45 protein-coding genes (1 of these 45 running past the window's edge) are annotated in these 57671 nt (G+C 65.2%); 22 read left to right on the forward strand and 23 right to left on the reverse strand.

Features of this window, described 5'->3' with window-relative positions; genetic code table 11:
• Window positions 1-201 precede the first annotated feature (201 nt).
• From RT551_RS09830 to RT551_RS09870, 9 genes are all read left to right on the forward strand, one after another.
• Complete coding sequence (locus tag RT551_RS09830; protein ID WP_313458034.1) at window positions 202-693, forward strand: chemotaxis protein CheW; 492 nt, start codon at window positions 202-204, stop codon at window positions 691-693.
• Window positions 694-837: 144 nt separating this feature from the next.
• The gene (locus tag RT551_RS09835) at window positions 838-1221 is read left to right on the forward strand and encodes a hypothetical protein (RefSeq protein ID WP_313458036.1); all 384 of its coding nucleotides are present in this window, start codon (window positions 838-840) and stop codon (window positions 1219-1221) included.
• 94 nt (window positions 1222-1315) lie between these two features.
• On the forward strand, window positions 1316-3679 hold the full coding sequence (locus RT551_RS09840; RefSeq protein ID WP_313458038.1) for a methyl-accepting chemotaxis protein: 2364 nt from the start codon (window positions 1316-1318) through the stop codon (window positions 3677-3679).
• Window positions 3680-3922: 243 nt separating this feature from the next.
• Entirely contained in the window at window positions 3923-6184 is a 2262-nt protein-coding gene (locus tag RT551_RS09845; RefSeq protein ID WP_313458040.1) for a methyl-accepting chemotaxis protein, read from the forward strand.
• Window positions 6185-6290: 106 nt separating this feature from the next.
• The gene (locus RT551_RS09850) at window positions 6291-7157 is read left to right on the forward strand and encodes a CheR family methyltransferase (protein WP_311191113.1); all 867 of its coding nucleotides are present in this window, start codon (window positions 6291-6293) and stop codon (window positions 7155-7157) included.
• Entirely contained in the window at window positions 7154-7750 is a 597-nt protein-coding gene (gene cheD, locus RT551_RS09855) for a chemoreceptor glutamine deamidase CheD (RefSeq protein ID WP_313458044.1), read from the forward strand. The genes RT551_RS09850 and cheD overlap by 4 nt, the downstream gene beginning before the upstream one ends.
• Window positions 7747-8814, forward strand: coding sequence for a chemotaxis response regulator protein-glutamate methylesterase (locus RT551_RS09860; protein WP_313458046.1), 1068 nt, complete (start codon window positions 7747-7749; stop codon window positions 8812-8814). The genes cheD and RT551_RS09860 overlap by 4 nt, the downstream gene beginning before the upstream one ends.
• A 734-nt stretch (window positions 8815-9548) precedes the next feature.
• Window positions 9549-9893, forward strand: coding sequence for a hypothetical protein (locus RT551_RS09865; protein ID WP_313458049.1), 345 nt, complete (start codon window positions 9549-9551; stop codon window positions 9891-9893).
• Window positions 9894-10005: 112 nt separating this feature from the next.
• Window positions 10006-10377 (forward strand): hypothetical protein, encoded by a 372-nt coding sequence (locus RT551_RS09870; protein ID WP_313458051.1) that lies wholly within the window; start codon window positions 10006-10008, stop codon window positions 10375-10377.
• Between the two features lie 225 nt (window positions 10378-10602).
• Here RT551_RS09870 and acnB read toward each other — a convergent pair whose 3' ends face one another.
• From acnB to RT551_RS09885, 3 genes are read right to left on the reverse strand one after another with little or no spacing between them, the layout of a single operon-like run.
• Window positions 10603-13194: a bifunctional aconitate hydratase 2/2-methylisocitrate dehydratase gene (acnB, locus tag RT551_RS09875; protein ID WP_313458054.1), complete on the reverse strand. Its 2592-nt coding sequence runs from the start codon at window positions 13192-13194 to the stop codon at window positions 10603-10605.
• 52 nt (window positions 13195-13246) lie between these two features.
• Window positions 13247-13645 carry a type II toxin-antitoxin system VapC family toxin gene (locus tag RT551_RS09880; RefSeq protein WP_125361015.1) on the reverse strand — a complete coding sequence of 133 codons (399 nt, stop codon included), beginning with the start codon at window positions 13643-13645 and terminating at the stop codon, window positions 13247-13249.
• Between the two features lie 6 nt (window positions 13646-13651).
• A complete protein-coding gene (locus RT551_RS09885; protein ID WP_282295902.1) occupies window positions 13652-13876 on the reverse strand; it encodes an AbrB/MazE/SpoVT family DNA-binding domain-containing protein in 225 nt (74 codons plus the stop codon).
• Between the two features lie 281 nt (window positions 13877-14157).
• Between RT551_RS09885 and bamE the strand changes: the two genes are divergently transcribed.
• The gene (gene bamE, locus RT551_RS09890) at window positions 14158-14520 is read left to right on the forward strand and encodes an outer membrane protein assembly factor BamE (RefSeq protein ID WP_311191107.1); all 363 of its coding nucleotides are present in this window, start codon (window positions 14158-14160) and stop codon (window positions 14518-14520) included.
• 505 nt (window positions 14521-15025) lie between these two features.
• The gene (locus RT551_RS09895) at window positions 15026-16258 is read left to right on the forward strand and encodes a hypothetical protein (RefSeq protein ID WP_313458058.1); all 1233 of its coding nucleotides are present in this window, start codon (window positions 15026-15028) and stop codon (window positions 16256-16258) included.
• 51 nt (window positions 16259-16309) lie between these two features.
• Here RT551_RS09895 and RT551_RS09900 read toward each other — a convergent pair whose 3' ends face one another.
• The 5 genes from RT551_RS09900 to RT551_RS09920 all read right to left on the reverse strand — a co-directional run bounded on the left by RT551_RS09900 (window position 16310) and on the right by RT551_RS09920 (window position 21764).
• Entirely contained in the window at window positions 16310-17737 is a 1428-nt protein-coding gene (locus RT551_RS09900) for a porin (RefSeq protein ID WP_313458061.1), read from the reverse strand.
• Between the two features lie 167 nt (window positions 17738-17904).
• Window positions 17905-18681: an ABC transporter permease gene (locus RT551_RS09905; RefSeq protein ID WP_313458064.1), complete on the reverse strand. Its 777-nt coding sequence runs from the start codon at window positions 18679-18681 to the stop codon at window positions 17905-17907.
• A complete protein-coding gene (locus RT551_RS09910; protein ID WP_313458066.1) occupies window positions 18665-19498 on the reverse strand; it encodes an ABC transporter ATP-binding protein in 834 nt (277 codons plus the stop codon). Before RT551_RS09910 ends, RT551_RS09905 begins: the two co-directional genes overlap by 17 nt.
• Window positions 19499-19511: 13 nt before the next feature.
• Window positions 19512-20564 (reverse strand): ABC transporter substrate-binding protein, encoded by a 1053-nt coding sequence (locus RT551_RS09915; protein WP_313458069.1) that lies wholly within the window; start codon window positions 20562-20564, stop codon window positions 19512-19514.
• Window positions 20565-20657: 93 nt separating this feature from the next.
• On the reverse strand, window positions 20658-21764 hold the full coding sequence (locus tag RT551_RS09920; protein ID WP_313458071.1) for a 4-oxalomesaconate tautomerase: 1107 nt from the start codon (window positions 21762-21764) through the stop codon (window positions 20658-20660).
• A 108-nt stretch (window positions 21765-21872) separates the two neighbouring features.
• Here RT551_RS09920 and RT551_RS09925 point away from each other — a divergent pair, with 108 nt between their 5' ends.
• From RT551_RS09925 to RT551_RS09955, 7 genes are all read left to right on the forward strand, one after another.
• On the forward strand, window positions 21873-22775 hold the full coding sequence (locus tag RT551_RS09925; protein ID WP_313458073.1) for a LysR family transcriptional regulator: 903 nt from the start codon (window positions 21873-21875) through the stop codon (window positions 22773-22775).
• 104 nt (window positions 22776-22879) lie between these two features.
• Window positions 22880-24106 (forward strand): hypothetical protein, encoded by a 1227-nt coding sequence (locus tag RT551_RS09930; protein WP_313458075.1) that lies wholly within the window; start codon window positions 22880-22882, stop codon window positions 24104-24106.
• Between the two features lie 71 nt (window positions 24107-24177).
• A complete protein-coding gene (locus RT551_RS09935) occupies window positions 24178-25395 on the forward strand; it encodes a hypothetical protein (RefSeq protein WP_313458077.1) in 1218 nt (405 codons plus the stop codon).
• Window positions 25396-25613: 218 nt separating this feature from the next.
• The gene (gene acnA, locus RT551_RS09940) at window positions 25614-28370 is read left to right on the forward strand and encodes an aconitate hydratase AcnA (protein ID WP_313458080.1); all 2757 of its coding nucleotides are present in this window, start codon (window positions 25614-25616) and stop codon (window positions 28368-28370) included.
• A gap of 166 nt (window positions 28371-28536) precedes the next feature.
• A complete protein-coding gene (locus RT551_RS09945; protein ID WP_313458083.1) occupies window positions 28537-28908 on the forward strand; it encodes a type II toxin-antitoxin system prevent-host-death family antitoxin in 372 nt (123 codons plus the stop codon).
• Complete coding sequence (locus RT551_RS09950; protein WP_313458086.1) at window positions 28908-29570, forward strand: AAA family ATPase; 663 nt, start codon at window positions 28908-28910, stop codon at window positions 29568-29570. Before RT551_RS09945 ends, RT551_RS09950 begins: the two co-directional genes overlap by 1 nt.
• A gap of 157 nt (window positions 29571-29727) precedes the next feature.
• Window positions 29728-31404 carry a long-chain fatty acid--CoA ligase gene (locus RT551_RS09955; RefSeq protein ID WP_313458089.1) on the forward strand — a complete coding sequence of 559 codons (1677 nt, stop codon included), beginning with the start codon at window positions 29728-29730 and terminating at the stop codon, window positions 31402-31404.
• Window positions 31405-31463: 59 nt separating this feature from the next.
• Here RT551_RS09955 and RT551_RS09960 read toward each other — a convergent pair whose 3' ends face one another.
• The 6 genes from RT551_RS09960 to RT551_RS09985 all read right to left on the reverse strand — a co-directional run bounded on the left by RT551_RS09960 (window position 31464) and on the right by RT551_RS09985 (window position 41794).
• Window positions 31464-32336, reverse strand: a complete 873-nt coding sequence (locus tag RT551_RS09960; RefSeq protein WP_313458092.1) for a crotonase/enoyl-CoA hydratase family protein — start codon at window positions 32334-32336, stop codon at window positions 31464-31466.
• A 236-nt stretch (window positions 32337-32572) separates the two neighbouring features.
• Entirely contained in the window at window positions 32573-34783 is a 2211-nt protein-coding gene (locus RT551_RS09965; RefSeq protein ID WP_313458094.1) for a response regulator, read from the reverse strand.
• Between the two features lies 1 nt (window position 34784).
• Window positions 34785-35870, reverse strand: a complete 1086-nt coding sequence (locus RT551_RS09970; protein ID WP_313458096.1) for a two-component system response regulator — start codon at window positions 35868-35870, stop codon at window positions 34785-34787.
• A gap of 253 nt (window positions 35871-36123) precedes the next feature.
• Window positions 36124-37641 carry a lysine--tRNA ligase gene (lysS, locus tag RT551_RS09975; RefSeq protein ID WP_311191092.1) on the reverse strand — a complete coding sequence of 506 codons (1518 nt, stop codon included), beginning with the start codon at window positions 37639-37641 and terminating at the stop codon, window positions 36124-36126.
• A 43-nt stretch (window positions 37642-37684) separates the two neighbouring features.
• A protein-coding gene (gene prfB / locus RT551_RS09980; protein ID WP_311193808.1) for a peptide chain release factor 2 occupies window positions 37685-38810 on the reverse strand; the annotation gives its coding sequence in 2 pieces (ribosomal slippage) (window positions 37685-38734 and window positions 38736-38810; 1125 coding nt in all).
• A 68-nt stretch (window positions 38811-38878) separates the two neighbouring features.
• Window positions 38879-41794 (reverse strand): VIT domain-containing protein, encoded by a 2916-nt coding sequence (locus RT551_RS09985; protein ID WP_313458100.1) that lies wholly within the window; start codon window positions 41792-41794, stop codon window positions 38879-38881.
• 138 nt (window positions 41795-41932) lie between these two features.
• On the opposite strand from RT551_RS09985, the gene RT551_RS09990 reads away from it, so the two are divergent.
• Window positions 41933-42967: a DUF1176 domain-containing protein gene (locus RT551_RS09990; RefSeq protein WP_313458102.1), complete on the forward strand. Its 1035-nt coding sequence runs from the start codon at window positions 41933-41935 to the stop codon at window positions 42965-42967.
• An 86-nt stretch (window positions 42968-43053) separates the two neighbouring features.
• Here the strand turns inward: RT551_RS09990 and recJ are convergent, their stop codons facing one another.
• The 9 genes from recJ to RT551_RS10035 form a co-directional block, all read right to left on the reverse strand.
• Window positions 43054-44787: a single-stranded-DNA-specific exonuclease RecJ gene (gene recJ / locus RT551_RS09995; RefSeq protein WP_313458105.1), complete on the reverse strand. Its 1734-nt coding sequence runs from the start codon at window positions 44785-44787 to the stop codon at window positions 43054-43056.
• Complete coding sequence (locus RT551_RS10000; RefSeq protein ID WP_313458107.1) at window positions 44784-45704, reverse strand: phosphoglycerate mutase; 921 nt, start codon at window positions 45702-45704, stop codon at window positions 44784-44786. Before RT551_RS10000 ends, recJ begins: the two co-directional genes overlap by 4 nt.
• 3 nt (window positions 45705-45707) lie before the next feature.
• Window positions 45708-46184 (reverse strand): transcription elongation factor GreA, encoded by a 477-nt coding sequence (greA, locus tag RT551_RS10005; protein ID WP_313458110.1) that lies wholly within the window; start codon window positions 46182-46184, stop codon window positions 45708-45710.
• Window positions 46181-49423 (reverse strand): carbamoyl-phosphate synthase large subunit, encoded by a 3243-nt coding sequence (gene carB / locus RT551_RS10010; RefSeq protein WP_313458113.1) that lies wholly within the window; start codon window positions 49421-49423, stop codon window positions 46181-46183. The genes greA and carB overlap by 4 nt, the downstream gene beginning before the upstream one ends.
• A 102-nt stretch (window positions 49424-49525) precedes the next feature.
• The gene (carA, locus tag RT551_RS10015) at window positions 49526-50656 is read right to left on the reverse strand and encodes a glutamine-hydrolyzing carbamoyl-phosphate synthase small subunit (protein WP_313458115.1); all 1131 of its coding nucleotides are present in this window, start codon (window positions 50654-50656) and stop codon (window positions 49526-49528) included.
• Between the two features lie 269 nt (window positions 50657-50925).
• Window positions 50926-51654 (reverse strand): 4-hydroxy-tetrahydrodipicolinate reductase, encoded by a 729-nt coding sequence (gene dapB, locus RT551_RS10020; protein ID WP_313458117.1) that lies wholly within the window; start codon window positions 51652-51654, stop codon window positions 50926-50928.
• A gap of 134 nt (window positions 51655-51788) precedes the next feature.
• Window positions 51789-52043 carry a DUF6587 family protein gene (locus tag RT551_RS10025; RefSeq protein WP_313458120.1) on the reverse strand — a complete coding sequence of 85 codons (255 nt, stop codon included), beginning with the start codon at window positions 52041-52043 and terminating at the stop codon, window positions 51789-51791.
• A complete protein-coding gene (feoB, locus tag RT551_RS10030; RefSeq protein ID WP_313458122.1) occupies window positions 52043-53899 on the reverse strand; it encodes a ferrous iron transport protein B in 1857 nt (618 codons plus the stop codon). The genes RT551_RS10025 and feoB overlap by 1 nt, the downstream gene beginning before the upstream one ends.
• A complete protein-coding gene (locus tag RT551_RS10035; RefSeq protein ID WP_313458124.1) occupies window positions 53896-54150 on the reverse strand; it encodes a FeoA family protein in 255 nt (84 codons plus the stop codon). The genes feoB and RT551_RS10035 overlap by 4 nt, the downstream gene beginning before the upstream one ends.
• Before the next feature lie 120 nt (window positions 54151-54270).
• Between RT551_RS10035 and RT551_RS10040 the strand changes: the two genes are divergently transcribed.
• From RT551_RS10040 to RT551_RS10050, 3 genes are all read left to right on the forward strand, one after another.
• Window positions 54271-55059 carry an enoyl-CoA hydratase/isomerase family protein gene (locus tag RT551_RS10040; protein ID WP_313458126.1) on the forward strand — a complete coding sequence of 263 codons (789 nt, stop codon included), beginning with the start codon at window positions 54271-54273 and terminating at the stop codon, window positions 55057-55059.
• A gap of 165 nt (window positions 55060-55224) precedes the next feature.
• On the forward strand, window positions 55225-56118 hold the full coding sequence (locus tag RT551_RS10045) for a hydroxymethylglutaryl-CoA lyase (protein ID WP_313458129.1): 894 nt from the start codon (window positions 55225-55227) through the stop codon (window positions 56116-56118).
• Window positions 56115-57671 carry the 5' portion of an EAL domain-containing protein gene (locus RT551_RS10050; RefSeq protein WP_313458131.1) on the forward strand. The gene runs 1002 nt beyond the window's last position, so only the first 1557 of its 2559 coding nucleotides appear in the window; its start codon is at window positions 56115-56117; the stop codon falls past the right edge of the window. Before RT551_RS10045 ends, RT551_RS10050 begins: the two co-directional genes overlap by 4 nt.

Genomic DNA, 57671 nt, shown 5'->3' on the forward strand with positions numbered 1-57671 from the left:
ATGGATGTTTTCGACGAGCCCCCATGGATGGGTTAACGGCGTGTCCCGTACCCCCGTGCCCGATGGCCCAAGCTCGTAGACCGTCCGCCGAGGTGGGCTGTTCGCGTCAAACTTTGACGCTAAAGACAACAAGATCCAGGCCGATATCCAGCGTGACACCCGGTTTCTTTCGACCGCCACGCCCGACCCAGGATCTTCCCGATGAACGACAGCAACAAGAATGCCGCCAGCAGCGGCGGCGAATTCCTCAGCTTCACCCTCGGTGCCGAGCACTACGGCGTGGACATCCTCAAGGTCCAGGAAATCCGTGGCTACGACTCCGTGACCCGCGTGCCCGACGCGCCGGATTACATCAAGGGCGTCATCAACCTGCGCGGCACCATCGTGCCGGTCATCGACCTGCGCCTCAAGCTGCGCCTTGAAGATGCCCGCTACGACGCCTTCACCGTGATGATCGTGCTCAACGTTGACGACCGCGTCGTCGGCATCGTCGTTGACAGCGTGTCCGACGTGATCCCGCTCAACGCCGACCAGATCCGCCCCACCCCCGAGTTCGGTGCCGCCGTCGATACCCGCTTCATCTCCGGCATCGGTACCCAGGACGATCGCATGCTCATCCTGCTTGATATCGAAACCCTGCTCGACAGCGCCGACATGGGCCAGGCCCAGCAGCTGGAAGATGCGGCCGCTTGACGCACCACCGTGAAGAATTGTGATGAACAGCACACATTCTCACTTCAGTTGTGTCGCGTTTGGCCGATAGCTCGTGTCAGGACCTCGCGCCGTGGGCATTCCACGGCCAGGCCAACAATCCCAAATCCCCCGGAGTATCTCCCGATGAAGTCTCTGCTTGCCGTGTTCTCGGTCGCCGTGCTGGCCACCACCGCTTCTGCTCCCGTCTCCGCCCAGTCCGCCATGATCCCGCCGGAGCTGGCTCCGCGTTCGGTCGGCAAGGACGGCATGGTCTGCGGCAAGGTCGAAAAGGCCCGTTACGCCGAAGGTTCTGAAGGCCAGCCCACCTTCCTGTACATGGGCGGCGCCTTCCCGCGCCACACCTTCTCGGCCCGCATCGCCGGCTCCAACCGCGGCAAGTTCAATTTCCCGCTGGAAACCCTGGAAGGCAAGACCGTCTGCGTCATCGGCACCATCCAGCGCGATGCCTCGCGCGCTGAAATCGAAGTCAGCGGTCCGTCCGGCCTGAAGCTGGCCGACATCAAGTAATTCCCGTACGCCCTGCCACGCCGGCACTGGCCGGCGTGGTCGCTGCAACCGGGACACGCCCGGACGCGTTTGCCACTGGAGAGAGTGCACCACCATGCAATGGATCAACAATCTCAAACTGATGCCGAAGCTGATGCTGACGTTCGGCGTCCTGCTGCTGGTGATGCTGCTTCAAGGCATCGTCGCGTACCGCGGCCTGCACTCCCTCAACAATGTCACCACCGAACTGGCCGGCAACCGGATGGAAAGCATCCGCATGGCCGGCGAAATGCGTGGCATGCTCGGTGAGTACCGCAACTCGGCTTACCAGGGCCTGATCCGCGCCAGCGACGACGTCAAGGCGGAAGCCAAGACCCGCGCCGCCGACCTGCGCACCAAGATCGATGCCTCGATCAAGAAATACCCCGAGCTGATCGACAGCCCGCAGCAGAAGAAGCTGTTCGATACGTTCGCCAAGGAGTGGAAGGACTCGCTGGCCTCCTACGATTCGGTCACCGAAATGCTGGAGCTGGACCTGCCGGACGATGCCATCGATACCTTCGTCGGCGAAACCCGCGCCAAGCACTTCAAGGCCTCGGCCGCGCTTGAAACGCTGATCGCCGAAGACAACCGCCTTGCCCGCGCCTCGCGCGAGGAAGCCGAATCCACCTACGCCGCCTCGGCCACCCTGACCGTCATCGCCCTGCTCGGCGGTGCCGCCCTTGGCCTGGTGCTGGTGTACCTGTTTGCCCGTTCGCTGGTCGGCAGCGTGCGCGGTGCCGTCTCGGTTGCCAATGAAGTCGCCGGCGGCAAGCTGGATGGCCACATCGACGTCACCCGCAAGGATGAAGTCGGCGACCTGCTGCAGGCCATGCAGCGCATGCAGCGCGACCTGCGCGAGCGCACCGAGACCGAACAGGCCGTCGCCCGCGAGAACCTGCGCATCCGCACCGCGCTGGACTACAGCTCCACTGGCGTCTACCTGACCGACGACACCCTCAATATCGTCTATGCCAACCGCGCCCTGGAACAGACCCTGTCCCAGTACCAGGACGAGCTGCGCAAGGATCTGCCGGCGTTCGACGCCAGCCAGAGCCTGGTCGGCCGTCCCCTGACCGTGCTGGAACACAATGGCGAAACCGACCCGACCCTGCTCGCCAACCTGAAGCAGAACGGCGTCGCCCGTCGCGCCATGCAGTTCGGCGATGCCCAGTTTGCCCAGGTGGTCTCGGTCATCCGCAACGACGACGGCCACACCGTCGGCCACGTGGTGGAATGGCGCGACCGCACCCCGGAAGCGCTGGTCGAAGCTGAAGTGGCCCGCGTCATCGCCCAGGCCGCCGCCGGCGACCTCAGCGGCCGCATCGCCGCTGAAGGCAAGGACGGCTTCTTCCTGCAGCTGGCCCAGCAGATCAACGGCCTGCTTGACGCCAACGCCAGCAGCATCGAACAGATCTCCAGCCTGCTCACCGCGCTGTCGCAGGGCGACCTGACCGCACGCATGCACGGCGACTTCCATGGTGTCTTCGCCACCATGCGCGACGACGCCAACGCCACCGCCGAGCAGCTCAGCGGCATCGTCACCCGCATCAAGCAGAGCAGCCAGGCCATCAGCCAGGCCGCCAGCGAGATCGCCACCGGCAACAGCGACCTGTCGCGCCGTACCGAACAGCAGGCCGCCAACCTGGAAGAAACCGCCGCCTCGATGGAGGAACTCACCTCCACCGTGCGCCAGAACGCCGAGCATGCCCGCCAGGCCAACCAGCTCGCCATCGGCGCGCACACAGTCGCCTCGCAGGGCGGTGAAGTGGTCGGCCAGGTGGTCACCACCATGAGCGCGATCCAGACCAGCTCGAAGAAGATTGCCGAGATCATCTCGGTGATCGACGGCATCGCCTTCCAGACCAACATCCTGGCTCTGAACGCCGCAGTGGAAGCCGCCCGTGCCGGCGAACAGGGCCGTGGCTTCGCCGTGGTGGCCTCCGAAGTGCGCACCCTGGCCCAGCGTTCGGCCGGTGCCGCCAAGGAAATCAAGGGCCTGATCGACGATTCGGTCGGCAAGGTCAATGACGGTTCGGCACTGGTACACAAGGCCGGCCAGACCATGGGCGAGATCGTCGCCTCGGTGCAGCGCGTGACCGACATCATGTCGGAAATCTCCGCCGCCTCGCAGGAACAGTCGGCCGGCATCGAGCAGGTCAACCAGACCGTGGTGCAGATGGACGAAACCACCCAGCAGAACGCCGCGCTGGTGGAAGAAGCCACCGCCGCCGCCCGCTCGATGGAAGAACAGGCCGGTCACCTCAGCGATGCGGTGTCGATCTTCAAGCTGGAAGACCAGGTCGTGGTCGCCGCCGCTCCGGTACGCGCATCGCGTCCGGTCGCCGTCGCCACTCCGGCCCCGGCTCCGGCCCGCAAGGCACCGGCGCGTGCAGTAGCCGCCGCTGAACTGGCGGAAGGCGACTGGCAGGAATTCTAACTGCCGTAGGTGCCACCCCCTGCGTGGCACGCACCTGACCGCAACAAACAAACGCCCCGATGCACACGCATCGGGGCGTTCGGCTTTTCAAACCTGAACACGCTCAGTTTCCACGTCTCAATTCAAAGGCGTGGTGGCCGATATCTCATTTGCCTCGGCACGTTCGTCGACGTAGGCCTTCCACCGGCCATCGCCACCACTCCAGGCATCGCAGCATGCCCCCGACTGTAAAGATCCTCTCCCATGACCTTGCTCAGCCGCTGGAACCAGTTCTTCTCCAACCTCTCCGTCCGTAACAAGCTCAATCTGCTGACCCTGCTGATCGCCATCGGCGTGATCGCGCTGGCTGTCGTCGCCGCGCGCAAGCAGTACGTGGACCTGTACGAGACCCGCAAGGAGAGCCTGAAAACGCAGGTGGAAATCACCTTCGGCATCATGGACCACTACAAGGCCCTGGCGGACAAGGGTGAGCTGACCGAAGCGGCGGCCAAGGAGAACGCCATGAAGGCGGTCGACGCGATGCGCGCCGACGGTGGCAGTGCGTACTACAACATCCTTACCACCGACTACGTGCTGCACGTGCATCCGTTCCAGCCCAAGCGCGTGGGCCAGATGGTGAAGGACTACAAGTCCGCCGATGGCGTGGCGCTGTACCAGCTGCAGGTGGACGATGCGGTCAAGAACGGCAGCGGCTACACCTACTACTCCACCACCAAGCCCGGCGCGGAAGGCCTGATCCCGAAGGCGACCTACGCCTCGATGTACAAGCCGTGGCAGTGGGTGGTCACCAGCGGCGTCTACATGGATGACGTGCAGAACGATGCGCTGGCCTTCACTGCGGTGATGACCGCTACGGGCGGCGCGCTGGTGATCATCGTGCTGGCCCTGAGCTGGATCATCGGCAACCGCATCACCGGTCCGCTGCGCCAGGCCACCGGCGTCGCTGAAAACATCGCCAGCGGCAAGCTCGACAGCCGCATCGGCGCGCAGGCACTGGACGAACCCGGCCGCCTGCTGGAAAGCATGGGCCGCATGCAGCAGCAGCTGCACGCGGTGATCACCGCACAGCGCGAAATGGCGGCGCAGCACGATGCCGGCCAGACCCGCTACCGCATGGACGAAACCGCCTTCCCGGGCGAGTACGGCCTGATGGTGCATGAAACCAATGCCTTGGTCGGTGCCCACGTGCAGACCATGCAGGACGTGCTGGCCGTGGTCCAGCGCTACGCCGTCGGCGATCTCAGCGTGGACGCCCCGCGTTACCCGGGCGACAAGGCCGCGATCAGCAGCACGGTCGACACGGTCAAGCAGAACCTGTCCAGCATCAACGCCGAGATCAAGCGCCTGGGCAGCGCGGCCGCTGCCGGCGACTTCACCCAGCGCGGTGACGAAGCCCGCTTCGATCACGATTTCCGCCAGATGATCGGCAGCTTGAACGCGATGATGCAGGTCAGCGACGACAACCTGGGCAAGCTCTCGCAGCTGCTCTCGGCCATCGCCGAAGGCGACCTCACCGCGCGCATGCACGGCGACTACCAGGGCGTGTTCGCCACCATGCGTGACGACGCCAACGCCACCGTTGCCCAGCTGACCCAGATCGTCGGCCAGATCCAGACCTCGGCCAGCAGCATCAACCTCGCCGCCAGCGAGATCTCCACCGGCAACAGCGATCTGTCGCGCCGTACCGAGCAGCAGGCCGCCAACCTGGAAGAAACCGCGGCCTCGATGGAGGAACTCACCTCCACCGTGCGCCAGAACGCCGAACATGCCCGCCAGGCCAACCAGCTCGCCATTGGCGCCCACACCGTCGCGTCGCAGGGCGGTGAGGTGGTTGGCCAGGTGGTCACCACCATGAGCGCGATTGAATCGAGCTCCAAGCGCATCGCCGAAATCATCTCGGTGATCGATGGCATTGCGTTCCAGACCAACATCCTGGCGCTGAACGCCGCAGTGGAAGCCGCACGTGCCGGCGAACAGGGTCGCGGCTTCGCCGTGGTCGCCTCGGAGGTGCGCACCCTCGCCCAGCGTTCGGCCGCAGCGGCCAAGGAAATCAAGGGGCTCATCGATGATTCGGTCGCCAGCGTCGCCGACGGTTCGGCCCTGGTGAACAAGGCCGGCAGCACCATGGGCGAGATCGTCGCCTCGGTGCAGCGCGTCACCGACATCATGGCCGAGATTTCCGCGGCGTCGCAGGAACAGTCGGCCGGCATCGAGCAGGTCAACCAGACCGTGGTGCAGATGGACGAAACCACCCAGCAGAATGCCGCGCTGGTTGAAGAAGCTACTGCCGCCGCGCGCGCCATGGAAGAACAGGCGACCCAGCTGGCCGATGCCGTGGCCATCTTCCGCCTCGACAACCAGGTCGCCGCCGCAGTGAGCGCCGTCACCGCCCGGGTCGCCCCGGTCAGCGCCGCCGCACCGCGCCTGAAGCCGGTTCCGAAGACCGTCGCCAAGCCGCAACCGCGCACCACCGGCGCAGACGAAAGCGACTGGCAGGAATTCTGACGTAGAGCCGGGCTTGCCCGGCTGCTGTGACGTAGAGCCGGGCTTGCCCGGCTGATCGGACGTACAGCCGGGCAAGCCCGGCTCTACCGTTGTCCCCCTTCAATGGATGTCGCCCGTGACCACGCCTTCCGCTCCTGCTTCCGCCAACAGCCGTGAATTCGACTTCGGCGACCGCGACTTCCGCCGCATCTGCGACCTGATCTACCAGCGCGTTGGCATCTCGCTGGCCCCGGCCAAGCGCGACATGGTCTACGGCCGGCTGTCGCGCCGCCTGCGTGCGCTCGGCATGCGCAGTTTCGAGGACTACCTCAACCAGCTCGAAGCCCACGGCGGCGACGAATGGCAGGCGTTCACCAATGCCCTCACCACCAACCTGACCGCGTTCTTCCGCGAGCCGCATCACTTCGAGAAGCTCAACGAGGAACTGCGCGCACGCGCCGGCCACGGCACCCTGCAGCTCTGGTCCTGCGCCGCCTCGACCGGTGAAGAGCCCTACTCCATGGCCATCACCGCCTGCGAAGCGTTTGGCACGCTGAAGCCGCCGGTACGCATCCTGGCCACCGACGTGGACACGCAGGTGCTGGCCACGGCCAGCCGTGGCGTGTATGCGCTGGACCGGGTCAATGGTCTGGACCTGGCGATCAAGAAGCGTTACTTCCAGCGCGGTAGTGGCCCCAACGAAGGCCAGTGCCGGGTGATTCCGGCCCTGCGCGAGCTGATCGAATTCCGCCCGCTCAACCTGCTGGCACCGCGCTACGACGTCGGCGGCCCCTACGACGCGCTGTTCTGCCGCAACGTGATGATCTACTTCGACAAGCCCACCCAGCGCGGCATCCTGTCGCGTCTGATCCAGCACATGGGTGATGACGGCCTGCTCTACACCGGCCACTCCGAGAACTATCTGCACGCCGCTGATCTGATCCAGCCGTGTGGCCGTACCCTGTACAAGCGCAACCCGGGAGCCCCGGCATGAACCAGGCTGTGCGCAATGACGAAGTGATGCGCTACTTCGACAGCCGCTTCAAGGTGACCGCCGCCAAGCTGCTGCCCACGCAGTACCTGGTGGTGGACGACGAAACCGCGCTGACCACCACCCTGGGTTCGTGCGTGGCCGCGTGCCTGCGCGACCCCGTGCTCAAGATCGGTGGCATGAACCATTTCCTGTTGCCGGAAGGCAATGTCGGCGACGGTGCACCCGCACGCTATGGCAGCTATGCCATGGAACTGCTGATCAACGACCTGCTCAAGCGCGGCGCGCACCGCAAGCGCCTGGAAGCCAAGGTGTTTGGCGGGGCCAACGTGCTCAAGGGCTTCACCAGCAACCCGGTTGGCACCCGCAACGCCGAGTTCGTGCGACAGTATCTGCAGGCCGAACACATTCCGGTGCTGGCCGAGGACTTGTGCGGCATCCATCCGCGCAAGGTATGGTTCTTCGCCGACAGCGGCCGCGTCGTCGTGCAGCGCCTGCCGCATGCGCACGAAGCCGAGGTGGCCGCGACCGAATCGGCCGTGCGTGCCCGCCTGTCCAAGGCCCCGGTCACCGGTGGCGTGGAGCTGTTCGAATGATCACCGGAGCCCCGTGCCGTGTGTTGATCGTGGACGACTCGGCCGTTGTCAGGCAGATGCTCAGCGAAATTCTGGCCAGCGACCCGGGCATCGAGGTCGTCGGCACCGCCGCCGATCCGCTGCTGGCGCGCGAGAAAATCAAGCGCCTGGCTCCGGACGTAATCACCCTGGACGTGGAAATGCCACGCATGGATGGGTTGGCGTTCCTGGAAAACCTGATGCGCCTGCACCCGCTGCCGGTGGTGATGATCTCCTCGCTGACCGAACGTGGCGCGGATACCACGCTGCAGGCCCTGTCGCTGGGTGCGGTGGATTTCGTGTCCAAACCGAAATTCGACGTCGCCCGCGGCTTGCAGGACTACGCCGAAGAGATCATCACAAAGGTCAAGACCGCCGCCCGCTCGCGCGTGCGCACGCTGTCGCGCCCGGTGGTGCCGCAGGTGCGGCTGGACCCCGCGACCGCCCCCAAGCCCCGTTCCATCCAGTTCCGCACCACCGACCGCCTGATCGCCATTGGTGCCTCCGCCGGCGGCACCGAAGCGCTGCGCATCGTGCTGGAAGGCATGCCCGCCGACGCACCTGCGGTGGTGCTGACCCAGCATCTGCCCGCCACCTTCAGCACCGCCTTCGCCGAGCGCCTGGACAAGCATTCGGCCATGTCCGTGCGCGAAGCGACCGATGGCGAAGCCGTGCTCGCCGGGCACGCCTACCTGCCACCCGGCGGCAAGCACCTGCGCATCATCCGTGACGGTGCGCGCTGGCGTTGCCGCATCGACGACGGCCCGGCCGTGAACCGGCACAAGCCGGCAGTGGACGTGCTGTTCCGTTCTGTGGCCGAAAGCGCCGGTGCCAATGCCATCGGCGCGATCCTGACCGGCATGGGCGACGACGGTGCACGCGGGCTGCTGGAGTTGAAGCACGCCGGTGCTCCCACCTTGGTGCAGGATGAAGCCACCAGCGTGGTCTGGGGCATGCCCGGTGCAGCGTTCAAGCTGGGCGCGGCCGATGAGCAGTTGCCGCTGGAGCGCATTGCCGAGCGGTTGATGGCGCTGGCGCGGCAATAACACGCGCTAGTCCACGACCGCCAACAACACCGCGATAAGCAATCGCCGTAGAGCCACGCCCTGCGTGGCTGCCTTCCGTTCAGGTGCCCTGCAATTCTCACGAATGACACGCATGGCCTGTCACCACGGAACGTCTGCCGTAGGGACGCGCCATGCGCGTCCGCTCTTCGTTCCGGCGTCATGAAGTCCTGAGGCCGGGCTTCGTTCGCCGCTAAACGTCGGCATTACCTGGAACACGGCACCGGTATCGGCTTCGTGAGCTTGCGCCGCGCGGCGCGCGGGCACCACGCAGGGCGTGGTGTCTACGGGAATTGTTACGTGCGCAGGACGATTGCGTCGTGCACCAGTCGCGCGACCGGCACTTTTTGTCTCCGTTTTAAGGTGCCACGCGCGCCGGATGCCCCCATCAATCTTCATTGATGTTTCGCGTTCTGGAACAAGCATCTCATTCTCTGGATGCTGAAAGCGTCACCTCGATTTTTTCAACGGTCAAATACGAAAATCCCGAAAAAATCGCGATTTCCATTTCTTCGGAACAAGGCGCAATGTCCGCTTCGGGTTTAGCGACCCATGTATGCACGACAATGATTGGCATCCCAGCGTCGGGAGGGTGGTTAATACAACACCCTCATTTTGGGAAATACACCACACCGTCTGTGCATACGCGGTCGCTAACCTCCCGACACTCCTCGCCTTCCCGGCGAGGAGGCTTTTCCTGAAGCTGGAGATTGAACATGTCAAACAACTGGGCCACAACGCCCATCAAGAACGCAGCCGCCAACGAAGACACCCGGCTGTATCAGCGCTGCCACTGCTGCAACAGCCTCCTTCGCCCCCCTGCCCTCAACCACGAACCCGTTCCTTTTATCATGCTGCACGGCACCTGGCTGCGCGACATGGGCATGGAACCGGGCTCACGGGTGATCGTCGAAGCCGGTCTCGGCCTGATCACGATGGCGCTGATCGGGCCGCGCGAACGCGTCGAGGCCGTTACACCGAATGGACCTGACGGCGTGATTCACCAGATCCATTTCACCGACGTCCACGCTGACCCGATCCGGCAGATGCCGGCCGCGTAACGCCCCCCGCATTGCGTCCGACCGGCCGGCGGACGCAGTGTTGTGACACCGTTCGCGGCGGCCCTGCGCGCCGTGTGCTTCACTGCTACCCATCTTCCCGGAGAAATGCGCCATGGAAAGGCCGGTTCGTAACCTCGTGCGTACACTGACACTGCTGGTTCTGATCTCCACCCTGCCCTCGCCTGCGGCGGCTACCGGGGACTTGTTCCGCTTCCATGCGTCTCAAGGTGATTTTCGCTTCTCACTCGAAATGGTCGGGCGGATGGACCCTGGCTCTGTCCAGATCAGCTCGAGCGATTTCAAGCCGTTCATGCCGCGGCGACCCTATTACGTTGAGTTCAATCGCGCGCAGCAGCGTGCCTACGTCCGTCCCAGGACGCGCGGTGACCTTCCGTGGTTTGAGATGGACGTGGTCGGTACTCGAGGCGTGCTCCACTACGACGGCCGACGCATGGAGGGCACCGCCGAATGGGGGCCTTGGTAGCGCCGGCCGTTGGCCGGCCCACGCGATGCCGACACGGGTCATGCGTTACCGGACGCGGAACATTCCACGGCGGTCGTCTGTCGACCGACCCTACCCGTCCCAAGCATCCGGATGACCCCGTAGTGACACGCCATGCGTGTCACCGATAACCCGACCGCAACCACCCACGACACAAACAAAAACCCCCGGTTCTCACCGGGGGTCTTCGTTTAAACCATCACGTGATCAGGCAGCGACCGTCTTGGCCACGTCCTGGTATTCCTCGATCTGGTCGAAGTTCATGTAGCGGTAGATCTCGCTGCCGCTGGCAGCAATCACGCCCACATCAGCCATGTACTCTTCCTTGGTCGGGATGCGGCCCAGACGCGAGCAGATCGCGGCCAGCTCGGCCGAACCCAGGTACACGTTGGTGTTGCGGCCCAGACGGTTCGGGAAGTTGCGGGTCGAGGTCGACATCGCGGTGGAACCCTCGCGGATCTGTGCCTGGTTGCCCATGCACAGCGAGCAGCCCGGCATTTCCATGCGCGCGCCGGTCGCACCGAAGGTGCCGTACACGCCTTCCTTGGTCAGTTCCGAAGCGTCCATCTTGGTCGGCGGGGCCACCCACAGGCGGGTCGGCAGGTCACGCTTGCCTTCCAGCAGCTTGGCGGCAGCACGGAAGTGACCGATGTTGGTCATGCACGAACCGATGAACACTTCGTCGATCTTGGCACCGGCCACTTCGGACAGGGTCTTCACGTCGTCCGGGTCGTTCGGGCAGGCCACGATCGGCTCGTGGATGTCGGCCAGGTCGATCTCGATGACGGCGGCGTATTCGGCGTCGGCATCCGGCTCCAGCAGGTTCGGGTTGGCCAGCCACGCTTCCATCTTCTCGATACGGCGCTGCAGCGAACGCGGATCCTGGTAGCCCTCGGCAATCATCCACTTCAGCAGGGTGATGTTGCTGGTCAGGTACTCGATGATCGGTTCCTTGTTCAGGCGCACCGAGCAACCGGCAGCCGAACGCTCGGCCGAGGCATCGGACAGTTCGAACGCCTGTTCGACCTTCAGCTCCGGCAGGCCTTCGATTTCCAGGATGCGACCGGAGAAGATGTTCTTCTTGCCGGCCTTGGCCACGGTCAGCAGACCGGCCTTGATTGCGTACAGCGGAATCGCGTTGACCAGGTCACGCAGGGTCACGCCCGGCTGCATCTGGCCCTTGAAGCGGACCAGCACCGATTCCGGCATGTCCAGCGGCATCACGCCGGTGGCGGCCGCGAAGGCCACCAGGCCGGAGCCGGCCGGGAACGAAATGCCCACCGGGAAACGGGTGTGCGAGTCGCCGCCGGTGCCGACGGTGTCGGGCAGCAGCATGCGGTTGAGCCAGCTGTGGATCACGCCATCGCCCGGACGCAGCGAGATGCCGCCACGGGTGGAGATGAACTCCGGCAGGGTGTGGTGGGTCTTCACGTCGACCGGCTTCGGGTAAGCGGCGGTGTGGCAGAACGACTGCATCACCAGGTCGGCCGAGAAACCCAGGCAGGCCAGGTCCTTCAGCTCGTCGCGGGTCATCGGACCGGTGGTGTCCTGCGAGCCCACCGAGGTCATCTTCGGTTCGCAGTAGGTGCCCGGGCGCATGCCCTGGCCTTCCGGCAGACCGCAGGCGCGGCCGACCATCTTCTGCGCCAGCGAGAAGCCCTTGCCAGTGTCGGCCGGCTGCACCGGCAGGCGGAACAGGTCGGTCGGAGCCAGGCCAAGCGCTTCACGCGCCTTGCCGGTCAGGCCGCGGCCCACGATCAGCGGAATGCGGCCGCCAGCGCGCACTTCGTCGAACAGCACTTCGGACTTCACTTCGAACTCGGCGATCACTTCGCCGTTCTTCAGTGCCTTGCCGTCGTACGGACGCAGTTCCACCACGTCGCCGTGGTTCATCTGCGAAACGTCCAGCTCGATCGGGAGTGCGCCGGCGTCTTCCATCGTGTTGTAGAAGATCGGAGCGATCTTGCCGCCCAGGCAGACGCCACCGGCGCGCTTGTTCGGGATGTACGGAATGTCATCGCCGGTCCACCACAGCACGCTGTTGGTGGCCGACTTGCGCGAGGAACCGGTGCCGACCACGTCGCCCACGTAGGCGACCAGATGGCCCTTGTCCTTCAGCGACAGGATCTGCTGGATCGGACCGCGCTTGCCGTCTTCTTCCGGGGTGAACGGCGCGTCGTCGCGCTTGTTCTTCAGCATCGCCAGGGCGTGCATCGGAATGTCAGGACGGGTGGTGGCGTCCGGGGCCGGCGACAGGTCGTCGGTGTTGGTTTCGCCCGGCACCTTGAACACGGTGATGGTCAGGCTCTGCGGCACTTCCGGCTTGCTGGTGAACCACTCGGCATCGGCCCAGCTCTGCAGCACGGACTGGGCGTTGGCGTTGCCGGCCTTGGCCTTGTCCTGCACGTCGTGGAAGGCATCGAACACCAGCAGGGTGTTCTTCAGGCCGTCAGCGGCGATGGTGCCCACCGCGGCATCGTCCAGCAGCTGGACCAGCGGGGCCACGTTGTAGCCGCCCAGCATGGTGCCCAGCAGTTCGGTGGCGCGCTCGCGGCTGATCAGCGGGTTCTGCTCGCTGCCCAGCGCAATGGCGGCCAGGTACGAGGCCTTGACCTTGGCAGCGTCGTCGACGCCGGCCGGCACGCGGTGGGTCAGCAGGTCGAGCAGGAACTCGGCCTCGCCCGCCGGCGGGTTCTTCAGCAGTTCAATGACGTCGGCCGTCTGCTGGGCGGTCAGCGGCAGCGGCGGGATGCCAAGCGCGGCGCGCTCGGCTACGTGGTGGCGATAGGCTTCCAACATGACAACTCCCGGGTAATACGTTGAATGAAACAGTGAAAGGAATGCAGCGGGCTCAGGCGTTCGGCACGATCAGCTTCAGGCCCTTGAAGTAGTCGCGGTAAAACGTGTCGTTCCAGGTGATCAAGCCGTCGCACTGCAGCAGTGCATGGGCCCCCACCATGAAGTCGTCCAGGCTGCGGCGGGTGCTGCCGCGCTGGCGATGGCGGCGGTGCATCTCGCCGGCGCGCAGGGCGGATTTGGCTTCCAGCGCATTGAAATGGACACCCATCTCTTCCAGCGCTTCCAGCACCTCGGCACCGCCGCGCAGGCTGGCGCAGACCTCGGCCAGGGTGGCTCCACACACCACCACCTTGCCGCTGACCAGGCTCTGCCGCAGGCAGGCTTCGACCGCGTCGGCCTGCGGGCCATTGCTCAGCAGTTCCACCAGCACCGGTGAATCGACGGCGATCATCACGGATCAGTCCTCGTCGCGCACCGCGCGCACGGCGGCCTGGGCCGAATCGAAGCCATCCAGGGCGAATTTTCCACGGGCGCGCGATATGGCGTCGTCAACGCTCTTACGCAGGATGATGCGGCTGCCGTCCAGCTCGACCTTCAGCTGGGTGCCCTTGGTCAGGCCCAGCGCGTCGCGCACGGCCTTGGGCAGCGTGATCTGACCGCGTTCAGCGACAGTGGCTTCCATTGGGTACGCCCTCTTCGGTATGCACGAATTATACATACTTTGGGGGCCATACCGCCACTGTGGAGAGCGCATGGCCATGGTAAGGATGGCCCTTGTTTCTTACCGTTCAGCGACCTGCGTCACCCCTTCAGCCGGGAATTTGACGCAATTGGCAGTATTTCACCCTCACATCAGTACTATGGGCGCGCAGCCTCGCGCTGCCGGAGCAGGACGCCCCGTTGGGACCCTGCCCGACCACCCGGCTCACGCCACCCATCGAATTTGAGAAGGACATCCCAACGATGCGTATTTCCGCGCTTGCCCTGGCCGCCGTTCTGGCCGCCCCGCTTGCCTTATCCGTCGCTCCCGCACACGCCAATCCGTTCGGCGGCGTGAAGTCCGGCGTCGAAATCACCGACAAGACGCTTGAAGCGATCGAAGTCGGCAAGGCCACCAAGGACCAGATCCAGGACGCCTTCGGTGCCCCGACCCGCCGAGAACAGCTGGGTGACGAGCAGGTCTGGTACTACGACTACGCCAAGATCGGCCACTTCAAGAACAAGCAGGAATCCACCGTGTTCGAGTTCGGCAAGGATGGCGTGCTGAAGAAGAAGTCGCGCGGCGCAGCCCCGGCCAAGACCGGCAACCCGTTCCTGGGCGGCTGAGTCACCCGAGCAAAGTTGACCTGACGGGGTGCCATTGGCACCCCGTTTTCGTTTCCGGGTGCCTTCTCTATCGGCTTGCGTGCGCGACGCCAAGCCTATCGCACGAAACGTGTGAGACGCATGGACTGCATGAACCGCGTGGACCGCTTGGACCGCTTGGACCGCTTGGACTGCATGGACCGCTTGGACTGCGTGGACTGCGTGGACCGCTTGGACTGCTTGGACTGCTTGGACTGCATGGACTGCATGAACTGCACCGGTAGAGTCGCACGACAGTCGACTGCCGATAGTGGTGCAACGACCGATAGGGCATGAACGTTGAACGCAGGCGTTGCCCCGATGGGGTCCATGCGTTATTGCACCGCTCACCGATATCGGCAGGCGTCTTGCGACCGCCTCTACCAGTGCCAGATGCCAACACATCCACTTAACCGGAGGTGGCACTACCATCCAGCCAGGTTCAGCGATGACGGGGGTCAACGCTTCAGTTCTGGAGGAACCAGACATGACCACCACTCGCCATGAGCACGTAGGCTTCAAGTTCTTTCCGCCCGGCATGTATTTGTCTTTGGAAGGATCTGAAGTCGCCATGGTGTACACCGACCTGCCTGAGGATGCACAGGGCGTGTCGTTCGATTTTACGGTGAACGGCGAACCCGGACCCCATCCCGGCATCATCTTCACCATGACCCAGGCGCGCTACGGAATCCTGGAGTTCCACAGATATTTCACCCAGAACTATCACGGCAGCTGGCCGATCAACCTGGAAGTGCGCTGCCTCAAGGACGGCCACCCTGTGGACCTCGGATTGATGCAACTTCGCGATCCGCGCTCGGCCGTTGCCCACTCAATGAAAGTGGAGCATCCGCCAGAGGTCACAATCCCCAAAGACACTGATCGCACATCTGCCCACTTTGCGGCCACCTTCTTCGACAAGGATCACTACCCGCTTCCGCGGTCAACAGATTGGGAACTTGAGTTGATTGAACCTGCGCCTGGCGTGATCGTCTCGCACAATCTGGTCTACGTTTATGGATATGCACAGCCCGGCGAGGTGGCTGTCAAGGTCAGTTCGGCGAAGTATGGAATCGACCAGACGGTCGCATTGAAGATCGTCGGCGCACCGAGCGATCACATCGGCATCAAGTTCTTCCCGCCCGCGATCTACCCATCACTGGTGGACAGCGAGACAGTGCTTATCTACACGCAGCTGCCATCTGAGATCCAGGAGCCGGAGTTCGAGTACAGCGTGAATAATGTGCTGGGGCCGCATCCGGACATCGGATTCGGGATGCCCACTTCATCCGGCTGGATGAGGTTTTACAGTACCTTCGCCGAAAACTACCAGGGGCCATGGCCAGCCATCGTGGAGGTCCGCTACTTGAAAGGCGGAAAACCTGTGGATCTGGGTATTCTGCAGTTGCGTGACCCAAACAACGCGATTGCCGCTTTCATGCGATTGACCTACACACACACCGTTGAGATTCCCAGCGATCCAGATCGAACCTCAAACCACGTGTTCGCCGAGTTTTTCGACAAGGACCACGTGATCCTTCCATTCCGACCGCGCGACTGGGAGGTCATCCTCATCGACCCGCCAGCCGGCGTCTCGGCGGATGGCAACTTCATCTACGTCTATCCCCTCGCGCAACCGGGCGAGGTGAGGTTCAAAGTCAGATCCGAAATGCATGATCTTGAGGAGCTTGGCAGCTTCCAGTTGGTCGCTGCCGGACGGTGAACCGTGACGAGCGCCGGGCACCGACGCGATGTGGGTGCCCGGCAACGCCCCTTAGAACGCCACCTGCAGCCGCGTATTGAACGTGGTGCCCTCGTCCTTGCCCTGCACAGCACCGCTGCGGTTGTCGGTTTCCCAGCGGATCACGTCGAACATCACCCGGCTGTAGTCGTTGAGGTACCAGTTCGCGCCTACGGTCCAGGCGTGGCCGGTGCCGCCGGTGGGCAGCTCGGCGTAGTCCACGTCTTCGTAGCGGCCGCGCAGTTCCCACGCGCCGCGGCCGCCGCTGGTGACCGGGTCGGCCACCTTGACCTTGCCCCAGGTACCGGCCTTGGCCGAGTACGACGGGCTGGCACCGCTCAGGAACCAGCCGGCCGACACGGCCCAGGCGTCATGATCGAGATCGTAACGACCGGTCGCGTCCGCTCCGCGCAGGTTGCGCGTACCCCACTCGCCCGTGGCCCAGCCCTGACCGAAGAAGCCGGCGGCTTCCACGCCATAGGCGGTGCTGCGGTCGGTGCCCGCCAACGTCCCCGGGGTGATCTTGACCAGATCGTTGAAGTGACCGGCGATGGCCGAGCTGCGCAGCACGCCGGTGGAGCCGGCGGCGATTTCCTCATGGAACGCCCAGGCCCCCAGATGCAGGGTGGCCGCTTTGCTGACCAGCGGGTTCCAATGCACGCGCGTGGCCCAGGCCTGGCTGTCGTTGTTGTCGCCGACGTTGTTCAAATCGTTGCCAGCCACAGAAAGGCTGGCGTGCCAGTTTTTCCCATACACGCGCTCGGTCAGGCCGACACCGAACAGGCCGCGTTGCGGCAGCATCAGCGTGCCGACCACGTTGCGGTCCGGGAACGGCGTGTTCGAAGTGCTGCTGGAACCGTCGATGCCGCGATCGTTCAAGCGGTTACCCACGGTCAGGTCAGCCGGAAGACCGAATACCCTGTGGTCCACGGTGGCGTACACGGACTTCCACGCCACCTCGTTGTCGGCAAAATCACCCTCCACCGCCCAACCCAGGATGCCGTAGCGGCCTTCCGCGCCCAGACGCACCGAACGGATTTCGGTTCCGGAGATGTTGCGGTCGCTGCTGGACGAACCGTCGGTGCTCGAGCCATCCACGAACAGGCGGCCACGGGGACGGAATGTCACATTGCCGTCGGCGCTGGTGAACTCCGGTGCGCCCTTGCTGAAGGACACCTTCGGTGCTTTCGATTGCTGCGTTTCCAGCTTCGCTACGCGGGTTTCCAGTTCAGGGGTCGGGGCAGCTGCAGGTGCCGCTGCGGAGGTGCCGGTGCCTTCCAGCGCGTCAAGGCGGGATTGCAGCTGTTGGATCTGCTGTGCCTGCTGCTGCACCAGCGCGGTAAGTTCGGCCTGGCTCAGCGGAGCCGGCGGCGTGGACTGGGCGGCGACGTGGCCGCTGGCCAGCAGCAGGCCAAGCGCCACCGATAGCGCTGCGCGAGGCAGCACGGGATGCGTCTTCATGGGTTCTCTCTCCAACCCGCCGACCTCAGGTCAAGGCGGGTGCATTGCAATGATGCGGGGGGAATGTAGCGCCACGCCCTGCGTGGCTGCGATCTGCCGGACAGCCACGCAGGGCGTGGCTCTACGGGATCCGTGACACCGGGCGGTCCCGGTGTCACGTCAAACCATCAACTGGTCGCGCCCTGCTGCGCGTTCGGGCGCCAGGTGATGACCTTGTTCTCTACGAGGTCCAGCAAGGCGTCGATCACCAGCACGAAGGCGGCCAGGATGATGATGCCGGCAAACACACCCACGGCATTGAAGTTGCCTTCGGCCTGCGCGATCAGATAGCCCAGACCCGCCGAAGCACCGAGGTACTCACCGATGATCGCACCCACCACCGCAAAGCCAACCGACGTACGCAGCGAGGACAGAATCCAGCTGGCCGCCGCCGGGAAGTACACGTGGCGCAGCAGGTCGCTGCGGCTGGCACCCAGAATGCGGGCATTGGCCAGCACCACCGGATTCACTTCACGCACGCCCTGCATGGCATTGAAGAAGGTGGTGAAGAACACCAGCGTCACTGCCAAGGCCACCTTCGACCACAGGCCCAGGCCCAGCCACAGCACGAAGATCGGAGCCAGCACCACGCGCGGAATCGCGTTGAAGCCCTTGATGAAAGGATCCAGGATGCGGGCCGAACGCCGGCTCAGGCCCAGCCACACACCACCGGCCACGCCCAGCGCGGTACCGATCAGATAGCCCAGCGCGGTTTCAGTAAGGGTGATGTACACATGCTGGTAGAACGAGGTATCCGACAGCCAGGTCCACGACTGCTTGGCAATGGCAGTGGGAGCCGGGAAGAAGAACGGATCCACCCACCCCATGGCGATGCCGCCTTCCCAACCACCGAAGACAAGGATGATCAGCGCGAGCTGGATGAATTTGTCAGTCCTGGCGTGCATAGCTCTTCTCCACTTCGCCGCGCAGGCAGGCCCAGATGTCGCGGTACAGGTCGGTAAAACGTTCGTCGAGTTTGATTTCCGCCACGTTGCGCGGACGCTCCAGATCCACGTCGAAGCTGCGCACCACACGGCTGGCGGGGCCGGACGACAGCGCCACCACGCGGTCGCCCAGGGCAATGGCTTCTTCCAGGTCGTGCGTGATCAGAATCACCGAGCGGCGATCCTCCTGCCACAGACGCAGCAGTTCGTTCTGCATCAGGTGGCGGGTGTGGATGTCCAGCGCCGAGAACGGCTCGTCCATCAGGATCACCTTGGGCTCCACGATCAGCGCCTGCGCCATCTGCACGCGCTTGCGCTGACCACCCGAAAGCTGGTGCGGGTAACGGTGTTCGAAACCGGTCAGACCCACTTTGGCCAGCCACGTGGTGACCTTCTGCTTGCGCTCGGCATCGCTGATGCCGCGGAACTTCAGACCCAGTTCGACGTTCTGGTACGCGGTCTTCCACGGCAGCAGCGCATCCTGCTGGAACAGGTAACCGACCGACTCCTGCACGCCGTTCACGGCGCGCCCGTCAATACTGACCTGACCGGCCGATGGCTTCAGCAGGCCGGCCACGGAATTGAGGATGGTGCTCTTGCCGCAGCCGGTGGGGCCGACAATGGCGAGAAACTCGCCATTGCCCACCTGGATGTCAACATCGCGTACGGCGGTGAAGTCGCCGAAGGACATGGTGACGTGGTTGATCGCAACCATGGTCTGTGCAGGCTCCAGCTGCGGTGCGCCGTTGAGCTTGCGCACGGTGGCATTGAGGGCCATGGGTTACCTCCGCTTAGTTCTGGGCAGCCGGGGTCGAGGCACTGGCGCGCTCGACGAAGGCATTGGTGTAGGTCTTGGACAGGTCGATGTCGTGGTTGGCGACGTCCTTGTTGAACTCGCGCAGCACCTTCAGCGGCGTTTCCAGATCGGCCGGGGTGAAGTGACCGTCCGTGGTGAAAATGGCGCGGGCGTTCTCGACCGCACGCGCATAGGTCGCGCGGTCGCCGGAGACGTAGCTGTCCGGCAGCGCGGCCACGATGTCTTCAGCGCTGTTGTCGGCGATGAACTTCAGTGCCTTCTGTTCGGCGCGGGCGATCTTCTCGGCTGCATCCGGGCGCTGCTCAAGGAAGCTCTGGTTCGCATACATCACCGAGGTCGGGTACAGACCACCATAGACCTGGCGGGCACCCTCGTCGCTGCGTGCGTCGATGATGATCTTGCCGACCTTGCGTTCGGTGATCAGCGTGGCGGCGGGGTCATAGTTCACCAGCAGATCGATCTTGCCCTGCTCCAGCGCCGCCACGGCAGCCGCGCCCGAACCGACGCCGATCAGCGAAATGCTGTCGACCGGGATGTCATGCTGGGCCAGGAAGTGGCGCACGAAGAAGTCCGACGATGACCCTGGTGCGGTGATGCCCACTTTCTGGCCCTTGATCGTTTCCGGACGCGCCGGGTCGAAGGTCGCGTTGTCACGCCCGGCCATCACCAGGCCGGAGTTGCGCGACAGCAGCACAAAGGCCACCACGTCCTTCTGCTTGGCCTGCATCTGGATGGTGTGGTCGTAGAAGCCCACGGCCACGTCCGTGGAATTGGCGACCAGCGCCTGCAGCACCTTGGAACCGCCCTGGGCGAAGTTCTCGGTCTTCACGTCCAGGCCCACTTCCTTGAAGTAGCCCTTGGAATCGGCGATGAAGAACGGCAGGTTGTTGAGGTTGTACGACCCCACGCTGATGCGGACCGGTGCATTGTCACCGCCGCTGGCGGCCCCTTCGGAGCCACTCTTGCCACAGCCGGCAACAGCCAGGCTTGCCGCGACCAGCGCGGTCATCAGAATTCGCTTGTACATCTATCCCTCCCAGGATGTGCTGCTACGTGTAACGGTGTTTCGGTGGAGGGCGGCAGGTCGCGCCAGAGGCGCGGCCTGCCACCCGAGGTCAGGTCATGCCGCTGAAGTCCATTGCGCGGTTTCGGTGGCAATCGGCGTGGTGGCAAACACCCGGCCTTCAAACAGGCGGCGGGCCGTGCGTACCACGCTGGCCACAACCGGCGCGTGTTCCGAGCTGCGACTCAAGCCCACGTCCAGGGCACCGCTCGGATGTTCGAGAGTAATCAAAGTGGGCACTGCGTCACACCCGACAAACGTGTTAGCCAACGTACCCGGCGTCGCAACTGCAGTGGCAATGCCTACGCCACCGGTGATCGCCAGCGCCGTATGGCATTGATGTGGCATGAAATACCGCACCTGCAGGGTGCCGCCATGTTGCGGTGCAGAAAGCAAAACGGGTTTAGGAATCACTTTGTTGCCGGCATCGGCGATGCCCATGCGTTCGCCCGCCTCGATGCGAATGGCTTCCATCCGCGTCATCAATTCACGATTGGCATTGAGCTGCGCCGGCGATTCACCGCCCTGCACGCCCAGATCGCTGGCGCGGATGAGCACCATCGGCATCGCACAATCAATCAGGCTTACATCGGCACCATCGATCTGTTCCATCGCATGTCCGCTGGGCAGCAGCTTGCCGGTGCGTGCGCCCGCCGCATCGAGGAACGCAAGCTGCACCGGCGCGGCACCACCGGGTGCGCCGGCGATATGGGTGTCGCCGCGATACACCACCTGTCCGCCCGGCGTTTCCACCGTGGCCACGATCACCTTGCCGGTGTTGACGTTGTGGATGCGCACTTCGGTGCGGGGATGATGCGCCTGCACCAGGCCCCGTTCGATGGCGTACGGTCCGACGGCGGCCAACATGTTGCCGCAGTTCGGTGAGGTATCCACCAGACGCTGCTCCACTTTGACCTGCGCGAACAGGTAGTCCACGTCGGCATCTTCGCGGCTGGCCTTGTCGATGATCGCGACCTTGCTGGTCAGTGCATTGCCGCCACCAATCCCGTCGATCTGCAGCGGATGCCCCGAGCCCATCACCTCCACCAGCAGCCGGTCACGCGCGGCGGTGTCGGCCGGCAGGTCGGATGCCAGGAAGAACGGCCCTTTGGAGGTGCCGCCGCGCATCAGGACGCAGGGAATGGAGGTGAGATCGTTGGACATACGTGTGGTAGATTGATGCTTGTAGCGGATGAATATCACCCTGTGATTCGATACTGGCATGACCCCGATTGATCTGTGAATTGCTGATTTTTGGATGATTAATGCCCCATGAGCATCAATTGCGAAATTCTCGACCTGCGCGCCTTCCTGCTGGTAGCCGAAACCCGCAGCTTCCACCGTGCCGCTGAAACGCTGCACGTCTCGCAACCGGCACTCAGCCGGCGCATCCAGAAGCTGGAACAGGCGGTGGGTTCACCGCTGCTCGAACGCACCACGCGCAGCGTCAGCACCACTGCGGTAGGCGAGAACCTGCTGCCGCTGGTGCGGCGCATGATCGAAGAGTTCGACGGCTCGCTGTTCTCGCTGCGCGGTCATGACGACACGCGCGGTGCGACGGTCACGATTGCCTGCTTGCCCACGGCGGCCTTCTACTTCCTGCCCAGCGTGATGGCGCGCTTCCACGACGCGCACCCGAATGTGCGCTTCCGCATTCTTGATATTCCCGCCACCGAGGGCCTGCAGGCTGTCGAGCGCGGCGAAGTGGAATTCGGCATCAATTTCATGGGCGCTAACGACCCCAACCTGGACTTCGACGTGCTGGCTGAAGACCCGTTCGTGCTGGCCTGCAGACGCGACCATCCGCTGGCGCGCAAGCGCAAAGTGGAGTGGTCTGATCTGGCGAAGCACCAGTTGATCACCGTGCACCGCACCAGCGGCAACCGCACGCTGCTCGATGGTGCATTGGCGCGTGAAAACCTCAAGCTCAGCTGGCACTACGAAGTGACCCATCTGTCCACCTCGCTGGGCATGGTCGAGGCCGGCATCGGCGTCTCCGTGCTGCCGAAGATGGCCACGCCAGACGGCGACCACCCCATCCTGGTCACCCGCCCGATCGGCAATCCGGTGGTGTCGCGCACCATCGGCATCGTGCGCCGCCGCGGGGCCCTGCTCTCGCCCAGCGCCGAACGCTTCCTGCAGATGCTGATGAGCCAGTGGCGGGGCAAGCCGTAGCCGGCTGCACGGCGTTTGAACGATTGCCCGGCTACGCTCCACCTGAGCCTGTGCGCTTGAATTCCAAAGTCGATGACGGGGGTCATTAGCCGAGGATCATCAACATGAACGCAGAAGTTGCGCGCTCTCGCAGCATCAACCTGGCCTTCTATCCGCCTCACCTCTACCCGCCACTCTTGAGTACTGCCCCGGCGGAGTCCGGCTTCCTCACCTCCGTGCTTCCCGGGGACAATGTTGTCTACAGCCTTTCGGTAAACGGCGTCCCTGGCACTCCTCAACACGTCCAGCTCCGCGCCGGCGAAGCCTCGGGAGTGGTGTCCGTGTACCCCGGCTTTATCTCGAGCCATACCGGCTCGTGGTCCGTTGAGTTGCTTCTGAGAGCGTCTCGCGGTGGCGTCGTCATTGACGAAGCCACGCTTACATTGCTCGACACCCGACAATTGGATGTCCACCGCGTGGATGCCTGGCTCTCCCCGAACCCAGCCTACCTGTTGGAGGACGAGGATCAGGCAGTCCGGACATCGGCGGCCTTCTATGATCGCGAAGGCGTAAAGGTTCCAGCAGACGAGGTGAACTGGAGCGTGACCTTGCCTGACAATCCCGCGGGCGTGGAAGTGAACGGTACATCGGTCATTCTCAAGCCGCACGCATCGCCGGGCGACATTCAGGTGCGGATCGGTGAGCAGCGGGGCGTGTCGAGAATGATGATCTTGAACGTTCTACCGCTGCTGGACATGGACCTTCACCTGGGCCAGTACGATCTCTATCCGCCCATCAGGGAGACGGCGGGCGTATCGGTGCCGATCCGCTCATCGATATCGTCAGATCCCAGACTCACTTATGACTACCTGCTCAATGGTGAGAGTGGGCCGCATCCTGGCATCGAAATCCGGCGCATATCAACCGATTGGGAGCTTTTCTTCAGCACCACTTTCATCACCAGCTACAAGGGCCAATGGCCTGCAGAAGTTGCCGTGCAGGCGTTCCTGGACGACCAACCGGTGGGCAAGCGCACACTCAAGCTGCACGACACACGCACCCTGGTCTGCACACGCATCGAGGTGGACCTTCTGCCCTCTGCAACAGTCGAACGTCCTGAGTTCGGAACTGCCGAGGTTGTAGCGCATCCACGACTCTACGACGCGCAGGACATTCCGATTCCGCCCGCCGAGGTAACGTGGGACGTCGCCGTCGAGAATGAGCCGATTAAAGGCATCCACCGGGAGGGCAACGTGCTTTCCGTCGCTCCTGTTGCCGACGCCGACACACACCGCGTTTCGATTCTGGGGCCAGGAGGCGTCAGTGGCTCGACAGAGCTGATAGTGAAATAGCCATCGAGTACAGCATGCTGTGGCCGCTTTCCCAAAGCCGATGACGGGGGTCATTCACGGAGGGCCTGCACATGAAATCGTCCAACCGCAGTATCGGTCTGGCTCTGAACCAGGCCAACCTGTATCCGCCTTTGCTCAGTCCTGCGCCGTCGTTGGTGGCGTTCACGACGGAACTCCCGGCAGGTGAAGAGATCGAGTTCAGTCTGGTCGCCAACGGCGCACCCGGCGTACCAGCGGGCATCGACCTGCGCCCTGGAAGCCATGCAGGCGGAATGATCTGGGTGCATCCCGGTTTCATTGCCAACCATCCTGGCAGTTGGCCGGTCCAGCTCATGCTGCAGGCATCGCGGAACGGTGAGATTGTCGACACCGCTACGTTGTGGCTGCATGACACGCGTCAGATGAAGGTGCACCGTATTGAGGGAGAACTTCTTCCCAATCCTGCGCACGTCTCAGATACCGAAACCGTGCTCGTTCTGGTACGGGCAACATTCTACGATCACGCTGGACTGGAGGTGCCGCGGGCCGAAGTCTCTTGGGCCGTCGTACTACCGGATAGCCCGCCAGATCTTGTGGTGGACGGCGATATCATTCGCATCGCACCGCGCACGGCGGAGGGCGGCGCACAGGTGAGGATCAGTGAAGCTTCCGGAGCTTCGGTGACGCTTCCGCTCACATTGAAGCCCCCACTGGACATCGGGTTTGAGGCATCTCCCCGAGACGTCTACCCCCCTGTTCGGGGCGTGTCCGAGCACGTGCTGCTGACCACCTCGCTGCCACCAGAATCGGACGTACAGTTTGACTATCTGCTCAACGGCGAAGATGGTCAGCATATGGGACTCTTCCTTGAAAGCATGCATGCCCAGTGGGTCCTGTCGATTTACGCGCCGTTTATGCAGACCTATCAGGGCCCTTGGCCCGCGGAAATAGCGATCCATGCAGTCGTGGATGGCCAGCAGGCAGGGACGCGTACCGTGTACCTCCATGACACCCGAAACGTCGTCTGTACCAAGCTCGAGGTGGCATTTCGCCCATCAGACACCGTGCATGTTCCAGCCACCGGAAGTACGTTGGTTCGTGGAGTTCCGATCTTCTACGATGCGCAGGGCATACAGGTACCACTCGTCGAGCTGGACTATGAGGCGGCACTCGACAATGAGCCATTGCCAGGGATCGAACGGCACAAGCACATATTGACTGTTCTCCCGACAGCGCGCCCAGGCATCTATCGCCTGACGATCCAGGGACCGGATGATCTTTCCGCTTCAGAACATCTGACCCTGACCTGACCGCACAGCCCCCGCACGGCGCGCCCGGCCCACACCAGGCGCGCCGTGACACGAAGGCTACATACGAATGTATAACCTTGCGTTCTGAGCCCGTGGTGCTGCGGGCCTGCCGGCATCGGCCATACTGGGGCCCTGCCCGGCCGGCCCGACCCGCCGGCCACCGCAAGCAGGCCCGCGCGCGGGCCATTGCAAGCCATCCGCAAGAGGAGTTTCCCCGCATGAGCGATTCGTTCTCCACCCGCAGCCAGCTGGATGTCGGCGGCGCGGCCTACGACTACTTCAGCCTGCCCAAGCTCGGCCAGAAGTTCGACATCTCCCACCTGCCCTATTCGATGAAGATCCTGCTGGAGAACCTGCTCCGGCACGAGGACGGCGGGGCCACCGTCGGCCGCGAGCACATCGAGGCGGTGGCCAAATGGGACCCCAAGGCCGAACCGGATGTGGAGATCGCCTTCATGCCGGCCCGCGTGGTGCTGCAGGACTTCACCGGCGTGCCCTGCGTGGTCGACCTGGCGGCGATGCGTGATGCGGTGGTCAAGCTGGGCGGCCGCCCGGAGCAGATCAACCCGCAGATTCCGTCCGAACTTGTCATCGACCACTCGGTGCAGGTGGACGTGTTCGGCAAGCCCGAGGCATTGGATCTCAACGGCAAGATCGAATTCCAGCGCAACCAGGAACGCTACGGCTTCCTGCGCTGGGGCCAGAAGGCGTTCGACAACTTCAAGGTGGTGCCGCCCAATACCGGCATCGTCCACCAGGTGAACCTGGAAAACCTGGCCCGCGTGGTGATGACCGCGGACAAGGACGGCAAGGCCGTGGCCTACCCGGATACCGTGTTCGGTACCGACAGCCATACCACCATGATCAACGGCATCGGCGTGCTGGGTTGGGGCGTGGGCGGCATCGAAGCCGAAGCCGCAATGCTCGGCCAGCCCTCTTCGATGCTGATTCCGCAGGTGGTGGGCTTCAAGCTGACCGGCAAGCTGCCCGAAGGGGCCACCGCCACTGATCTGGTGCTGACCGTCACCCAGATGCTGCGCAAGCACGGCGTGGTCGGCAAGTTCGTCGAATTCTTCGGTGAAGGCCTGCAGCACCTGCCGCTGGCCGACCGCGCCACCATCGGCAACATGGCCCCGGAGTACGGTGCCACCTGCGGCATCTTCCCGATCGACCAGGAATCGCTGAACTACCTGCGCCTGTCCGGCCGCAGCGAAGACCAGATCGCCCTGGTCGAGGCCTATGCCAAGGCCCAGGGCCTGTGGCACGACGCCAACAGCCCGCACGCCAGCTACAGCGCCACGCTGGAACTGGACATGGGCGAGGTGAAGCCGTCGCTGGCCGGGCCGAAGCGCCCGCAGGACCGCGTGCTGCTGCAGGACGTGAAGCAGAACTACCGCGACAACCTCGGTGGGCTCACCACCAACCGCGACAAGCGCAATGAAGACGTGTCGAAATTCGTCAACGAGGGCGGCGGCGCCGCGGTCGGCAACGAGCAGCTGGCCAAGGGCTATTCGGATGTGGAACTGGACGGCCAGCGCTTCCGCCTGAAGGACGGCGCGGTGGTGATCGCGGCGATCACCTCGTGCACCAACACGTCCAACCCGGCGGTGATGATCGGAGCCGGCCTGCTGGCCCGCAATGCGGCCGCCAAGGGGCTGGATCGCAAGCCGTGGGTGAAGACCTCGCTGGGCCCAGGCTCGCGCGTGGTCACCGACTATCTTGAAAAAGCCGGCGTGCTCACCGAACTGGAAAAGGTGGGCTTCTACGTGGTCGGCTACGGCTGTACCACCTGCATCGGCAACTCCGGTCCGCTGCCCACCGAAGTCAGCGCCGGCATTGCCGCCGGTGACCTGGTGGTGACCTCGGTGCTGTCGGGCAACCGCAACTTCGAAGGGCGCGTGCACCCCGAAGTGAAAATGAACTACCTGGCCAGCCCGCCGCTGGTGGTGGCCTATGCGATTGCCGGCACCACCGACATCGACCTCACCACCGAACCGCTGGGCACCGGCAGCGACGGCCAGCCGGTGTACCTGCGCGACATCTGGCCAAGCAACAAGGAAATCGGCGATGTCATCGCCGCCACCATCGGTCCGGAGATGTTCAAGCAGAACTACGCGGATGTGTTCAAGGGCGACTCGCGCTGGAACACCATCCAGTCGCCCGAGGGCAATCTGTACGAGTGGGACGGTGCATCGACCTACATCAAGAACCCGCCCTACTTCGATGGCATGACCATGCAGGTCGGGCACGTGGACGATGTGCACGGCGCCCGGGTGATGGGCCTTTTTGGTGACTCAATTACCACCGACCACATCTCGCCGGCGGGCAACATCAAGAAGGATTCGCCGGCAGGACGCTTCCTGCAGGAACGCGGTGTGCAGCCGGCCGACTTCAACAGCTACGGCAGCCGTCGCGGGAACGACGATGTGATGGTGCGCGGCACCTTCGCCAACATCCGCATCAAGAACCTGATGTTCGGCGGCGAGGAAGGTGGCAACACGCTGTACTTCCCGAAGGCGGGTGGCGAGCCGGAAAAGCTGGCGATCTACGACGCGGCGATGAAGTACAAGGCCGACGGCGTGCCGCTGGTGGTGTTTGCAGGCAAGGAGTACGGCACGGGTTCGTCGCGTGACTGGGCGGCCAAGGGCACCAACCTGCTCGGCGTGAAGGCGGTGATGGCCGAGAGCTTCGAGCGCATCCACCGTTCCAACCTGGTCGGCATGGGCGTGCTGCCGCTGCAGTTCCAGGCCGGCGAGAACGCACAGAGCCTGGGCCTGGATGGCTCCGAGGTGGTCGATATCACGGGCCTCCAGGACGGGGCCAGCAGGACCGCCACCGTCACCGCGACCAAGGCCGATGGCACCGTGGTGACCTTCAAGGCCCATGTGATGCTGCTGACGCCGAAGGAAGTGGAGTACTTCAAGCACGGCGGCCTGCTGCAGTACGTGCTGCGGCAGCTGGCTGCGAAGGGATAACCCCGTAGGGACGCGCCATGCGCGTCCTTCGTTGTCCCGGGACATTCCGTACGGACGCGCATGGCGCGTCCCTACCTGAACCCTTGCTTTTCCTATTTTTCATTAAATTCCCATTTCATCCCATCCGCGCTATGCTCGGCTCATCGCTGCTGCCGGAATCTCCGCCATGTTGCACGCCCTCAAGTTCGACCCGATCACCGAGCTGACCCGCACCACCGCCTCGTCGGTGAAGGAGCACTGGCGCAAGGTCATGCAGGACGTGCGTGACCAGCAGGCCGTGCTGGTCACCAACCACAACGAACCGCAGGCGGTGATCATCTCGGCCGAGCAGTACCAGGCCCTGCAGGCGCAGATCGTGGGGCTGCAGCGCGACCTGGCCTCGCTGCGTGAGCAGAGTCCGGTGCTGCAGCAGCTGCGCGACAGCTTTGACGCGCGCCTGTCATCGCTGGATGCGGCCGGAGCCGGCAGCAAGGCCCGCGCCCTGCTGCGCAAGCCGGCACGCCTGAAGGGCAAGGTCGCGGCCGGTACCGGCTACTGATGCCGCGTCCGTTCCTGTTCGTGCTGGCCGGGGTCAACGGGGCCGGCAAAAGCTCCATCGGTGGGCACCTGCTGCGCCAGGCCGGGCTGGACTGGTTCAACCCGGACAGCTGGGCCCGCCAGCTGCGTACCGAAATGGGCATGGACCAGGCCCAGGCCAATGCGCAGGCCTGGACCGAAGGCCTGGACCGGATCAAGCGCGCGCTGACCGAACGCCGCAACCACGCGTTTGAGACCACCCTGGGCGGCCGCTCCATCGCCGCCCTGCTGGCCGAGGCCACCGCCACCCACGACGTGCTGATGTGGTACTGCGGGCTTCCCTCGCCCGAGCATCATCTGGCCCGTGTGCAGGCGCGTGTGCGTGCCGGCGGCCACCCGATCAACGAAGCCGACATCCGCCGCCGCTACCCGCTGGCGCTGGCCAACCTGACCACGCTGATGCCGCGTCTGGCCCAGCTGCAGGTCTATGACAACAGCCGCGACGCCGCACCCGGCGAGGCGGTACCGGACCCGCAACTGGTGCTGCAGATGGAAGCCGGCCAGCTGGTCTGGCCCGAGCCGGACGATGCCGAACAGCTGCGCCAGACACCGGACTGGGCCGTGCCGCTGATGGAAGCTGCGCTGCAGTGCAGCGAAAACAGCGCCGGCGGCAGTGCCGCATGATCGGCCCACGCCTCGCCACTGCTGGGCTGAACGGGTCCTCTGCACACCTGCTTCACAAAACCTTCGCGTTTTCCATTCGGCCCGGTATGCTGCCCACTGCCGAAACGACGGATACTCACCGTCACCGCACACCATCAACGTTTCCTGGAGGGGGAATATGAGTCTGGAACGTCCCTGGCTGAACAGCTATCCCGCCGGCGTGCCCGCCGAGATCGACGTCAACGAATTCGCTTCGGTCTCGGCCGTATTCGATACCTCGGTTGCCAAATTCCGCGACCGCCCCGCCTACTCCAGCTTCGGCAAGGTGCTCACCTACGGTGAAACCGACGCCCTGGTCGAACAGTTCGCCGCGTATCTGCTGGGCGAACTGAAGCTCAAGAAGGGTGACCGCGTCGCCCTGATGATGCCCAACTGCCTGCAGTACCCGGTGGCCACCTTCGGCGTGCTGCGCGCCGGCCTGACCGTGGTCAACGTCAACCCGCTGTACACCGCCCGTGAGCTGAAGCACCAGCTGGTCGACTCCGGCGCAGCCGTGCTGGTGGTGGTCGACAACTTCGGCGACACCGTGCAGCAGGTCATCGCTGATACGCAGGTGAAGCAGGTCATCACCACCGGCCTGGGCGACATGCTCGGGGCCAAGGGTGTGCTGGTGAACTTCGTGCTGAAGTACATCAAGAAGATGGTGCCGAACTACACCATCCGCGGTGCGATCCGCTTCAACCAGGCACTGAAGCTGGGCAGCCAGCACACGCTGCCGAAGGTGGAAATGGACCACGACGACGTGGCTTTCCTGCAGTACACCGGCGGCACCACCGGCGTGGCCAAGGGTGCCATGCTGACCAACCGCAACCTGGTTGCCAACATGCAGCAGGCCTCGGCGTGGATTTCCGCGTCCGGCATCGAGATGGGCAAGGAGTGGATCATCACCGCCCTGCCGCTGTATCACATCTTCGCGTTGACGGCGAACGGCCTGGTCTTCATGAAGTTTGGTGGCTGCAACCACCTGATCACCAATCCGCGCGACATGAAGGGCTTCGTCAAGGAGCTCAAGTCCACCCGCTTCACCGCCATCACCGGCGTCAACACGCTGTTCAACGGGCTGCTCAACACCCCCGGTTTCGACCAGATCGACTTCTCGTCGCTCAAGGTCACCCTGGGTGGCGGCATGGCCGTGCAGCGCGCTGTCGCCGAGCGCTGGAAGAAGGTCACCGGGGTTACCCTGGTGGAGGCCTACGGCCTGACCGAAACCTCGCCGGCCGCGTGCATCAACCCGCTCAACCTGGCCGAATACAACGGGGCCATCGGCCTGCCGATTCCGTCCACCGATGCCTGCGTGAAGAACGACGACGGCCAGACCATGACCCCGGGTGACGTCGGCGAGCTGTGCATCCGCGGCCCGCAGGTGATGAAGGGTTACTGGCAGCGTCCGGAAGAAACCGCCAAGGCGATCGACGCCGACGGCTGGCTGCACACCGGCGACATGGCGCGCATGGACGAGCACGGCTTCTTCTACATCGTCGACCGCAAGAAGGACATGATTCTGGTGTCCGGCTTCAATGTCTACCCGAACGAAGTGGAAGACGTGATCGCGATGATGCCCGGCGTGCTGGAAGTGGCCGCGGTGGGCGTGCCGGATGACAAGTCCGGCGAGATCGTCAAGGTGGTCATCGTCAAGAAGGACCCGAACCTCACCGCCGAGCAGGTCAAGGAACATGCGCGCGCCAACCTGACCGGCTACAAGCATCCCAAGATCGTGGAATTCCGCAAGGAACTGCCGAAGACCAACGTCGGCAAGATCCTGCGCCGCGAACTGCGCGACGCACCGGCGGAGTAAGCCCTGAAACAAAGAAGGCCCGGCGATTGCCGGGCCTTCAGTTCCCCCTGATTCCGGCGTTACGCCGCATCGGACTGGGCACGGCGCGTCTGCGCCTTGATCAGCCGGTCCATGGTACGCAGCGACTTGTCTTCCAGAGCCAGCGCGGATTCCACCCAGATCTTGGTGATTTCCAGCAGCTCGTCATAGCTCACCGCCTGAGCCAGATTGCGCGCAGCGTTCATGGCCAGGTACGTGCGCGGGGTGCGCTGGTGCTGGCGAATCAGGTCTTCCACGGCCTTCATGCCCTGCCCCTTCGGCACCAGCACGTCGACCACGCCCATCGCATACATTTCCTCGGCGCTGTATACACGCCCTTCGAGGATGATCTTCTCGGCCACCTGCGGCGCCACGCGGCGGCACAGGAAGGAGTACGCGCCCATGCCCGGGAACAGCCCGAACAGCACTTCCGGCAGGCCCATGCCGCTGCCCGCTTCGGCCACGATGGTGTGGCAGGCCAGCGCCATTTCCAGGCCGCCGCCCAAGGCATCACCCTGGATCAGTGCAATGGAACGCACATCACCGCCGAAGCCGGTGTGCAGATGGTGCACGCCTTCCACGCAGCGCTGCGCGTAGGCCAGCAGCCGGTCGCGATTACCTTCGCGGATGAGCCGGGCGAACAGCTCCAGGTCGCCGCCGAGGTTGTAGGCGGTGGCATCCGATGCCAACACGAAATGACGCAGTTTGCCACTGGCGCGCTCGGCCGGGCTGGCGGTGATCTCACTCATCACCGTCCACATTTCATCCAGCATGTCCTTGCGGCAGCAGGGTCGGATGCCGGTGGCGGCGTCGGCGTGCATGAACAACCAGTGCGCGGCGTTGTCATGCGTGGTTTCGGTGCGGATGGTGGCGTAGCCGCGGGGGGTGGTGGGGAGCTTTTCGATGGTTTGCATGGCAATTTCCTCGGCGAGTTGGCCTGGAGGGAGGACGGTGGGCGGCAGGCCTGACGGGTCCACACGCCGCGATCCTACACCGGGCACGTTCGCTGGAATGCAAACATCTGGCAGAGTGGCAACGGCTCCTATGTGAACGGTGTTCAGAGTCGCCCGGGATGGCGCATGACGCGCATGGCGCGTCACTACGCGAGGTCATTCCACGTAGGGACGCGCCATGCGCGTCCGCCGCGAACTCAACCGATGTCGATGTCGCTGTCGCCAGTGACCGCGCTGGGATGCATGCGCGCCGCCAGGGCCTGCCGGCCTTCCTTTACCGCCGCACGGATCTGCTTCATCCGCTCCTTCCACTCGCTCTTCAACTGCCAGTCGGCCATGTGCATGACCTCACCGGAGCGGAACGCCACCCGCACCAGCCCCAGGTTGCTGGCCACGCCCTTGATGGCGTGGGCCTGCTCGCGCAGCAATACCCAGTCGCCGCGCTCACCGGCCTCGTTGGCGGTCACCAGGCACTGCTTGGCATCCACCAGGCACTGGCGGATGAACTCCTGCTCGAAGCTCTCGCCCATGCCCAGCGACGCCAGCTCATCGAGTACGCCGGTGTCGAGCACGCCGACCCCAGCGGCAGGTGCCGGCACCACGTTGACCCGTGGCTTGCGCACGTCGTTGCTGGCGATCTCCGCCAGCGTGTCGAGCAGACGCACCGGCACCACCGGCTTGCCGAAGAAGGTATGCGCGCCGGCCTGGGTGCATTGCTGGATCGATTCGGGCGTGACGTCGGCGCTGAGCACCAGCACCGGTGTACGCGGGCCGCCGCCGGACTGCATGACACGCAGTTCCTTGAGCATGTCCAACCCGCTCATGCCCGGCATGTGCAGGTCGACGATGGCGACGTCGTAATCGCTTTCGGCCATGGCATCCAGCACGGCTTCGCCGCCATTGACGCACACCACCTTGTGCCCGGCCTTCTGCAGCAGCCGCTGCAGCACCAGCCGGTTGGCCTGGTGGTCGTCGGCCACCAGGACCTTCATGCTGCGCACGCGCGCGCGGTGGCGCAGGAACGGGTCGGCGAAGGCGATGACATTGCCCGCCCCACCCGGTGCCGCTTCGCCGACCACAGCCGGGGTGAATCGGCCCTGCTCCATCGGCGGCAGCGCGAACGGCAGCTCGAACCAGAAATGGCTGCCCTGCGGGGGGTTGTCGGCAAAGCCGATGTCACCGCCCATGGCCTCGACCAGACCGCGCGCGATCGAGGTGCCGAGGCCGGATCCCTCATGACGGCGGCCGAGACTGACGTCGGCCTGCTCGAACGCCCGGAACAGACGCGGCACCATCTCCGGATTGACGCCGATACCGGTATCGAAGATGTCGAAGCGCAGCCGCACGCGGCCGTCGCCCACTTCACCCAGCAAGCCGACCCGGACCTCCACCTTGCCATGCTCGGTGAACTTGACCGCATTGCCGGCCAGGTTGAGCAGAATCTGGCGCAGGTGGCCGAGGTCACCGCGCAGCAGCAGCGGCACTGCCTCGTCCACTTTGACCACGTAATCCAACCGCTTCACGCGCGCCTGCGGCATCAGGATCAGGCCCATCGACTGGATCACATCGGCCAGCGCGAAGTCTTCCTCGACCACGCGCAGCTTGCCGGCCTCGATGGCCGAGATGTCCAGCACTTCCTCCACCAGGGTCAGCAGACTGCGCGACGAGGCCTGGATGGTGTTCACGCACTCGCGCTGCTCTTCATCCAGCTGGGTGGTCGCCAGCACCTCGGTCATGCCGGACAGCCCGTTGAGCGGCGTGCGGAACTCGTGGCTCATGTTGGCCAGGAAGCGGCTCTTTGCCTCGCTGGCGCGGCGCGCCTCGTCCATGGCCCGGGTCAGCTGGCGCAGCAGGCTGGCGAAATACAGCGGCACCGCGGCCAGACCCAGCCACAGGCCGAAGCCGAGGCGCGCGTTGTCGCGCCAGTAGTCGGTGGTCAGCATGGTCACGCCGAAGCTGACCAGCGCCATGCCCACGGCGGCGTACAGGTAACGGTTGCCGAAGCGCATGCCGTTGCCCACCGTGACCCACATCACCACGATGTAGACCCAGGCCAGCGGCTCGCCCATCTGCACCATGCCAGCGGCGATGAGGCCGTAGTCGGCCAGCATGCCGGCCACGCGGCGCGGGTCCGAACGCCCCGGCCGTGCCAGCAGCCAACCAAACAGCAGCACCGACAAGGTCAGCCCGGTCAGCACGATGCCCAGCACCACCTGGTACTGATGATGCGGCAGGTCGTTGCGCACGTTTGGCATCAGCACATAGGCGAGGATCAACGTGATCAACACCATGCGCACAATGGCCTGCCCGTGCTCGCTGTCCGGGCGACCGCTCAGTCGCGCGCGCAGAAACGCCAGGGCACCGCTCGCACCGAGACGCTGCCGCACTTTCTGGAACACACCGCCCATGTCACATCCCCGGTCGGGACGACGCAACGGAATGCTGCGCGCAGATCTCGTCCAACTGCACGCGACCACGCAGCAGCGCATCCACGCAGCGCGGGTCGAACAGACGACCGCGTTGCGCGTACAGATAGGCCAAAGTGGCTTCCATGCTCCAAGCTTCCTTGTAGGGTCTCGGCGAGATCAGGGCGTCGAAGACGTCGGCCACCGCCACGATCCGCGCTTCCAGCGGGATCGCCTCGCCAACCAGGCCGTCGGGATACCCGCTGCCGTCATACCGTTCGTGGTGGCGCAGCGCAATCAGCGCGCCCACCTGGATGAACCGGTTCTGGCTGCCACTGAGCAGCTCGTAACCGATCCGGGGGTGCCGGCGCATGATCGCCAGCTCTTCGTCGTTGAGTTTACCCTGCTTGAGCAGCACCGAGTCGGGAATGGCGATCTTGCCCATGTCGTGCAGGGGCGCCGCCATTTCGATCAGGCGCACTTCTTCTTCAGGCAGGCCCAGCTGTTCGGCAATCAGCCCGGCCACATGGGCCATGCGCTCCAGGTAGGCACTGGTGCCGGCATCACGGAACTCGATGGCACGGGCCAGCCGCGACAGCGTTTCGCGCTCACGCTCTTCCACTTCGTGCATGCTGGCCAGCAGGCGTTGTTCCAGCGACAGCGCACGCTGCTTCACGTTTTCCGTCTGTTGGCGCAACTGCAGCAGGTTGTAGCAGCGTGCGCGCAGTTCGCGCGGCCGGATCGGCTTGACCAGGAAGTCGATCACGCCGGCTTCCAGGGCGGCCTGGCGAATCGGCTCGTCGCCGACCACGGTGATCAGAATGACCGGAATATCGCGGTGTTTGGGCAGGCGGCGGAAACGGCGGGCAAACTCCAACCCGTCCATTTCCGGCATGCGGTAATCCAGCAACAGCAGATCAACGGCATTGGATTCGCACCACGCCAGCGCGGTGAGCGGATCACCGAAATCGTGCACGCTCAGTTCCGGCGCGATGTCTTCGATGACATGGCGCAGCATCGTGCGCGCGGACGTCTGATCGTCAACGATGACAATATTCAAGGCTGCTTCCGTCGTCTGCCGGGACCACATTGGAACAGGCTGTGTAAAGGATACTCCGCCACCTTGCACACCGGGACCTTGCACGCGTCACCTCCGCTCATGATCGCCCCAGTTCATGATCGTGATCACAGTGTGAAGCGGCCGTCAGTCGGTCGCAACCGGTCCATGATCCGTGGCCAGAGTGCCTGGGAGTCCATGAGGCCACGCAGAAACCATACTCGCGCGGCCATGTCGGCGAAAGCCCCGGGGGACGGCCCTTTCCGGGCCATCCGAGAACCAGGTCTCAGTTTTCCGGGCGCATGTAGGGGAACAGCAGCACGTCGCGGATCGAGCTGCTGCCGGTCAGCAGCATCACCAGACGGTCGATGCCGATGCCCAGGCCGCCGGTCGGGGCCATGCCGTACTCCAGCGCACGGATGTAGTCGGCGTCGTAGTGCATGGCCTCGTCGTCGCCGCCTTCCTTCGCCGCCACCTGCGCCTGGAAGCGCGCCGCCTGGTCTTCCGGGTCGTTCAGCTCGGAGAAGCCGTTGGCCAGCTCCTTGCCGTTGATGAACAGCTCGAAGCGGTCGGTGTAGCCCGGGTCGTTGTCGTTGGCGCGGGCCAGCGGCGACACCTCGACCGGGTGGTCGGTGATGAAGGTCGGCTGGATCAGGGTGTGTTCCACCGTGGCCTCGAAGATCTCCAGCAGCAGCTTGCCCCAGCCGTAAGACGGCTTGACCCGGATCTTCAGGCGTTCGCAATGCCGCAGCAGGGCGTCACGGTCGGTGCAGTCGGCCGCGCTGATCTCCGGGTTGTGGTGGCGCACGGCCTCGTCCATGCGCCAGCGGCGGAACGCCGGGCCCAGGTCGATCTTTGCGCCGTCCCATTCCACTTCGGTGGTGCCGAGCACGCTCTGGGCGACGTCACGAATGACGTTTTCGGTCAGGTCCATGATTTCGTTGTACGTGGCGTAGGCCTCGTACAGCTCCATCATGGTGAACTCCGGGTTGTGGCGGGTGCTGACGCCTTCATTGCGGAAGTTGCGGTTGATCTCGTACACCCGCTCCAGCCCGCCCACGGTCAGGCGCTTGAGGTACAGCTCCGGAGCCACGCGCAGGTACAGGTCCAGATCGAGCGCATTGTGGTGGGTGGTGAACGGCTTGGCCGTGGCACCGCCGGGGATGTAATGCATCATCGGCGTTTCCACTTCCAGGAAGTCGCGGCTGTCCAGCCACGCGCGCATCGCACGGATGATGCGCGAGCGCTTGATGAACACCTCGCGCGATTCCGGGGTGACGATCAGGTCGACGTAGCGCTGGCGGTAGCGCTGCTCGACGTCGGCCAAGCCGTGCCACTTGTCCGGCAGCGGACGCAGCGACTTGGTCAGCAGGCGGATGCTGGTGGCCTTGACCGACAGCTCGCCGGTCTTGGTCCGGGTCAGCCCGCCTTCCACGGCGATGATGTCGCCCACGTCCCAGCCCTTGAACGCGGTGTAGACGTCGCCCAGTGCATTGCCCTGCAGGAACAGCTGGATGCGGCCGGATTCGTCCTGGATCTGGGCGAAGCTGGCCTTGCCCATCACCCGCTTGGCCATCAGGCGGCCGGCCATCTTCACCTGGCGGCCGTTGGCCTCCAGGGTTTCGGCGGTCCACTGTTCGGCATCGGCGTATTCGGCCTGCAGGCTGCCGGCGAAGTCTTCACGGCGGAAGTCGTTCGGGTAGGCAATGCCCTGCCCGCGCAGCGCGGTCAGTTTCGCGCGGCGCTCGGCGATGAGGCTGTTCTCGTCGACGGGGGTCTGCGGCGCGGGGGTCTGATCGTTCATGGCGTGGTCGCTGGTCTTGTGCGGGGGATACAAAGGGTGGGAATTACGCGTCGAGGCGCTTGGAGCCGACTTCCAGGCCGGACTTCAGGCTGGCTTCGACGAACTCGTCGAGGTCGCCATCCAGCACCTTCTGCGTATCGGAACGCTCGATGCCGGTGCGCAGGTCCTTGATACGGCTCTGGTCGAGCACGTAGTTGCGGATCTGGCTGCCCCAGCCGATGTCGGACTTGGTGGCTTCCACCGCATCCTTTTCGGCGTTGCGCTTCTGGATTTCCAGCTCGTACAGCTTGGCGGCCAGCATCTTCATCGCGTTGTCGCGGTTCTGGTGCTGGCTGCGGCCGGTCTGGCAGGCCACCACGATGCCGCTGGGCACGTGGGTGATACGCACCGCCGACTCGGTCTTGTTGACGTGCTGACCACCGGCACCGGACGAACGGTACACATCGGTACGCAGATCGGCCGGGTTGATGGTGATGTCGATGTTGTCGTCGATTTCCGGCGACACGAACACCGAGGTGAAGCTGGTGTGGCGGCGGTTGTCGGAGTCGAACGGCGACTTGCGCACCAGGCGGTGCACGCCGGTTTCGGTCTTCAGCCAGCCATAGGCATAGTCGCCTTCCACGCGCAGCGTGGCCGACTTGATGCCTGCGACGTCACCGCCGGAGACTTCCATCAGCTCGGTCTTCCAGCCGCGCGATTCGCACCAGCGCAGGTACATGCGCAGCAGGATTTCGGCCCAGTCCTGGGCTTCGGTGCCGCCGGCACCGGCCTGGATGTCGACGAAGGCCGCCGCGCTGTCCATCTCGCCGGAGAACATGCGCTGGAATTCCAGCTGTTCAACGTGCTTCTGGTACTTGTCCAGGTCGGCGACCACGGCCAGCGCGGTGTCTTCGTCCTGCTCGCTTTCCGCCAGTTCCAGCAGTTCGGTGCTTTCGGTCAACCCGTCCAGGATGGTGGCGATGCCGCCCACCGTCTTGTCCAGCAGGGAGCGTTCCTTGCCCAGGTTCTGGGCATACTCCGGGTTGTTCCAGATGTCGGGGTTTTCCAGTTCCCGGGTTACTTCTTCCAGACGCTCTTTCTTGGCGTCGTAGTCAAAGATACCCCCTGAGCGAGACCACGCGATCGGTCAGATCGGTGATTCGCTGGCGCACGGGATTGAGCTCGATCATATCGGCAGTCATGAAGGCTTGGACAAGACCGCCGATTATAGCGCCAGCGGCCCCGTTCATGTTGGCCGTCACTTCACCTCGAACTCCCCCACCAGCACGGTGTCGCGGCTGTCCTTCAAACGCAGCGTCACATACTGGTCCTGCTGCCCCTTGGTGCCCCACTTCGTGGTCAGGCGCAGCATCAGCGTGGTCGCCCCGGTCACCAGCTGCTCGCGGCTGCCGAAGTAGTTGGCTTCCACCTTGTACAGCCCAGGCTTGGCCTGGCGCAGCGAAAACTGCTCTGGTCCATAGCCCCCGGTGAAGTCACGCGACATCTGCCCGCCCTGGTACGTCAGCCGGTTGCCGTAGTAGGCGCGCTCGCCATTGGGGTCGGTCACCCACAGGTCCATGTCGCTGTTGTCGCTGTCCCAGCCCAGCACCACGCGCAGGTCCAGCGGCATGGCCCGGCGCAGGCGCGGGTCGACCCGTTCCAGATTCACCTTGCTGCGGCTGGCCAGCGTGTTCAGTTCATCCAGCGCGATCAGCGAGATGCCGTCGAAGCGGGAATCCCACGGGCGGATCACCACCTCGTTCAGCGCATCCACCGCGGCCTGTGCCTGCCCGGCCGCCTCCAACGCCAGGCCCAGGTCGCGGAAGCTCTGCGGCTCCTCCTCGCCCATTGCCAGCACCTGCCGGAACACCGGCACGGCCAGCTCCGGGGCTTTGGCCTGCATCAGCCGGTAGCCCAGCACGCGCAGCACGTGGCGGTTCTCCAGCTGCATTTCGGCCAGGTTGGACAGGACCCGGATGGCCAGCTCGCGCTGACCGCGCTCCAGCAGGATGTCGGCCACGTCCAGATAGAACGCGCTGCTGTCGGCGTGTTCGTCGCGCTCCTTCAGGTACAGCGCGTAGACCTGCGCGGGTGCGGCGGCGCGCAGCTGGCGCGCATAGCGCGAATCGGGCTGCCAGGCCCCCAGGGCAATCCGCAGCTGGCCACCATTGGCCGGCGCATCCGCTGCGGCAGGCGCGTAGGCTTCCTCCTGGATACGGCTGCTGGTCACACTGATGGCATCCAGTGTCTGGTTGTCGTTGGCGCGCGTGGATCCCAGCGTCATAGCGGGCACCGCCGGTGCCGGTACCGGCGGCGCAGTACGCGCCTCGCGGGCGGCCTCACCTCGTCCCGCTGACAGCTGCTTGCCCGGTGCCGGTTCCTGCGGACGCGGCCCCTTGGGCCAGCTGCGGTTCCACCACTGCTCACGTTCGGCGAACTGGCGCGCGATGGCATCCAGACGCTGGCGGCGCTGCTCGGCCTCGTCACGGATCTGCAGGGCATGACGCTTGTCGTATTCGGCCTGCAGCGGAACCGGCGGGCGGATGCCGTAACGCAGGTAGTCCTCCAGCGTTTCCAGCACCAGCAGCGACGTACCCGCGCTGACCAGGCCAAACTTCAGCGCGAACGCCTGCGTCGTCGACATCGGCACGGTCCGGTCGCTCTGCATGCGTTGCAGCTTCTGCGAAGCCCACGCGTGCGCGGCCATTCCGCCATCAGCATCAGGCAGTCCGTTCATGGCTATCGTCTGTTCGGTGAGGGCACCGTCCGCGTCGGGCAGGCGCAGTCGCAGCGATGCCGGCTGAGCGGTGATGCGGCCCATCACCCGCACCCAGCCCTGCCCCGCCTGCGTGTCATCCAGCAGCAGGTCGGCAAGACCTTGCCCCTGCGGTTCGATGCGCGCCGGCGTCTCCCGCAGCAGGCGTTCGGCGACCGAGGTCACGTCATCCACGCCAGCGAGGACCAGGACCTGACCGCCACTGCCTTCCACCCAGTAGCGCAGGTGGGCCGCATCCGTCCGGGCACCGGCACCGCTCAGCGCATACAGCGGTTGTCCCGGCTGCAGTTCGGGGCGCGTGCGGGCACCAAAGTTACCGATGCCATCGCTGACCACCAGGGTTTCGTCGACATCCTCGCTTGCCGCCCAGTCGTTGAGTGCGCTGCCGCCGTCATACACCATCGCTTCCAGCTCACGGCGCAGCGCGCTCCAGTTGCCGCCCTGCACGCTGAAGCGACGAATCGGTTCAGCATGGTCGCGCAGCACGGTCAGCTGCACCTGGGCTTGGCCCACCGCCTGGAAATAGCGGTCCAGCACCGCCAGTTCGGCAGCGGTGTCGCGCTCGCGTCCGGAACCGGAGGCATCCCAGACCAGGCCGATGCGGCGCGGTAGCGCCCGTGCCCGGGGCTGGCCCGCCACCGGCACCTGCAGCATGAAGTAGCGTTCGCCGTTGAACAGGCCCTGCACGCCGCTGATGCCACGCGGCAACGGCAGGGTCCAGCCCAGCTGGGCGGGCAGCTGGTCACCGCGCCCCTGCCAGCGCCCCCGCCAGGCGGCACCGGCCAGGGACAGCTCCAGCGGTGAGGTGCCGCGCTTGACCGGAACGCCGGTACCGACCGCGTCCAACTGCACCTGCACCTGCTGCGCGCCGTGCGCGAAGTGCATCGGCAGGTTCCAGCGCAGCCCTTTGGCGTCGAGCGGCAGCGTCTCACGCACGGTCAGGGCGACCCGGCGCGTGCCGTGCGCCGGTATCGGGTAGATGCGCAGGCGGAACTGGTTGCCGGCAGTCTGCTCCAGCAGGCCCGGGTCCACACCGCGTCGTTCGATGGCCTCGAACACCTGCCGACCCTTGTCCTTGGGCACCGGCACCGCGTCGCGCAGTGCGCCATCAATATCCAACGCGAAGGCGGTCACCTGCTGGCCGTCCGCCAGCGGAAACTCCAGGTTGCCTTCCAGCACCCGGTTGTTGGGATTGCGGAACACCAGCTCGATCCGGGTTTCGCCCAATCCGGCGGCCACCCGGCTGTGCAGCTGTGCGTGTTCCAGCTGCACCTCGCGCTCGGCTCCCGCCACCTTCAGCAGGTCCTGACCGGTCGACTGCGCGGCCACACCCGGGCCCAGCCCAACGCCGAGCAACACCGCAATTCCCCACCCCAACCTGCGCAGCACGCTGTCCATGTGACGCTCCTGATGACGATGACGGAACCTTCAACGCACGACCGTGGCAAACGGGGTTGAAACCGTTGCACATGGACAGAAAGGCCGCCTTGCGCCACGCTGGCAGCCCCACGGACCGTACCCCACAAGGAAGATCGCATGCGCCTGCCCCTGGCCTGCCTGCTGCTCGCCGCACTGTTACCCACTGCCCACGCCGCCCCGCCGAAGGGGGTTGAGTTCACCCACAACGACTGGACCCTGGCCTGCGACAACACCCGCACCTGCCGCGCGGCCGGCTACCAGAACGAGGACGCCGGCGATGACCCGGTGTCGGTGCTGCTGACCCGCAAGGGCGGACCGGACCAGCCGGTCACCGGTCAGCTGATGCTCGGCGAGTATGAGGAAAGCGACCTGCCCAGCGCGGTCAGTCTGCAGATCAATGGCACTGCATTGGGCACAGTGAAGGACAGCACGGACTTCTCCGCAGCGCAGGTCAGCGCCCTGCTCAAGGCGCTGGTCAAGGACAGCCGCATCGAACTGATCGGCAACAACGGTCGCCGCTGGGCGTTGTCTGATCGCGGCGCTTCTGCCGTGCTGCTGAAGATGGACGAGTTCCAGGGGCGGCTGGGCACGCCCGGCGCGATCATGCGCAAGGGCAGCCGTGCCGAGGCCAGTGTGCTGCCGGCGTTGCCGGTGCCGGTGGTGACGCTGGGCAAACGCGTGCCGACCACGGCGGCCGATGAAGCCCTGGGCCAACTGCCCGCACTGCGCGCCGCGTTGGCGGCAGCGGTTTCGGCCGACGACTGCGATGCCCTGCACCCTGACAAAGGCACACAGTTTGACGAGGAACCGCAGCCGGTCAGCGTAAGGCGGCTGGACAGCAAACACCTGCTGGCTTCCACGGTGTGCTGGCGCGGTGCCTACAACGAAGGGTCCGGCTACTGGGTGATCAATGACCGCGCACCGTATCAGCCGCGCTACATCACCAACCTCGGCGTGGACGACGACGTGCGCACCATCACCGCCGCGCACAAGAGCCGCGGCCTGGGAGACTGCTGGAGCACGGCGGCCTGGGCGTGGAATGGCAGCGAGTACATCCAGACCGATGACAGCAGCACCGGACTATGCCGACTGGTTGCAGCCGGCGGCGCGTGGCAGATGCCGTCATTGGTGAGTGAGGTCAAGGAACCCTGACGTCCGACACCGTCGTAGAGCCACGCCCTGCGTGGCTTCGGGATAACGGTTCGCATGACAGCTACGCAGGGCGTAGCTCTACGGCGTCACGCGTCAGCGCAATGCTCGATGATCAACTGAATCGCGCCACCACCGCGATAATCATCACTCACCAGCCGGTACGCGATATGCACCTGGTTGGCCGGCGCATTGCCGGTCCAGCCGCTGAAGTGAATCGCATTGAGCGGCTCAGCCCGGCCCGGCACGCGCAGGCTCAGCTTGAGATGCTTTTCCTTCAGCACCTGCCAGCGCGCCACCTGGAAATGCCCATCGAACAACGGTTCCGGGAAGCCCTGTCCCCACGGTCCCGCAAGGCGCAGCGCTTCGGCGTGGCGGAAATCCAGCTCATCCGCACCCAGCTCGCCGTCACTCATCAGGAGTTGCTGCAACGACGCGGGATCCATCTGCACCTGCACCACCGCCAGGAACGCCTGCTCGAACGCCGCCAGATTCGCCTGCGCCAGGCTCAGCCCCGCCGCCATGGCGTGACCGCCGAACTTGTCGATCAAGCCCGGATGCGCGGCATTCACCAGCGCCAGCGCATCACGGATATGGAAGCCGGCAATCGAACGCGCCGAACCACGCAGTGAATCGCTACCGGGCTCGGAAGGCGCGAATGCGATCACCGGTCGATGCAGGCGATCCTTCATTTTCGACGCGACCAGCCCGACGACACCCGGATGCCATTCGGCATCGAACAGGCACGCCGCAATCGGCCGCTCACCCTCGGCGATGAGCACCGCGCGTGACACGGCCAGTTCGGCGTCGTCGGTCATCAGCTGCTGCACGGCGCGACGCTCGGCGTTGATCTGCTCCAGTGTCTGGGCAATTTCACGGGCCTGGGCACGGTCTTCGGTGAGCAGCAGCTCGATGCCCAGCGCCATGTCTTCCAGTCGCCCGGCGGCATTCAGACGCGGCCCCAGCGCGAAACCGATATCGGTGGCGCTGAGTCGCTTGGCGTCACGGCCGCTGGCTTCGATCAGTGCCTGCAGGCCGACACAGCCCTGCCCGGCCCGCAGGCGGCGCAGGCCAGCCGACACCAGTGCACGGTTGTTGGCATCCAGTGCGACCAGGTCGGCCACGGTGCCGACCGCGACCAGATCGAGCAGGGTCAGCAGATCGGGTTCCGGTGTGCTGGCGAACGCACCCTGCTCACGCAGATGACGGCGCAGCGCCATCAGCACATAGAGGATCACGCCAACGCCCGCCAGCGCTTTGCTCGGGAACGCATCGCCCTGCAGGTTCGGGTCGACCAGCGCGTCCGCCGGTGGCAGGTGTTCGCCGGGCAGATGGTGGTCGGTGATCAGCACTTTCCAGCCCAGCGCTTTGGCGGCCGTCACGCCAGCGTGGCAGGCAATGCCGTGGTCCACCGTGACCAGCAATCCCGGCTGCAGGGCCGCAAGCTCGGCCACCAGCGAGGGCGACAGGCCGTAGCCGTGCAGCATGCGGTTGGGGACTGCGTGCACCACGTCGCGCGCGCCGAGCAGGCGCAGGCCGCGCACGCCGACCGCGCAGGCAGTGGCACCGTCGCAGTCGAAGTCGCCTACGACCAGGATGCGTTCGTTGTGGGTGATTGCGTTGGCCAGCAGATCGACGGCGGCCTGCATGCCGCCCATCAGTTCGGGGGCGTGCAGTTGCGCCAGCTTCGGTTGCGCCTGGGCGGGGTCGGTGACGCCGCGCGCGGTGTACAGGCGCTGCAGCAGGGGCAGCGTGTCGGCCGGCCACGGCGCACATTCAAGTGCGGGACGGCGTTGAATGCGGGCGGTGTGGGAGGTGGTCATGCGTCCTGCAGCTGCAAGGGCTTCTTCCAGAGCTTCCAGCGCTGGCCCTTGTCGAGCTCGAACCGCAGCCCGTCCTCGAAATCCAGCACCAGCCGGCGCAATTCGCCGCGCTGCAACGCCGCCAGCAAAGGCCGAATCGCTTCATTGCCCAGCTGCTCCAGCGAACGCAACTGGCGCAGATCCACCAGCGCATCCACCGGCTGGTCGCCACCGACCTCGACGCCGGCCGCCTTGGCCAGCGCCTGCAGCAACGATTCACGGCTGCGGACCTGCGCATAGGCGGTGCTGACGCTCTGCGGCAGTTCACCACCGCCCCAGAACCACAACGAATTGATCGGGCGCTTGCCCGCGGCCACGCGACGCGCGTTCCAGTCATGCTGGTGCAGCACCACCTGGGCCTCGGTCAGCAGTGCCCGCCATAACCGGCCGGTGTCACCGGACGGCAGGTGGTCGAACAGATCATCCCCCAGCACGTCATCCGGCGCGGCAAACGCGGGCAGCTGAATCTCTTCAGGCAAGCGCAGGTACCAGCGGCTGGGCACCGGCGCATCCAGGGTGAAGCCATAGCCGGCAAACAGCGGCTGCAGCGCAGGCAGCAGCGCGGCGACATCCTCGGCATCCGGGCGCAGCGTGTCGCCGTGCCCCATCATCCGCGCGCCCTGCATGTCCGGGGCGACGTTGGCCGGATCGGCACGCAGCCAGACACCGTCGACCGCGTCGCCGACGTCCAGCTGGCGCGTCAGCGCGGCCACCGGCCAGTGCGCCGGCTGCAGCTGGAAATGCCGCTGCAGCTGGGCACTCTCGCCCGCCTCCACGGTACTGCGCTCGGCACGGCCCAGCGCCCGGGCCACGTCATCGGGCAAGGGCGCGGCCGGGAACCGGCTGCGCGCCGGCAGCAGCAGGGTCGCGCTGGCCATCGGTCAGGCCAGGTACTGCACACTGACGATTTCGTACTCACGCTGGCCGGCCGGCGCGTCGATGGTGATGCTGTCACCCTCGTTCTTGCCGATCAGCGCACGGGCCACCGGCGAGGAGATGGCAATCAGCCCCTGCTTGATGTCCGCTTCCAGGTCACCCACGATCTGGTACTGCTTCTCTTCGTCGGTGTCCACGTCAGCCAGGGTCACGCTGGCCCCGAACACCACCTTGCTGCCGGCGTTGAGCTTGCTGATGTCGATGATCTCGGCATGCGACAGCTCGCTCTCCAGCTGCTTGATGCGGCCTTCGATGAAGCCCTGCTCTTCGCGCGCGGCGTGGTATTCGGCATTTTCCTTCAGGTCACCGTGCTCACGCGCTTCGGCGATCGCGGCGATGACCTTCGGACGCTTGACCGACTTCAGGTGTTCCAGTTCCTCACGCAGCTTCTGCGCGCCTTTGAACGTAATCGGTGCTCTCATGCATTCAACTCCTTGTGCAGCTCCTGCAGCGACCAGACCGGGCCGGTCCCGCGGAATTCCAGTGATTGCACCAGTGCCTTGGCACCGGCAATGGTGGTCGAGTAGGTGACGCGGTGCTGCAGCGCCTCGCGACGGATCGAGAACGAGTCGTTGATCGCGGCACGGCCTTCGGTCGTGTTGACGATGTAGACGATTTCACCGTTCTTGATCAAGTCGACGATGTGCGGACGACCTTCGACCACCTTGTTGACGATCTCGCAGTCCATGCCGTGCTGCTGCAGCCACGCCGCGGTGCCACGGGTGGCAACCAGGGTGTAACCGCGTTCCAGCAGCGCCTGGGCGACCGGCAGCACGCGCTTCTTGTCCGGGTCGCGGACCGATACGAAGGCCTTGCCCTGCGGCGGTGCCTTGATGCCACCGGCTTCCTGCGCGCGCGCAAACGCGGCGCTGAAGCTGCGGCCGACGCCCATCACCTCACCGGTGGAGCGCATTTCCGGCCCGAGGATCGGGTCCACGCCCTGGAACTTGGCGAACGGGAAGATCGCTTCCTTCACCGAGTAGTAGTCCGGCACGATTTCCTTGGTGGCACCCTGCTCGGCCAGGGTCTTGCCGGCCATGCAGCGCGCGGCGATCTTGGCCAGCGCCATGCCGGTGGCCTTGGACACGAACGGCACGGTACGCGAGGCACGCGGGTTCACTTCCAGCAGGTAGACGATGTCGTTGCCGTCTTCGCCGGCCTGGATCGCGAACTGGGTGTTCATCAGGCCGACCACGTTCAGGGCCTTGGCCAGTTCCACCACCTGACGGCGCAGCTCGGCCTGGGTTTCAGCCGACAGCGAGTACGGCGGCAGCGAGCACGAGGAGTCACCCGAGTGCACGCCGGCTTCTTCGATGTGCTCCATCACGCCGCCGATCAGCACGTTGCCGTCCTTGTCGGCAATGATGTCGACGTCGCATTCCACGGCATTGTCGAGGAAGCGGTCCAGCAGCACCGGCGAGTCGTTGGACACCTTCACCGCGTCACGCACGTAACGGGCCAGATCGGATTCGCCGTAGACGATTTCCATCGCGCGGCCACCCAGCACGTAGCTCGGGCGCACCACCAGCGGGTAACCGATCTCGCGCGCCAGCAGCAGCGCTTCCTGGTCGTTGCGGGCAATGCGGTTCGGCGGCTGCTTCAGGCCCAGCTTCTCGACCAGCTGCTGGAAACGCTCGCGGTCTTCGGCCAGGTCAATGGAATCCGGGCTGGTGCCGATCACCGGCACGCCGTTGGCTTCCAGCGCGCGCGCCAGCTTCAGCGGGGTCTGGCCGCCGTACTGCACGATCACGCCCTTCGGCTGTTCCAGTTCGACGATTTCCAGCACGTCTTCCAGGGTCAGCGGTTCGAAGTACAGGCGGTCGGAGGTGTCGTAGTCGGTCGACACGGTTTCCGGGTTGCAGTTGACCATGATGGTTTCATAGCCATCCTCGCGCAGCGCCAGTGCCGCGTGCACGCAGCAGTAATCGAACTCGATGCCCTGGCCGATGCGGTTCGGGCCGCCACCCAGGATCATGATCTTGTCGCGGTTGCTCGGCGCGGCTTCGCACTCGTCCTCGTAGGTCGAGTACAGGTAGGCAGTGCCGGTGGCGAACTCGGCGGCGCAGGAGTCGACGCGCTTGTACACCGGACGCACCTTGTGGGCGCGACGCAGCGCGCGCACGGCCGCTTCGTTGGTACCGGTCAGCTGGGCCAGGCGGGCGTCGGAGAAACCGGCACGCTTGAGCTTGCGCAGGCGCGCAGCGTCGAGTGCATCGATGCCTTCGGCCGCAACCTGGGTTTCTTCGGCGATGATTTCTTCGATCTGATCCAGGAACCACGGATCGATGAACGACAGGTTGTAGATCTCTTCCACGCTCATGCCGGCGCGGAACGCGTCAGCCACGTAGAACAGACGCTCCGGACCCGGAGCCTTCAGCTCACGGCGCAGGGTCTGCAGATCGTCTTCGCTGCCCAGATCCAGTTCGGTCGGGTCGAAGCCGACCTTGCCGGTTTCCAGGCCGCGCAGGGCCTTCTGCACCGACTCCTGGAAGGTGCGGCCCATCGCCATCACCTCACCCACTGACTTCATCTGGGTGGTCAGGCGGGCATCGGCGGCCGGGAACTTCTCGAAGGCGAAGCGCGGAATCTTGGTGACCACGTAGTCGATCGACGGTTCGAACGAGGCCGGGGTCAGGCCGCCGGTGATCTCGTTCTTCAGCTCGTCCAGGGTGTAGCCGACGGCCAGCTTGGCGGCGACCTTGGCGATCGGGAAGCCGGTGGCCTTGGAGGCCAGTGCCGACGAACGCGACACGCGCGGGTTCATCTCGATGACGACAACGCGACCGGTGTCCGGGTTGATGCCGAACTGCACGTTCGAACCACCGGTGTCCACGCCGATCTTGCGCAGCACGGCGATGGAGGCATCGCGCAGGCGCTGATATTCCTTGTCGGTCAGCGTCTGGGCCGGAGCCACGGTGATCGAGTCACCGGTGTGCACGCCCATCGGATCGAGGTTTTCAATCGAGCAGACGATGATGCAGTTGTCGGCGGTGTCGCGCACCACCTCCATCTCGAACTCCTTCCAGCCCAGCACCGACTCTTCCACCAGCACTTCGGTGGTCGGCGACAGCTCCAGGCCGCGGCTGACGATTTCGACCAGCTCTTCGCGGTTGTAGGCAATACCGCCACCGCTGCCGCCCAGGGTGAAGCTCGGACGGATGATGGTCGGGTAGCCGACGCGGGTCTGGATTTCCAGCGCTTCGTCCAGGGTGTGGGCGACGGCGGCGGTCGGGCATTCCAGGCCGATCTCACCCATGGCGACGCGGAACAGCTCGCGGTCTTCAGCCATGCGGATGGCTTCACGCTTGGCACCGATCAGCTCGACGTTGTACTTCTCAAGCACGCCGTTGTCGGCCAGGTCCAGCGCGCAGTTCAGCGCGGTCTGGCCACCCATGGTCGGCAGCAGCGCGTCGGGCTTTTCCTTGGCGATGATCTTCTCGACCGTCTGCCAGTTGATCGGCTCGATGTAGACGGCGTCGGCCATCTCCGGGTCGGTCATGATGGTGGCCGGATTGCTGTTGACCAGCACTACGCGGTAACCCTCGTCACGCAGCGCCTTGCAGGCCTGCGCGCCGGAGTAGTCGAACTCGCAGGCCTGGCCGATGACGATCGGGCCGGCACCGATGATGAGGATGGTCTTGAGGTCAGTGCGCTTTGGCATTTTCTTCTCTAAGTCAGTACAGCGTGTGTGGGGTGATCGCACGCTGTCGATCAGGAAACTGGGGGTAGAACCGCGCCGCGCCAAGGGCAGCGGCGCGCCGCATCAGGCCTTGGCCTGCGCCATCATCGACACGAACTGGTCGAACAGCGGACTGACGTCGTGCGGACCGGGCGAGGCTTCCGGGTGACCCTGGAACGAGAACGCCGGCACGTCGGTGCGGGCGATGCCCTGATTGGTGCCGTCGAACAGCGAACGGTGGGTCACGCGCAGGGTGGCCGGCAGCGTGGCTTCATCCACTGCGAAGCCGTGGTTCTGCGAGGTGATCATCACCCGGCCGCTGTCCAGGTCCTGCACCGGGTGGTTGGCACCGTGGTGACCGTGGCCCATCTTGACGGTCTTCGCACCGGAGGCCAGCGCCAGCAGCTGGTGGCCCAGGCAGATGCCGAAAGTCGGCAGCTTCTTGTCCAGGAACACCTTGATGGCGTCGATGGCGTAGTCACACGGTTCCGGGTCGCCCGGGCCGTTGGACAGGAACACACCGTCCGGATTCAGCGCCAGCACTTCGGCGGCGGGCGTCTGCGCCGGTACCACGGTGATGTCGCAGCCGCGCTCGGCCAGCATGCGCAGGATGTTCAGCTTGGCACCGAAGTCGTAGGCGACAACCTTGTACTGCGGCGCGGCGTTGACGAACGCGTTGCGGTCCAGGTCCAGCTGGCCCTCGTTCCAGCTGTAGGTCGCATCCGTGCTCACCACCTTGGCCAGGTCCATGCCCTTCAGACCCGGGAACTTGCGCGCGGCTTCCAGCGCGACGTCGACATTGATGTCGTCACCGGCCATCAGTGCGCCGTTCTGCGCGCCCTTCTCGCGCAGGATGCGGGTCAGCTTGCGGGTATCGATGCCGGAAATGGCCACCACGCCGCGCTGGATCAGCCAGTCCTGCAGCGACACCTGGCTACGCCAGTTGCTGGGGCGGCGCGGCACATCGCGCACGATCAGACCGGCCGACCACACCTTGCGGGCTTCGTCGTCCTGGTCGGTCATGCCGGTGTTGCCGATATGCGGGTAGGTCAGCGTGACCATCTGCCGGGCGTAGGAAGGATCAGTCAGCACTTCCTGGTAACCGGTCATTGCGGTGTTGAACACCACTTCACCGACGGACAGGCCGGGCGCGCCTACGGATTCGCCCTCGAATACGGTGCCGTCTTCGAGGACGAGGATTGCGGCTTGGGTCACGGAAATCTCACTTTGGCTACCGAGGGGTCACCGAAGTCACGCCGCGCGATCCACTGAAAAGCGGTTGCAAAAAAGCGCGGACGGCGGTTTTTATCCGGTCCGGCTGTCGTGATTCGGCGAGCGGGAATTGTAATAGGAAGGTCACGCCAGCGCCAGCGTTTGCGTGCATTCGCTGACGTACGGCCGCCGAGCCTTCACGTTGACACGCATGGCGTGTCTCTACGCCCCGTAGGGACACGCCATGCGTGTCCAACGGAACCCTGCCCCGTTCAGCCTGTCCGGCTGTCCAGCAGATCCCGTACGCGGTAACTGCCCGCAGGCCGCCCATTCAGCTGAACCGCCGCAAACAACGCCCCACGGGCAAAGATGTCGCGATTGGTGGCCCGGTGGGTCAGCTCGATCCGCTCGCCCATTCCCGTGAACTGGACCAGATGCTCGCCGACGATGTCGCCCGCGCGCAGGCTGGCGTAATGCGGCTGCGCCCCGCCCTTCTGCGCGGCCGCGCCCAGGGTGAGCGCGGTGCCCGACGGCGCATCCTGTTTGTGAATGTGATGAGACTCGACGATGTCGCAGTCCCAGCCGGCCAACGCCGTGGCGGCGCGTTCGACCAGCTCGTCCAGCACGGCCACACCGAGGCTGAAGTTGGAGGCCCAGACCAGCGGAATGCTGGCGGCGGCCTGGATCAGCGCCTGGCGCTGGGTTTCACTGATGCCGGTGGTACCCGACACCAGCCCGGCCTTGCGCTCCAGGCACAACGCCAGGATCGGGTCGAAGCCTTCCGGCAGGCTGAAATCGATGGCGACGTCGAACGCCGGTGCACCGGACAGTTCGCTGGCGGCGAAATGCGGCACGCCCTCGACCACGCGCTGGGCCGGCGAGCGGCGGGTAATGGCGGCGACGACCTGCAGGTCGTCACGCTCGGCGGCCAGCCGCAGCAGGGCCTGGCCCATGCGCCCGGAGGCACCGTGAATGAGCAGACGAAGGGGGGAGTTGTTCATGCAGAAAGGCTAGCGGAAAGGATCGGCGATAGGTAGAGCCGGGCTTGCCCGGCTGCTGGATCGCACGAGCCGGGCAAGCCCGGCTCTACGCCAATGCTGACGGATCGCGCTAGCCGGGCAAGCCCGGCTCTACGTCAGTGTTGTTTCGGCGTCGTCGGCCCGCAGCTGTCGCAACCGCCACACGCCCCGCCGCCCGCATTCGCCGGCGGCGCGATCTTCCTCCCCAGCGCCTGCAGCCGCGCACCGCGCTGCGGCTTCAGCAACCACAGCGCCAGCCCACCGCGCAGCCTGCGCGCCGCCCCGGGGAACTGCTTCTTCAGCACCACCCACGCGCTGACCAGGGCGGCCAGCGCGATCACCAGGTACTGCAGCAGCAGGCTCAGCTCCATCAGCCGCCTCCCAGCGCCTTGGTCACCTGGTAGGTGATCAGCGCCGCCACGTAGGCCGCGGCAAACAGGTAGAAGGTGGCAAAACCGACCTGCTTCCAGGAGTTGGTTTCACGCTTGATGGTGGCCAGGGTCGAAATGCACATCGGCGCATAGATGAACCACACCAGCAGCGACAGGCCGGTGGCCAGCGACCAGCCATTGGCCACCACCGGGGTCAGCGCCTGGATCGCGGCGTCGTCATCGGCGGCCGACAGCGCATAGATGGTGGCCAGCGACGACACCGCCACTTCGCGCGCGCCCATGCCCGGGATCAGCGCGATGCAGATCTGCCAGTTGAAGCCCAGCGGGGCGAAGAACACCGCCATGGCATGGCCGATCTGGCCGGCGAAGCTGTAGTCGATGGCCGGCATGGTGGCGTTCTCCGGCGCACCCGGGAAGCTGAGCAGCACCCACAGCAGGATGGTCAGCGCCAGGATGATGCCCCCCACCCGCTTGAGGAAGATCATGCCGCGCTCGTACAGGCCCACCGCCAGATCGCGCGGGTGCGGAATGCGGTACGACGGCAGCTCCAGCATCAGCGGATGCTCGCTCTTGTCACGCCGCCACTTCTTCATCACCCACGACATCAGCAGCGCGCTGAAGATGCCAGCCACATACAGCCCGAACAGCACCAGGCCCTGCTGGCTGACGAAGCCCCACAACGTCTTCTGCGGAATGAAGGCACCAATCAGCAGCGCATACACCGGCAGGCGCGCCGAACAGGTCATCAGCGGCGCGACCAGGATGGTGGCCAGGCGGTCACGCGGATCCTGGATGCTGCGGGTGGCCATGATACCCGGCACCGCACAGGCGAAGCTGGACAGCAGCGGGATGAACGAGCGGCCGGACAGACCGGCCGAGGCCATCATCCGGTCCAGCAGGAACGCCGCGCGCGGCAGGTAGCCGGATTCTTCCAGCGCGAGGATGAAGGCGAACAGGATCAGAATCTGCGGCAGGAACACCACCACCCCGCCAACACCGGCAATGATGCCGTCGGTGAGCAGGCTGGTCAGCGGCCCTTCCGGCAGCGTGGCGGCCACGGTTTCCCCCAGCCAGCCGAAGCCGGCCTCGATGCCGTCCATCAGCGGGGTGGCCCAGGCGAACACCGCCTGGAAGATCAGGAACATCACCACCACCAGGGTCAGCAACCCGAACACCGGGTGCAGCAGCCAGCGGTCCAGCGTGTCGTCGATCTTCGCGGTGCGGCTCGGCATGCTGACTGCCGCAGCCAGGATGTCGCGCACTTCGGCGTGGTAGTCGGCGGCCTTCTCGGGCACCTCCACCGGGGCCTGCAGGTGCGGCACCATCGCATCCAGGCGTTCGACCAGAGCCTTGGCCCCGTGGCGACGCACGGCCACGGTTTCCACCACCGGCACGCCCAGCGCCTTTTCCAGCGCCGGCACGTCGATCTGGATGCCACGGCGTTGCGCGGCGTCGACCATGTTCAGCGCCACGATCATCGGCTTGCCCAGCTCGCGCAGTTCCAGCGCGAAGCGCAGGTGCAGGCGCAGGTTGGTGGCGTCGATCACGCACAGCAGCACATCCGGTGCGGCCTCGCCCGGGTAGAAACCCCGGCAGAAATCACGGGTGATCGCCTCGTCCAGGCTGGCCGGCTGCAGGCTGTAGGCACCCGGCAGGTCAAGCACCGCGAACTCGCGACCGGACGGCGCACGCAGGCGACCTTCCTTGCGTTCCACGGTAACACCGGTGTAGTTGGCCACCTTCTGGCGGCTGCCGGTCAGCTGGTTGAACAGTGCGGTCTTGCCGCTGTTGGGGTTGCCCACCAGCGCCACGCGCAATGCGGCGGTCGCGCTCATGCCTGCGCTCCTTCGGCCAGCGGACGCACCTGGATGCGCTTTGCCTCGGCAATGCGCAGCGCGAAACGAGTGAAGCCTACCTGCACCAGCAGCGGCTCAGCGCCGATCGGGCCACGGGCTACCAGACGCACATTCTCACCCGCGACAAACCCCAGTTCCTGGAGTCGACGGGCAATGGCGTCGTTTGCATGAAGTTCCTGTACGGAATCCACCAGAGCGGAGCCGTTCAGCGGCAGATCGGACAACGTCACAGGTCGCCTTCGGGTCGATAAGAATGGTTATCAATATTAGCATCGCCGCGCCGCATCATGGCCGCGCGCCCCTGCACCGCTATGATCCGTACATGTATATGGAGCAACTGCAGGTCCCCCATGAGTGATGCCCTCAAGCGTGAACGCCACGGCGCGGTACTGACCCTCACCCTGAACCGCCCCACCCTGCACAATGCCTTCGATGCCGGGCTGATCGCACAGCTGACCCTGGCCCTGGACGCCGCCGGCAACGACCCGCAGATCCGCGCGGTGGTGCTGGCCGGTGAAGGACCGTCTTTTTCGGCCGGGGCCGACATGCAGTGGATGCGCGGCATGGCCGCCGCCGGCGAGGAGGAAAACCGCCAGGACGCGCTGGCCCTGGCCCGGCTGATGCGCACCCTGGACGAGCTGCCCAAGCCCACCCTGGCCCGCGTGCATGGCGCGGCCTTTGGCGGCGGGGTCGGCCTGGTGGCCTGCTGCGACATCGCCATTGCCAGCACCAGTGCCCGCTTCGGCCTGACCGAAAGCCGGCTGGGCCTGCTGCCGGCGGTGATCTCCCCGTATGTGATCGAGGCCATCGGCCCGCGCCAGGCCCGCCGCTGGTTTGCCACCGGTGAACATTTCGACGCCGAGACCGCGCTGCGGATCGGCCTGGTCCACCAGCTGGTGGAGCCCGAGCGCATCGACGAAGCCGTGCAGCGCCAGCTGGGTCTGCTCGACAAGGCGGGTCCGATTGCCGCCGCCAGCGCCAAGCAGCTGGTGCGCCGGGTGGCGCAGGGGCCGGACCGCGACGCGCTGGACCATGACAACGCCAGCCTGATTGCCAGGTTGCGGGTCTCTGCGGAAGGACAGGAGGGCCTTGGGGCATTCCTGGACAAGCGCTCGCCGCATTGGGTGACACAGGATTGATCCCCGCAGCGGCCGATGGCCGCTTTATCGCTCATCCCGCGTAACACCCTGTCGTGGCCCGCCAGGGAACTGCGGTCTCCAATACGTTGCCAGGAATTTTCGTGATCGAATCTGTTCGCTGCCCGCTGTGTGATCTGCGTCTTTCCCGCCAGGAGGCGCACTGCCATGGATGACTTCGTGCGCATTGTCGAGGTCGGCCCGCGCGACGGGCTGCAGAACGAGGCCCAGCCGGTGGCCACCGCCGACAAGATCGAGCTGATCCGGCAGCTGTCACTGACCGGCCTGCGGACCATCGAGGCGACCAGCTTCGTCAGCCCGCGCTGGGTACCGCAGCTGGCCGACGCCGCCGAGGTGTATGGCGGGATCGAGCGCCGGCCCGGCATGGACTACCCGGTGCTGGTACCCAACGAACAGGGCTACGACCGCGCCCGTGCGGTCGGCGTGGAGGAAGTGGCGGTGTTCACCGCTGCCTCGGAAACGTTCAACCGCACCAATACCAATGCCGGCATTGACGAATCGCTGGCGCGCTTTGCGCCGATCCTGGAGCGCGCCCGCGCCGACGGAGTGAAGGTGCGCGGCTATGTCTCCACCGTGCTCGGCTGCCCCTACCAGGGCGAGGTGGCGGTCAGCGAAGTGGTCCGGGTCGCGCGCGCCCTGCATGAGATGGGCTGTTACGAAATCTCGCTGGGCGACACCATCGGCGTCGGCACGCCGCGCAAGGCGCGGGCCATGCTCAAAGCCGTCGCCAGTGAAATCCCGATGCCGGCGCTGGCCGTGCATTTCCATGACACCTACGGGCAGGCGCTGGCCAACATCGACGCCTGTCTGGAGGAAGGCGTGCGGGTGGTGGATTCGGCCGTCTCCGGTGCCGGCGGCTGCCCCTATGCCAAGGGAGCCAGCGGCAACGTGGCCAGCGAAGACGTGGTGTACCTGCTGCACGGCATCGGCATGCGCACCGGCATCGACCTGCCCGCCTTGGCGGCGACTGGCCGCTGGCTGGCGTCACGGCTGGGCCGCGAAACCGGCAGCAAGGCCGGCAAAGCGCTGGCCGCCTTATGAGCCGGGGCGGCCCGCGCAGGGATGCAGCGGTCGGTGACCACCTCACCGGCCATCTGCACGCGCTGGCCGCCCTGGAACGCGCCCTCGCCCACCCCACCGGCGAGGACCTGCACGCCGTGCTGCGCGATGTGCAGCAGGCCCTGCAGGAAGCGATGGACGAGCGCCAGCTGGCGCTGCGACGCTATGCCGCGCTGTTCGACGCCGTGCCGGACCCGGTCAGCATCCTCAGCGAAAGCGGCGTGGTGCTGGACCTCAACAACGCCGGTGTGCGCGCCTATGGCCGCCCGCGCGAGGACATCGTCGGGCAGCCCATCGAGATCCTCAACCCCGACCTGCCCAGCGACCATCTCGACCCGGTCTGGGAAGCGCTGCGTCGGGGCGAGACCTACGTCATTGAAGTCACCAACATGCGTGGCGACGGCAGCCGCTTCCCGGTCGAAGTGCATTCGGCCGGCTTCGAGCACCAGGGCGAGCACTGCATCGTGGCGGTGGCGCGCGACCTGAGCAGCCGCTGGCAGGCCGAATCGCGCTACCGGCTGCTGATGGAGTCCATCGACAAGGGCGTGATTCTGTTCGACCGCAATCTGCAGGTGGTGTCCGCCAACCCCGCCGCGCACCGCATCCTCGGCACCAGCGGCGGCAGCCTGCAGCACCTGCTGGCCCCGGAGGACTGGATCAGCGTGGACGAACACGGCCACCCGCTCACCCGTGAACAATGGCCGGCCGCCGAATCGCTGCAGCGCGGGCGGATCATCCGCAGCACCATCGTCGGCCTGTACCACCGCCCGCGCGGGCGCATGATCTGGATTTCCACCACCAATGTGCCGGTGTACAGCAACGGCCGCGACACTCCGGACCACGTGTTCGGACTGTTCAGCGACATCACCGAACTCAAGCGCAACAACACCCTGTTCGACCGCGCGCAGTCGCTGGCGCACATCGGCGGCTGGGAGTGGGATCGCGGCCTGCAGCGGCTGTACCTGACCGACGAGGCCGCGCGCATCCTCGGCCAGGACCTGCCGATGCAGGACATGGCGCACCTGATGGAATGCCTGCGCACCGACGACCGCCTGCAGCTGCAGCAGGCGCTGCTGGAGGTGATCGACCGCCAGGTGCCGTTCGAGCTGGAACTGCAGGGCCAACGCAGCGACGGGCACTCGTTCTGGGTGCGGATGATCGGCGAAGCCGAAGCCGGCGATGTGGACGCCGCGCGCATTGCTGGCACCGTGCAGGACATCACCGCACGCAAGCACGCCGAGGAAACCCTGCGCATCCAGGCGCGCACCGACCCATTGACCGGCATCATGAACCGCGACGCGGTGCTGGGCGACCTGGCCACCCGCATGGCCAGTCCCACCCACAGCCGGGTCGCGGTGCTGTACATCGACCTGGACCGCTTCAAGACGGTCAACGACATGCTCGGCCACAACGCCGGCGACGAGTTGCTGATCGACGCCACCCGCCGCATCTCCACCGCCATCGGCACCGAGGGGCTGGTGGCCCGCTTCGGTGGCGATGAGTTCCTGGTGGTGTGCGACACCCGCGACCAGGCC

This window comes from Stenotrophomonas sp. (assembly GCF_032103445.1).
Classification (GTDB): Bacteria; Pseudomonadota; Gammaproteobacteria; order Xanthomonadales; family Xanthomonadaceae; genus Stenotrophomonas.

Bases quoted from the DNA above. Each gene is read 5' to 3' on its own strand.
- RT551_RS09830 (WP_313458034.1), top strand. From the start codon at position 202: ATGAACGACAGCAACAAGAATGCCGCCAGCAGCGGCGGCGAATTCCTC.
- RT551_RS09835 (WP_313458036.1), top strand. From the start codon at position 838: ATGAAGTCTCTGCTTGCCGTGTTCTCGGTCGCCGTGCTGGCCACCACC.
- RT551_RS09840 (WP_313458038.1), top strand. From the start codon at position 1,316: ATGCAATGGATCAACAATCTCAAACTGATGCCGAAGCTGATGCTGACG.
- RT551_RS09845 (WP_313458040.1), top strand. From the start codon at position 3,923: ATGACCTTGCTCAGCCGCTGGAACCAGTTCTTCTCCAACCTCTCCGTC.
- RT551_RS09850 (WP_311191113.1), top strand. From the start codon at position 6,291: ATGTCGCCCGTGACCACGCCTTCCGCTCCTGCTTCCGCCAACAGCCGT.
- cheD (WP_313458044.1), top strand. From the start codon at position 7,154: ATGAACCAGGCTGTGCGCAATGACGAAGTGATGCGCTACTTCGACAGC.
- RT551_RS09860 (WP_313458046.1), top strand. From the start codon at position 7,747: ATGATCACCGGAGCCCCGTGCCGTGTGTTGATCGTGGACGACTCGGCC.
- RT551_RS09865 (WP_313458049.1), top strand. From the start codon at position 9,549: ATGTCAAACAACTGGGCCACAACGCCCATCAAGAACGCAGCCGCCAAC.
- RT551_RS09870 (WP_313458051.1), top strand. From the start codon at position 10,006: ATGGAAAGGCCGGTTCGTAACCTCGTGCGTACACTGACACTGCTGGTT.
- acnB (WP_313458054.1), bottom strand. From the start codon at position 13,194: ATGTTGGAAGCCTATCGCCACCACGTAGCCGAGCGCGCCGCGCTTGGC.
- RT551_RS09880 (WP_125361015.1), bottom strand. From the start codon at position 13,645: ATGATCGCCGTCGATTCACCGGTGCTGGTGGAACTGCTGAGCAATGGC.
- RT551_RS09885 (WP_282295902.1), bottom strand. From the start codon at position 13,876: ATGGAAGCCACTGTCGCTGAACGCGGTCAGATCACGCTGCCCAAGGCC.
- bamE (WP_311191107.1), top strand. From the start codon at position 14,158: ATGCGTATTTCCGCGCTTGCCCTGGCCGCCGTTCTGGCCGCCCCGCTT.
- RT551_RS09895 (WP_313458058.1), top strand. From the start codon at position 15,026: ATGACCACCACTCGCCATGAGCACGTAGGCTTCAAGTTCTTTCCGCCC.
- RT551_RS09900 (WP_313458061.1), bottom strand. From the start codon at position 17,737: ATGAAGACGCATCCCGTGCTGCCTCGCGCAGCGCTATCGGTGGCGCTT.
- RT551_RS09905 (WP_313458064.1), bottom strand. From the start codon at position 18,681: ATGCACGCCAGGACTGACAAATTCATCCAGCTCGCGCTGATCATCCTT.
- RT551_RS09910 (WP_313458066.1), bottom strand. From the start codon at position 19,498: ATGGCCCTCAATGCCACCGTGCGCAAGCTCAACGGCGCACCGCAGCTG.
- RT551_RS09915 (WP_313458069.1), bottom strand. From the start codon at position 20,564: ATGTACAAGCGAATTCTGATGACCGCGCTGGTCGCGGCAAGCCTGGCT.
- RT551_RS09920 (WP_313458071.1), bottom strand. From the start codon at position 21,764: ATGTCCAACGATCTCACCTCCATTCCCTGCGTCCTGATGCGCGGCGGC.
- RT551_RS09925 (WP_313458073.1), top strand. From the start codon at position 21,873: ATGAGCATCAATTGCGAAATTCTCGACCTGCGCGCCTTCCTGCTGGTA.
- RT551_RS09930 (WP_313458075.1), top strand. From the start codon at position 22,880: ATGAACGCAGAAGTTGCGCGCTCTCGCAGCATCAACCTGGCCTTCTAT.
- RT551_RS09935 (WP_313458077.1), top strand. From the start codon at position 24,178: ATGAAATCGTCCAACCGCAGTATCGGTCTGGCTCTGAACCAGGCCAAC.
- acnA (WP_313458080.1), top strand. From the start codon at position 25,614: ATGAGCGATTCGTTCTCCACCCGCAGCCAGCTGGATGTCGGCGGCGCG.
- RT551_RS09945 (WP_313458083.1), top strand. From the start codon at position 28,537: ATGTTGCACGCCCTCAAGTTCGACCCGATCACCGAGCTGACCCGCACC.
- RT551_RS09950 (WP_313458086.1), top strand. From the start codon at position 28,908: ATGCCGCGTCCGTTCCTGTTCGTGCTGGCCGGGGTCAACGGGGCCGGC.
- RT551_RS09955 (WP_313458089.1), top strand. From the start codon at position 29,728: ATGAGTCTGGAACGTCCCTGGCTGAACAGCTATCCCGCCGGCGTGCCC.
- RT551_RS09960 (WP_313458092.1), bottom strand. From the start codon at position 32,336: ATGCAAACCATCGAAAAGCTCCCCACCACCCCCCGCGGCTACGCCACC.
- RT551_RS09965 (WP_313458094.1), bottom strand. From the start codon at position 34,783: ATGGGCGGTGTGTTCCAGAAAGTGCGGCAGCGTCTCGGTGCGAGCGGT.
- RT551_RS09970 (WP_313458096.1), bottom strand. From the start codon at position 35,870: ATGTGGTCCCGGCAGACGACGGAAGCAGCCTTGAATATTGTCATCGTT.
- lysS (WP_311191092.1), bottom strand. From the start codon at position 37,641: ATGAACGATCAGACCCCCGCGCCGCAGACCCCCGTCGACGAGAACAGC.
- RT551_RS09985 (WP_313458100.1), bottom strand. From the start codon at position 41,794: ATGGACAGCGTGCTGCGCAGGTTGGGGTGGGGAATTGCGGTGTTGCTC.
- RT551_RS09990 (WP_313458102.1), top strand. From the start codon at position 41,933: ATGCGCCTGCCCCTGGCCTGCCTGCTGCTCGCCGCACTGTTACCCACT.
- recJ (WP_313458105.1), bottom strand. From the start codon at position 44,787: ATGACCACCTCCCACACCGCCCGCATTCAACGCCGTCCCGCACTTGAA.
- RT551_RS10000 (WP_313458107.1), bottom strand. From the start codon at position 45,704: ATGGCCAGCGCGACCCTGCTGCTGCCGGCGCGCAGCCGGTTCCCGGCC.
- greA (WP_313458110.1), bottom strand. From the start codon at position 46,184: ATGAGAGCACCGATTACGTTCAAAGGCGCGCAGAAGCTGCGTGAGGAA.
- carB (WP_313458113.1), bottom strand. From the start codon at position 49,423: ATGCCAAAGCGCACTGACCTCAAGACCATCCTCATCATCGGTGCCGGC.
- dapB (WP_313458117.1), bottom strand. From the start codon at position 51,654: ATGAACAACTCCCCCCTTCGTCTGCTCATTCACGGTGCCTCCGGGCGC.
- RT551_RS10025 (WP_313458120.1), bottom strand. From the start codon at position 52,043: ATGGAGCTGAGCCTGCTGCTGCAGTACCTGGTGATCGCGCTGGCCGCC.
- feoB (WP_313458122.1), bottom strand. From the start codon at position 53,899: ATGAGCGCGACCGCCGCATTGCGCGTGGCGCTGGTGGGCAACCCCAAC.
- RT551_RS10040 (WP_313458126.1), top strand. From the start codon at position 54,271: ATGAGTGATGCCCTCAAGCGTGAACGCCACGGCGCGGTACTGACCCTC.
- RT551_RS10045 (WP_313458129.1), top strand. From the start codon at position 55,225: ATGGATGACTTCGTGCGCATTGTCGAGGTCGGCCCGCGCGACGGGCTG.